Here is a 56,276-nt window from a genome sequence, read left to right on the forward strand (position 1 = left end):
GGACTAGATATCGGTACGACCAGCGCTAAAGCGGTTCTGTTTGACTTAAGCGGACATGTCGTATCGGAACATGAAGAAGGGTATCCCCTTCTTCACCCACAAACAGGGTATGCAGAGCAGGATCCTGCAGAAATCGAACAAGCCGCACGAACAGCTTTGAAAGAATGTAGAGAGAAAAGTGGGATAGAAGCGAAGGACATCTCCGGAGTCGGGATCTCAGCAGCCATGCATTCTCTTATATGTATGAATGAAGAAGGTCTTGCCCTCTCCCCGTCCATCATCTGGGCAGATGGCAGAAGTGTTGAGGAAGCGGCATGGCTGAAGCGTGAGCATCCGGAAATCTATATGGCAACGGGAACTCCCCTTCACCCGATGTCACCCTTAGCCAAATTAGTCTGGATGAAAAACAGGGAGACAGAAGAATATAGAGAAGCGACGTATTTTGTTTCGATTAAGGAGTATCTGACTTATCGGTGGTTCGGGGAAAAGACCGTCGACTATTCCATCGCAGCAGCTACAGGATTATTTAATATCCATGAACATAAATGGGAACCAGAAGCCCTAAAGCTTGCCGGGATAAAAGAGGAACAGCTTTTCACACCGGTTTCACCAGATTACAAAATGTCCGGATTGGCTGATGAAGTCGTGAAGGAAACAGGCTTGGCTGAAGAAACGCCATTCGTCATCGGCGGGAGTGATGGACCGCTTGCCAACTTGGGGATTGGAGCCATCCAACCTGGGGAAACAGCCGTCACCATCGGTACAAGTGGAGCGATCCGCCAATTTTCTGATCGTCCCCTACTGGATGAAAAGCAGGAAATCTTCTCTTACAGCTTCACAGATGACCTGTGGATCACTGGAGGACCTTCGAATAACGGCGGACTCGTCCTTTCATGGCTGCAGAAGCTATGGAGCGGTGAAAATGACCATTACACAATGGAGCAATTCAGTGACATGGCAGCAGAAACCGCTGCTGGGTCAGACCGACTGTTATTTTTACCTTACTTAAACGGTGAGAGGGCTCCGTTCTGGAAGTCTGAAGCGAAAGGATCCTTCATCGGGCTCACCCCTTCTCATAGAAAAGAGCATATGACGCGAGCAGCGATGGAAGGTGTTCTGTTCTCCATCGTACATATCGCCGATGCTTTGAACCGCGTAGGTAACAGCATTGATAAGATCTATGCAAGCGGCGGCTTCGCCCGTTCCTCTGTGTGGGTTCAAATGCTCGCGGATATGATGCAGAAGGATGTCTACATTCCTACCAGTCACCAAAGCTCTGCGTGGGGAGCAGCATGGCTGACATTATGCAGCACCGGTCAAGCTTCTTCGTTAGAGGATATAAAACAAAAGATTCCAATGGAACAGCGTTTCGAGCCGAACGCCGAGAATAAAGAAATCTATGAGGAACTCTTCAACATTTATAAAGACGTATCGAGTCAATTACAAACGACTTATCAAAAATTACACACTTCATAGAAACTAGAAAAGAAGCCTGGTCCAGCAAAAATGATTGGACCAGGCTTCCCTTTATGTCAAACTTCCATAAACCTACTCGGTATGCTCATATACAACTTTCCCCTCAGCATCCAGTCCCCTGACCTGAGTCACACCCAAATCTTTTCCGATTTTCGATATGTAATAATACGTTCGGCCTTCATACTCGACCAGTTCCGCTTCTTCCTCAGAACCATCGTAGCGGACGAATACCGAATCGATATCTTTAGAGTAGATCCGACCGACAAACGTCGTTCTATAGACAGACTCCCCGCCTAAAGAAGACGTGCCGACTGGGTTTGTGACAGACGAACTGCTTACCCCTTCTGTCGGCTCAGGTCCCTCCAGACCGAAACTGCCTCCACCTGATTTGTGCCAACCGTCTTCCTCTTTTCTCAGATGGTGAACGCCATATCTGTTCTCTATTTCGAACAAGGCGATTCCTTCCTTTTCATTGATAGCGTGTGTGTAAATAAGGCTTCCTTTTGCAGGATTTTCATGAAACGCTTCGCTCATCGTCTGTTCCTCCTGTTCCGTGCAGGCAGTGAGGAACAAGATAGCAGTTAGAAGCAGGAACTTCTTCATCTGCCTCCCTCCTTCTTAAACAGGTCGACTCTCTCTTTTCACTTTATACATTTTCTTATCTGCTGCATTGTACAATTCGTCCATCGACATCCCTGGTTCATAGCACTGGCAGCCATAGCTGAACGTTAAGGATGACAGGAGCGGGTCGGGATGCTTTTTCAGAAGGGCAGCGACTACCTCCATATCACGCTTGACCGTGGCGTCTTCGTCTTTTTCGATGACGATGACAAATTCGTCCCCTCCCAGGCGGGCGGTTAACGCATTATGGTGGAAGGTTTTCTGAAGGATCCATCCGAACTCGATTAATACATGATCTCCTTTCTGGTGCCCATACTGATCATTGATCGCTTTGAATCGATTCAAATCCAGCACCACCACCTCAAAAGACCGCTTGGTTTCAATCAGGTTTCGGAGGTACGTTTCATAGCTTTGACGATGATAGAGCTTCGTCAAGGAATCTAATTCCGTAGAGCTCGATTCAAGGAACGTATAGGATACCAGGATGCCGATGACGATGGTTGTCCAAGCAAAGAACAGCTCAGGTTCGAATAATCGCAAAGCCAATCCGATAATCGGAAGAGCATAAAAGATCATGAAAACATAGGAAACGTAAGCCGGAACCCTCTGGCGGTTTCGAAAGGAAAAGATGAGCATATAGAGATAAGGAGCTGCTATGACCGCGTAATGAGCGACTTTAAAATCACCACTTATGTATCGGTTCTCTTCAGGCAGTATTTGAAAATATAGAGGATACGCAATGTTGATGAGAAGAATGAAGAACGTGACCACGCTCACATGTTGATAGAAACCCCTTCTATAGATGCGGGCCGGCTGCTTAAGTAAATGATAATCTACATAGGAAAGCATCAAACCACCAAGAATCGGTCCCATGAGAAAAAGGATAAAGTTCGTGGAATAGCCCAGGAAGTAAGCCCCAGGGAATACTTTATTGTCCAAAATCCAAGTGATCGGCTCAATGACGATCGCTACAGCTGTTGCATACATAATCATTCTTAAAAGCTTTTTGCCAAAGCTCTCTACTCTTGCTCTTGCTTTAATGATGATAAACAGCACCATTAAAACGATAAAAGCGTAAATATTGAGCTGAAACTGTACAATATAATCCACCCACCCAACCCCTTCCACTCCGCTCAATTGTTACCTTTATCATAATTTATTCCATTACCCCCCGTCAAAAAGAGCACGGCCTTTTTTCCCAAAACCAAGTTGACAATTCTGAAAAGTCTCTATATCATTGTGAATGATAATCATTATCAACTAAATTTTATGTAAGGTGGGATATAAAATGACGAAACGAAAGATCTCTTTGTTCACGTTATTCATTTCTATTTTTATGTTGTCTGTACTGGCGGCCTGTTCGTCACAGGAAACGGATGCAACATCTGGTGAAGAGGCCGAGGGCGGTTCAGAATCAACCGAGGAAAGCTCTTCTGAGTACCCGATTGTGATTGAACATGCGTTTGGTGAAACGGTCATTGAAGAAAAACCGGAGCGTGTCGCGACGGTTCAATGGGCCAACCACGATGTAGCGTTGGCACTGGGGGTTGAGCCTGTTGGGTTCTCAGCTGCGAACTATGGTGTTCAGGATGACAGTGGCATGCTGCCTTGGACGAAGGAAAAGCTTGATGAGCTTGGTGTTGAAGACCCGAACATATTCCAGGATACCGACGGCCTTGATTTCGAGGCGGTAGCGGATTCGAACCCGGATGTCATTCTGGCTGCGTATTCCGGTATCACACAGGAAGATTACGATATACTTAGTCAAATCGCTCCCGTAGTCGCATACAAGGAAGCCCCGTGGGTCACGACTTGGCGTGAACAGGTTCTGATGAACGCGAAGGGTATGGGCATGGAAGAAGAAGGACAGCAGTTGATTGAAGAAACCGAGAAGTTCATTCAGGAGAAAGCGGAGGAGTATCCGGAAATCCAAGGGAAAACCGTTGCCTTTGCAAGCTTCTCTGCAGACAACATGTCTCAAATTTACGTTTACACACCGGCCGATCCACGCGGCAAGTTCCTGGAGGAGCTCGGCATGACATACCCGGACAGCGTTCTGAATGCGATTGAGGATGAGTCCAACTTTGCGTTGACGCTGAGCGCGGAGAATGCAGACGTGCTGAACGACGCGGACATTCTGATTGGATATGGTGACGAAAGCTTATATGAAGCGGTTAAAGCGGACCCACTTCTTGGAGAGATTCCAGCGATTCAAAGAGGTTCTGTTGTGTTCATCGGGAACGGCACACCACTTGCTGCATCAGGCAATCCGAACCCTCTTTCCATTCAGTACACGCTGGATGAGTACTTGAAATTAATTGGAGATGCCGCTGCGAAGTTAGATGAGTAGTCTCGCTGAATTGAAAAAACAGCAAGTGAGCCCTCACGTACCGAAGTATTTCACTCCGGTACTTGTGGTGGGTGCAATCCTGCTTATAATCAGTGTGGCCGCATCGCTCTCACTCGGTTCCCGTCCTGTCAGCTTACAAGAAATCATGAATGGATTATTTGCAGAAGGCACTGGTTCGTATGGAGCGAATGTCGTGGAAAGCCGCATTCCCCGTACGGTTTTCAGCTTGATGTGCGGAGCGGCGCTCGGTGTGTCCGGCTCGCTTATGCAGGCGGTGACTCGTAACCCGATCGCAGACCCAAGCATCCTCGGTGTCAATATGGGGGCGGCACTGTTCGTCGTTATCGGCATTGCTTTTTTTAACATCAGTACGGCTGGAGAATACATTTGGCTTGCCCTCGCCGGCGCATTGCTCACATCGATTCTCGTATTCGGCGTCGGGTCGATGGGGCGCGGTGGGGCCACGCCTCTGAAGCTGATCCTGGCAGGTGCGGCTACGAGTGCGGCCCTTTCCTCACTCGTCATCGCCATCATGATTCCACGCTCGTACGTGATGGATCAGTTCAGGTTCTGGCAGGTAGGCAGCGTTGGAGCGGCGGACTGGAGCTCTGTCCAGACCTTCAGCCCGTTTCTCGTCGTCGGATTGGTCATCGCCGTCCTGTCCGCTTCCGCCCTCAATGCCATGGCGTTAGGAGACGAACTCGCCACAGGCCTTGGGGTCAAAACAAGCACGCTGCGTCTGATCGCGGCCATTGCAGCCGTCTTACTTTGCGGAGCGGCGACAGCGTTAGCTGGACCGATCGGCTTCGTCGGGCTTCTTGCCACCCACGTTGTACGGCTCATTCTCGGCTCCAACCTCCGCTATCTCATTCCGATGTCCGCCCTTACAGGGGCCATCGTGTTGACGATATCGGACGTTTGCGGACGGTTGGTTGGTCGCCCTGGGGAGCTCGAAGTCGGGGTCGTCACGGCTTTTGTCGGCGCTCCGATTCTTATTATTCTAGCTATGAAAGCGAAAGTGCGTTCACTATGAAAACTCAAACTATTGAATTTATACAATCCGGAAGACGTCAACGACAACAAAGGTGGCTGCTCGTCACCGGCATCATGGGCCTGCTCGCCTTTGTGCTGATGGGAGCGATGCTGTTACTCGGAAATACCATCTATCCAGTTCAGGATGTCGTCCGTGTTCTTTTAGGCGAACACGTCAGTGGTGCTTCATTCACCATCGGAACACTCCGGCTCCCGCGGATGCTCTCAGGCGTTCTCGCAGGATTCGCATTCGGTCTTGCCGGGAACACCTTCCAGACGATGCTGCGCAACCCGCTAGCAAACCCGAACGTCATCGGCATTACGTCTGGATCAAGCGCAGCGGCAGTGTTCTGCATCATCATCCTGCAGGCGAGTAACGCTGTCGTTTCAATCGCTTCGATCATCGGCGGTCTCGTCACGGTGCTCCTGCTCTATCTATTTTCCCGTTCAAAAGGGTCCTCGTTTTCCATCGGACGGATCATTCTTGTCGGTATCGGGATTCAGGCGATGCTCAATGCCACCGTCTCGTATCTGCTTCTGATTGGAGCAGAGCAGGACATCCCCGCCGCTCTCAGATGGCTGAGTGGAAGCTTGAACGGCATCCAAATGCACGAGATCGGTCCCCTTTTCTGGGCCGTACTCCTTTGTGCACCCATCCTGATTCTTTTTGGAAAACAATTAAGTATTCTCGAGCTCGGGGAACAGTCCGCCACATCACTCGGTGTCCGAACGGATCAAGTGAGAATGGCATTGATCTTGAGCGCAGTCGGCATGATTGCCTTGGCAACAGCTACGACAGGACCCATCGCGTTCGTTGCGTTTTTAGCAGGTCCGATTGCGAAAAGACTGGTCGGGCCGGGACTCTCAAACGTCATTCCGTCCGGACTCGTCGGCATCAACCTTGTGCTCGCAGCAGACTTGATTGGGCAATTCGCCTTTGACGTCCGCTATCCGGTCGGCATCATCACCGGCATCATCGGGGCCCCTTATCTCATTTACCTGCTCATTCGAATGAACCAAAAAGGAGACTTGTAATGAAACCGACTCATCACTTTCAAGCGGAACACCTCGTCGCAGGGTACGACCAGAAAAAAGTTCTCAATGACATCAGCCTTGAAATTCCAAGCAACAAAATCAGCGTAATCATCGGCGCCAACGCCTGCGGAAAGTCGACACTGCTGAAAACGATGGCCCGGTTGATCAAGCCCACTTCAGGCGGCATTACATTGGATGGTCAATCGCTGGACCGTATCCCGTCCAAACAGCTGGCCCGTGTCCTTGGTCTTCTCCCTCAGTCGCCGATTGTACCCGAAGGCATTACCGTTTCAGACCTCGTCGGACGAGGTCGTTTTCCTCACCAGTCGATGTTCAGCGGCTGGTCGAAGAAGGATTATGAGGCCGTGGCGGAAGCGATGGAAATCATGAATGTGACCGAGCTTGCCAACCATCACATTGACGAGCTCTCCGGGGGACAGCGCCAGCGGGTGTGGATTGCCATGGCACTCGCCCAGCAAACCGATATTCTTTTTCTCGATGAACCGACGACCTTCCTTGACATCACCTATCAAGTGGAGATTCTCGATCTTCTCACTGATTTGAATGAGAAATACGGCACGACGATCGTCATGGTCCTTCACGACATCAACTTGTCAGCCCGCTATGCCGATCATATCTTCGCCCTCCGTCAAGGCGAACTCATCTCAGAGGGAGCGCCTTCTGACGTGATTACGAGCGAGTTGATTCATGACATCTTCGGCCTTCACTCCACCGTGATTGAAGATCCGGTCTCGGGATCTCCTTCTGTCATCCCGATCGGACGCCATCACGTGCGGCAGAAGGAAGCGGTATGGTCCTAGTCATAGGAAAGCCCTCCTGAGACTCTCGGGAGGGCTTTTTTTACAAGATCAGCATCACGAACTGCATCGTAACGTGGGTCATCATATGGGCAGCTATGCTGAACACGAGTCCGTAACGCCAGAAGAGGTAACCATAAACGATGCCTCCAATTCCATTCAAGAGAAGAGCTCGGATGGTGACGACCGGCGAGAGTTCACCGAACAACATGATATTCGCCGGGAAATGACCGACCGCGAACAAGAGCGCCGTGATTGATATCGCAACCCAATATGCCCCGTCAGACAAGTCTTTGCGCTTTCGAATTTTAGTCAAAATGAAAATGATGAGTGACATGAGAAAGAACCGCATCATCACTTCCTCTACGACTCCTCCGTAAAAGAGCCCCATGAGTAACGCTTGGAAGGAAAACGACGAAGAAAGACCCTCGAGCTCGGGAATCAGAGCGGTAAACAAGAGACGATCTGACCCTTGTAAAATCAACCCAACGACAATACCACTGATCAGCGCTGCTTTCCACCCGCTTTTTTTCCATAGCGAAAGTTCCGTACGCTTCACAAGCGACCAGCCCGCTAAGCTTAGTAGAAACGTCAGAACTCCGGTTTGGATCGTCAAGGCTATGACAAGGACAGAAGGATCCGGAACAGGGACGGGCGGATTCGCGGCAGTATTCAATCCAACCAGATAACCCCCCATGATTCCGACTAATGTGAACAAACTGATGATCGTCCATTTATTTTTCACGATGATCTCCTCTTTCCTTTTTTTCTGGGACAAGAATCGTCGATAAGGAAACTCTGCGTCGATCCACTGAAGCTTTATTCTGTGCATAAGAATGGAGAAGGTTGTTAATGTCCTTTTGTAACTGTGTGGACTCTTCGTCAGAAACGTAAAGGTCCAGCTGATTGTAGCCAAACAAGTCCTCCCCCATACGCGTCTCGCCCTCAAGATAAGCTTCCATATCCCTCATAATGATCGCCATGTACATCATGAACATTTCCATATGCTCATCCGTAGTCAGCTTCTCCGCTTCCTCTGCTGAAAAGTGGGCGGCGTCTTTCTCGATCGAATACGTTTTCTCTACCGCTCCTCTGACCTGCCTTTCCTCAATCACATTGATAATGTCGTTCTCACTCAATGCCTGCAGATGACGGTACAGCGTCGCCTGTGGAATCTCCTTCAACGATTCTCGTAAATCCTGCACCGTAGCGGGACCTCGCGCAAGGCATTGGATGATTTTCATTCGAACAGGATGCAGGATCATATCAGCTTTTGAATTCATAGTTGTGGTCTCCTTTTGTTATTGTTATCAATAATGATAACAATAGGGTGGCTGAATTTCTACTCGTAAATTGTAGAGTATGAAAAATGGGGATCCTGCCTGTCCAGGATATGGCACGGTTGACGAAACGGCCATTAAGGATTCGAACGCAATCATTGAAATGATTTTTGAAGGGCAGTGGAAGTTGTTCACGCCTTAATTCGGATTGGTATGAAAAAAGCATGATACCCATCAGGAATCATGCTTTTTTACATAAATCCATCTCCTCAACTCTTGTGTCCTCAAACAGCTGTAAACCCTTGGTAAGAGATATAGAGGATAAACATACCAATGGCAAATAAGGAATATCCTAAGTAAGAATTCGTTATTCTCTTGAACTCCTTAACCCCAAGAATGAACATCTGAACCCCGAGAAGCAGCATTAGATAGGGCATAACCTCCTTGGCATCTTGGACCATGAGGACATAAATGGCTAAAGCAAGGATAGCAACTGAAGATACTGCCATCACAAATTTCACGACAACACCCCTCCTCTAGAACCAACTCAACGACTTCGCTGTCTGTGATTCTTTTTTGTCGTATAAACCACTCCCTCTATGACAGCAAGGACAACGATACTGAGAACGAATAATAAAACCTGATCCCACACCAACAACAAAGACAACGCAACTACCAACAGCAAACTCCTGATCAATTGCTTATGTAACAGCCACATAGAAACACCTTTCCCTTACATCCTTATTCACAGCAAACCTCTCCTTCATCCTTCAACGTAATCTCCATTTTCCTGCTCTTGGTCGTCATCCCAAGCGACTCGTAAAACGAGATGGCAGAGGTATTCTTCTCAGACACGCCGAGCTCCACGCTGTCCACTTCAAGACCCCTCGCCTTATCGAAGACATATTGCGTCAGCTTCCTTCCAATGCCACGGCTTCGATGGGTTTCAGCGACGCACAAGCTGTTGATCAGCAGTATTTTCCTCGCTTTAACAAAAGAGTTTTCTGCTACCTCCTCTTCCTTCGTCACGATAACACCTGCTAGTTCGCGATCCACGACAGCGACGAAAATATGCTGCCTGGAATCTTTCAATTGGTTTTCGAAGAATTCCTGCTCGACGGGAATGGGGTTCTCTTTGTACAAGTCCGGCCTGACCGAAACGTGAAATTCGTGAACCTGCCGGAATAAAGGAAGCAGTTCTTCATAATCTTTCTTTTCCGCAGAGCGAATATGTATCTTCATTTTCTCTTCCTCCTTCAAACATATCTCTATCTTACACTTTCATTATTTTTGTGAAAGAATTCGTTCGATTTTATCTTTGATAGACCTGTTGTTCGTAAATAGGAGATAGTTTTGCTTCGTTGTTTTGATGAGGATTCTCTCTGTTGTCGCATAGGGAAAACCAATGCGCATGGCGGTTTTCTCTTCACCACCATACGTTTCATCGAGTGTGACCGCCGTGATTTCATCCTTTGGAATCTCGACTTTGCTAAGCTGCCATGAGATGACGACAGTGTCACCGTTCTCTTTCACTTTCAAACCGAACATACCCATCCCTCCAAAGTAGATTTCTATCATGTATTTACGTTTTCGACTGGACTTTTGTTTCAGCTGAATTTTTATTTTTCCAAATCCTTCTTGTTTTCCTAAGTACATCGTATTACAATGTAATCACCATTAAATTCCAGTAAAGTGCGTTTATATGGGGGGATAAGAATCATGGATCGATTAGAGAAGCATGTAGAACACATTCTTAATCAAACACAAAGCAATCAGGCAGAGCGCGAGGAGATGAAAGAGGATTTTCTTTCACACTTGTATGCTTTGAAAAAGAAATACGAAGAAGAAGGCTTCGAGTCTGAGGTGGCTGAGCGGAAAGCGATCGAGGACTTCGGGGAGGCGGACTCCGTCGGCAACGAAATGCAGGAGACGATGTACCCTTACCAGCGCGGCTTATTATATGTGATCGGCCTTGCCACCATTGCCCTCGGCGTTTTTCTTCACTTTGCGCTTCTGAACGTCTTCGGTGAGCCGTCGTTCGGCTGGCTGGCGATACAGCTTGTAGTCGGAACACTCGTCACGCTTACCGCCATGAACATCTCTTTACTCGGCAAATATTATTGGTCGGTCAACGTGCTCGTCTTCCTCACAGCAGGATGGAATGGGTTCAACGCCTTTGTCGTCACCCAATTTCCGCAGGTGCAGATGATTCTTTTTACCATCTACATCGCTGTCCTGATCGGGCTGTGTCTCGTATTCGTGATCCGCAATTCGTACGTTTACTCGCTTCAAGAATCAAATGACCGCAGCACTCGTCGGTTGAAAAAAGTGAGTTATATCGTCAACATCCTTGCCGGTGCGTTAATATGCGGCGTTGCCTTGTTCTTTGCGTATGGGTTCATTGTGATGGTGGGGATCAACTTCTTTGTTCTAATTCCGATCGGCATCTTCATCGGATGGCTACTGTTCTACAAATACTTGATGGAGCTTACGTCACAAAAACCTGTCGCTGCTATGGTGCCGGGGCTGATTGTGATTGCACTGATCACAGCGTTCACGGTCACGCCATGGGTGCTGCAGACTCGTGTTCATCTTTTCCTATAGAAGCGACCTTATAATCTATCGAAATGCGTGGAGGAAGGGGCCGAACTACAATCAGCGGAAATTAAATCCGTTGATTACAGATAGAGAGTCATTGATTCAGAGTGAACATCCTGCATTGTGCTGGACTATCCTTTATAGTTAAGGGAGAAAGTTCTGGGAGGTATTGCTATGATTACTGCATGGATTGGAAGCATTTCTCTTTTGTTCGTAGCTGTTTTATATATCTTATTAGCTTTCGGTTTACCCTATGGCGACTTTGCCATGGGCGGAAAATATACAGTTATGCCTGTATCCTTACGCATAGCGTGTTCGATTTCTGTATTGATTCAAGTGGCAGCCATGATCTTTCTATTACAAACGGGGCAGATTGTTTCAATAAGTTTTATAGCTCCTATCGCAAGAGAAGTCTGCTACGTTTTCGCTGTGTACTTGTTCTTCAATACGGTTATGAACTTCTTCTCCAGAAGTAAGAAGGAGAAGCTCGTCATGACGCCTTTATCCTTGCTCACAGCCATCTGCTTCTTGATTACTGCATTGAATGGATAGTCGATATGGGGACCCAGGACCATACACCTTAACTTGAAGTGGGCTAAGCATTCTCCCTCTTCGGAAAAACGGTGTAACTGAAGCTGATCAAGAAATCCACCACAATGATAATCGACCAAAGCCTAAGCGTCCCCCATAACTCTTCCGTCTGCTGCGGATCCTGGATCATAAGAATGATGATTCCCATCAAGCCCCCACCTATCATCCAGGTGAGCAGATGTCGATACCATCCTGCCCTTTCCTCCTGCGCCCGCTCAGCTCCATACTTCTTCTCTTTCACAGGCTTTTCCCCGCCGGAAACCCGGTAGTAAAACTGTCGGTCGGCCCATTTGATCATCCTGTGCCCATAGACAACGCTGACCCCGATGTAGATCGCCGCCAGAGAGTGCAGAACCGACGCTTCGGCACCATTTCTCAAGTCGATGACCGTTGCAACAAGTAGAACGACATCTACCACAGGCGTACAAATCAACAGAAACGCGCCGAGCTTCCTTTTTTTCAAAATATACCTTGAGAACAGCCCCGCCAGAACAAACACCCAGAACCCGATCTCACAGGCAATAATCAACCACCCAATCATTCTGCCACCCCTTTTTAGTACAACTGTGTTATAAAAACAATAGCAGATTAAATTTTATAATACAAGTGTGTTAAAATATAGCTATGCCAAAATTTATTGATCATGAAGAAAGAAAAATTCATATTGCTGAAGCGACTTGGAAGGTCATCCGTGAAGAAGGCATCGAAAAGGCGACAGTCCGTAAGATTGCTGATGCGGCAGGACTTTCCACCGGGTCGCTGCGACATTATTTCTCAAGTCAGTCCGAGCTTCTCGCTTTTTCCATGGAGCTCGTATCAGAACGCGTCCGAACACGCGCCGAATCGAACTCCTATACAGGGACTCCCTTCGAAACCGTCATGGAGGCCTTATGCGAATTGATTCCGATCGATTCAGAGAAAAGGTTGGAAATGGAGGTGTGGTTGGCCTTCTCCTCTAAGATGCTGATTGATGAGAAGCTCAAAGCACTGGGAGAAGAGGTGTACGAAGAGATGAGGGGCGGAATGTCCAACGTGCTCCGTTTGCTCGATTCACTTGGACTCCTGCATGAGAACGCAGACTTGGAGATGGAAGCATCCAGGCTGCACGCACTCGTCGACGGGATGGCGATGCACCATTTAATGCACCCTGATTCTTTTTCAAAGGAAAAAGTAATCGAAGTACTTGAACACCACCTGAAAAGCATCTGCACGTAAAAGACGACGCTTGGATCTGAGAATCCAGGCGCCGTCTTTTTTTATGTATCGCTCTATTCTTTTTCGTATAAGTCGGTTAGGAACGTGCTCATCTCTTCCGGTAATTCCTCTACCGCCATTACGTGGAGTCTTCCTGCCCCAAGCGTCGTTGCAAGCACATAGGATTTTTCTTCATATTCAAACACCGTGAATTGACCTATTCCTTTGTTCCGATTATTTCGGATGTATTCCAAGTCTCCTTCGTCAAGGTTGTGCTCATATCCTTCAAGCATAAAGCTCTCCGGGCTATCATCAACGAAATTTATCTTTTGGTAAAGCTCCAGTGAACTCTTGGGTGTGTAGAACATGACATAGTAGGTGGACCCTCCTGCTGCCATCAGGATAATAATGAATAAAAGCGCCCATTCCGTTCGCGTATGCTTCCTTCTTTTCAGCAAACTGTTCCTCCTCTCGCCAAACCAGATATCCCCATTCTATATCACCTGCACCATTTTTCCCATTCATGAAAAAAAGCCTGTCCCATTAACTCAAGGACAGACTTCCAACTATATCACCCATTACCAGCTTGCTTTCTTCACACCAGGAATCTGACCTTTATGCGCATACTCACGAAACGCGATCCGGGACATCTTGAACTTCCTCATATAAGCACGAGGTCTCCCCGTCACTTCGCATCTTCCAGTCAGACGAGTCGGAGAAGAATCACGAGGAAGCTTACGAAGCGCTTCATAGTCCCCTTTCGCCTTCAACTCTCTTCTCAAATCCGCATACTTCGCTACCATTTCCTGACGCTTTTTCTCTTTTGCTACTTTAGATTTCTTAGCCATTTTCACATTCACCTTTCTTTAATTCGTATTGATTACGATTTAATTTATTCAAAAAAATTTTGGGAGCCAGATTCGACTCCTATTCCTTCCCCGTCCCTGCGCTCGGCAAAGACACGTAAAACACCTTTCGATCCCCGCCATTCACGAGATGCGTACAATCCACCCAGCTCACCTCAGCAAGCATCTGCTCCAGACGCTCTGAAACGTGCTCTTCGATATCCCGTAACGTCTGCAGCAACTCAAACAACGTCATCCCGAAACGGTCCGCCGCAAGCTGGTGAGGACGTTCGATTTTCAGACGATCCATGAACTCCCCCTCGGTCGCCACAACCTCAGCCAGACGATCCTCCATATGGATGACATACGTATAAAGGGCTTGCTGCTCCTCCGGCAAAGACCCGACAATCCAATCGGTCCACTGCTCTATTAAATAATCACTCATCCTAACCACCCCGGTGATCTAATGTAAATCGTAATCGTTACTATAATTTATCATTCTTTTCTACAATACACAACCCATTTGAAAAAATAAAGCAGCCGCCTGTCTAAGACGACTGCCGCAACGGCTGATTCGAGTTCAGGATGCTAATTGGGACTGGGAACCTACGACTCTCGCTCTCTCTGTTCCAATAAAAGTCTATTGGGACGACCTACTCTGCTCTTCTCGCTACCCCTGTCCCATTAAATCTTTATTGGGACGGCCAGCTCTACTACTCTCGCTCTGCCTGTCCCATTTAGACTTTATTGGGACTACCAGTTCTACTACTCTCACTATGCCTGTCCCATTTAGACTTTATCGGGACTACCAGTTCTACTACTCTCGCTCTGCCTGTCCGATTTAGACTTTATCGGGACTAGCAATCCGCTACTCTCACGCCACCTGTCCCAATCATGCTCAACCTATTTATCGAGCAGCATACCCCGCTGAAGCCGGCTCCTCTATCGGATAAAAGCAGGCGACTTCCTGTCCGGACTCATTTTTCTCCTCAAGGATAGGGACCTCGGTCTTACAGCGGTCAGTCGCAAGCGGACATCTTGTATGGAACACGCAGCCGCTCGGCGGATTGGCGGGTGATGGCAGCTCGCTGCTCAGCACGATTCTTTCGCGGCTCCGCTCCTCGACCGGATCAGGGACGGGAACGGCTGACAGGAGTGCCCGCGAATACGGGTGCTGCGCCTTCGTCTGAAAGGAGCCTGCACCGGATTTCTCCATCACTTTTCCTAAGTACATGACGGCGACGCGGTCGGCCATATGGTTGATGACGGACAAATCATGGGCAATGAACACGTAGGTGAGGCCGAGCTTCTTCTGTAGGTCCTGCAGCAGGTTGATCACTTGAGCCTGCACGGATACGTCGAGGGCGCTGACGGGTTCGTCACAAATGATCAGCTTCGGCTCAAGGGCGAGCGCCCGGGCAATGCCGATGCGCTGTCGCTGCCCGCCGGAAAATTCATGCGGAAGCTTATGGTAGTGCGTATCCGGATCGAGCCCGACGAGTTCGAGCAGCTCTTTGACGCGCGACTCGAGGCCGTCAGTTTTGTTGTAAGCCTTGAGTGGTGCGGCGATGCTGTCGCCGATTTTCATCCTGGGGTTCAGGCTCGTATAAGGGTCCTGGAAGATCATCTGGACGTCGCGTCTCATCTCACGGGTTTCCTTGGCGTCCGCCTTTGTATAGTCCTTCCCGTTGAACAGGATTTCGCCGGACGTCGGCTCCTGGAGACCGATGATGCTGCGGGCGAGTGTACTTTTTCCGCAGCCGGATTCTCCGACGATGCCGAGCGTCTCGCCTTCCCGGACGGTGAGGTCGACGCCGTTGAGCGCCTTCACATGCTGCTTCGGGCGCTGGAACAGCCCTTTTTTCACAGGGAAATGAACGTGCAGGTCCTTGATTTCGAGCAACTCACTCATGAGGACACCACTCCTTCCTTCAAAGATTCGAACTCAGAAAAAGAAAGCAGGCAGGCCGCTTCGTGTCCGCTCCCGCGTTCCTTAAGATCCGGATCGACGTGACGGCACGCCTCGGTTGCGAACGGGCATCTCGGCTCGAAGCTGCACCCAGCAGGCGGATCGATCAGACTCGGCGGCTGTCCGTCGATCGGGACGAGCCGCTCTCCGCCACCGACGGACGGAATCGACCGCAGCAGTGACCACGTATAAGGCATCGCCGTCCGGTAGAAGATATCCTCCGCACTGCCGGACTCGACGAGGCGGCCGGCATACATGACGAGGATCCGGTCCGCCAGATGAGCGACGACGCCGAGGTCGTGGGTGATGATCATAATCGCGGCCCCGTATCTTTTCTGAATGCCCTTCAGCAGCTCCAGCACCTGAGCTTGAATCGTAACATCGAGCGCGGTCGTCGGTTCGTCTGCAATCAGAAGCTTCGGCTCTGAAGCGAGCGCCATCGCAATCAGCACACGTTGACGCATCCCGCCGGAAAATTGATGCGGGTAACTTTCGATGCGTGCCTCAGGATCAGGAATGCCGACATCCCGAAGCAGCTCGATCGCTTTCTCGCGCGCTTCCTTCTTCGGCCGCTTGCGGTGAGCCTGGATCGCTTCGATCAGCTGCTTGCCGATCTTGAAGACCGGGTTCAAGCTCGACATCGGATCCTGGAAAATCATCGCGATGTCACTGCCGCGCAGTTTTCGGAGTTCTTTTTTATTCATCTTCAAGACGCTCCGGTCATTGAAATAGACGTCCCCTTCCGGGTAGGCAGCCGGAGGCTCTGGGTTCAGCTTCATAAGCGAGTGGGCAAGCACACTCTTCCCGCTGCCCGATTCGCCTACGATTCCGACCGTTTCCCCTGCCTCGATCGAGAAGGTGACGCCATCGACGGCTTTGACGGTGCCGTCCGGCGTATCTAAATGTACATGAAGGTTGTTCACTTGAAGCATTCCGTATCCTCTCCTTTAGGCAGCCTTCGTTTTCACTTTCCGTTTCCGTTTGATGTTGTGCGGGTCAAAGGCGTCACGCAGGCCGTCTCCGAGTAAGTTCAAGGCAAGGACGGTGATGACAATCGCAAGCCCCGGGAAGATCGAGTACCACGGCGCCAGGGTCAAATAGATCTGCGCCTCCTGCAGCATGCTTCCCCATGTCGGAGTGGACGGATCGACACCGACACCGAGAAAGCTGAGCGCCGCTTCCGCGAGAATCGCCTTGGCAAAAATGAACGTCGTCTGCACGATGATCGGCGAAAGGACGTTCGGTAGAACATAGCGTCCGATGACGACACCATGACCAGCCCCTGTCGTTCTCGCCGCTTCCACGTAGGACTCATTCTTCACCTGTAAAACAGCTGAACGGACGACCCTTGCCATCACAGGGAAAAAGGCGAGTGTCAGGGCGATGATGATGTTGACGAGACTCCCTCCGAGCGCGGCGACGAGCGCCAGCGCAAGCAGTAAAGCCGGAAAGGCGAGGAAGCCATCGATGATCCGCATCAGGACGAAGTCGACCTTCCTGAAATAGCCCGAGACGAGTCCGAGGACGGTCCCGATCAATGTGGCGAACACCGCCACTAGGACGCCGACCGCAAGGGAGACCTGGGCGGCGACAACCGTTCGTGCGAAGACGTCCCGACCGAAGTCGTCCGTCCCGAACCAATGATCGACACTTGGTGCACTCAGCCGCTGTTCAGGATCGATTTCCGACGGGGAGACCGGCAGCCACCACTGGGCTGTGATCGTAGCCAAGACGATGATGACGAGCATCGTCAGGGCGAGCACGTTTGTTTTTTTCTGAAACATCATTTGCTCCTCCTCGGTTTGTTAGTCATAGCGGATGCGTGGATCGAGGAATGTATAAAGCAGATCCACAAGCAGGTTGACGAGTACATAAATGGCGGCGATGAACAGGACGACGCCTTGGACGACGGGATAGTCGCGGCGGTGGATCGAGTCGATCAACAGCTGTCCGATGCCTGGGATGGTGAACAGGGTTTCGATGATGACGGTGCCGCCGAGCAGTCCGGCGACGGTTGCGCCGAGTACGGTGGTCGTCGGAATCAGGGCGTTCGGGAAGACGTGGCCGACAAGGACGTCCCGCTCACGTATGCCTTTGGCCCGGGCTGTTTTCGTATAGTCCTGGTTGACGGATTCGAGCATGCTGTCGCGCAGCATCCTTGCGATGATGCCGACTTCGACGATTGCCAGCACGAATGACGGCAGAAGCAGGTGATAGAGCCAGCCCCCGAAGCCTTCTGCGAGCGGGATGTAGCCCGCAACAGGAAAGACAGGCAGAGCGACACCGAATCCGAGCACGAGCAGGATCGCCAGCCAGAAATCCGGGATCGAAACGCCGAACAGGGAGACGGAAGTGAAGATCGGATCGAGCACCGTTTTTCTGAGCGCGACAATCGCAATAGCAGTCGGGATGGCGATGCTCAGTAACAGAATCATCGATAGAGCCATCAGACTGAACGTCGGACCGAAGTTGGCAAAGATCAGGTCCGTCACGGCTTGTTCAGAGTAGACGGACGTACCAAGGTCACCCGTCACGACTTGGGACAACCAGGTGAAAAATTGGACATAGAGCGGTTCGTTCAAGCCGAGCTGTTCTTCAAGATCGGCAATGGCCTCAGGCGAGCTGTCCTCTCCGAGAATGAGAAAAGCCGGGTTGCCGGGCGTCAGGTGGACGATCATGAAGACGATGATGCTGACGACGAACATGACGGGAATGACAGATAGTAAACGTCGGATGATATATGTAAGCAACCGATCTTCCTCCTTTAAAAAAAGGGAAGAAAATCGCCTGTCACGACGATTTTCTCCTCTTCGTTATTCCGCTTTCCACGTGTTCCAGAAGCGTGGGCCGTACCAGCTCGTGTAGTTCTTCAAATCTTCGGAACGAGCATCAAGATTCGAGACGTTCGCGATTTTTTCAAACGGAAGCTCTTCATAAAGTGTGCCGTTCAAGTCGGCAAGGATCTGCTGTTTCTCCTCTTCCGTTTCGGCGGTTGCCCACTGGGAAATGAGGCTCTGCCACTTCTCACTGTTATACCAGCCGCTGCTGTTGGAATCCTGACCGACCATTCCGGCCTGGTTCGGCGAGAAGAACGGCGACCAGCTGATGACGACCATGTCCCAGTTGGACGGTTCGCCCCACTTCTCTAGATAGGTCGCCCATTCATACGACTCGAGCTCAACGTCGAAGCCGACCTCTTCCAGCTGCTGTTCCGTGATTTCTGCGATTTTCTTATAGTCGCTGTAGTCGTTGGCGAAAATGATACGGATCGTTTCCCCGTTATAGCCACTCTCTTCAAGCAGCTGCTTCGCTTTTTCCGGGTCATAGTTCGAGAAGTCCTCGATGTTCTCACCTGAATAAAAAGCGGTCTGGTTCGGCGTGAACAACGCCCCGTCCAGTCCGTAGAAGTCTTCGTTTCCGTACGTCGCTTTCGCAATCGTTTCTTTATCGAGCGCAGCATTCAGCGCTTGGCGGACTTTGATGTCTTCAAACGGTCCTTCAGACTTATCCGTTGTCAAAATCGAGTAGCCGTTATTGGACGTCTCTGCCTCAATGCCTGGTGTCGTTTCGATCACCTCATAAAGGTCGAGCGGGATGCCCTCGCCGTAATCGTAAAGGTCCGTCTTCAGTCCATTCAAAATGACTTGTGGGTCTTTGACGACTTTGAAATGGACCGCATCAAGATAAGCGGTCTTCGCACCGGTCAGGCCGCTCGTTTCCCCTTCTTTTGAGGCATAGTCTTCATACTTCGTAATGACGATTTCGTCACCGCGTTTCCACGAGTCGAATTGGAACGGTCCTGTTCCAATCAGCTGATCACGCGTCAGCGGCTGTTCACCTGCTGCTTCTGCGATCGATTTCGGAATCACGACAGCTGATGATTTCGGCGCTGCGAGGTCAGATAGAAGCGACGTGTACGCTTTGTTCAGCTCGATCTTCAACTGATGTTCATCCACGGCCTCAACAGACTCCACGTGTTCATTGGTGATCTCACCTACAGACGATACCTTCAGCCAGCGGTTCAGCGATGCGACCGCATCCTCTGCCGTCACTGGGTCGCCGTTATGGAACGTCACCCCTTCACGGATGTTGATCGTGTACGTCTGGCCGTCCTCACTCACTTCATAACTCTCTGCGAGAAGCGGCTTCGCTTCGTAATCCTGATTGAGCGCAAATAACCCTTCGAAGATATGCCAGCCGATTTTACGGGCGGCACTTTCTCCCGTGTACATCCAGTCCAGCGTATTCGGGTCAGCGCTGATGGCGACATTCAGCTCTCCGCCTTCCACGGGTTCTCCGGAATCGTTCCCAGAGCTTTCTGTATTGGCACTTCCTTCACTGTTCGAGCATCCGATCAAGCCGAATAAGGCAACGGCACTGACAAGTAAGAATAATAGTTTCTTCATGATTTTCCTCCCTCTAAACCTAGTATCGAATCGATAATCGTGACAAACGCTTTTTCAATATTCAACAGCGCCCGCTCATCAATGTCAAAACGAGGATGGTGATGGGCATAATGCGTCGCCTCGTCCTCATTTTGCGAGCCTACTTTAAAGAAGCTGCCCGGTCTTTCCTGCAAGTAGTATGAGAAGTCCTCCGCTCCCATGCCAGTCGGCAGTTCCACGACGTTGTCTTCACCGAACGTTTCACTGAATAAAGTCTCCAGCCTTCTCGTCTCCTCGACGTTGTTGTAAAGAGCCGGATATCCGTGCAGGTAATCGATCTCATGCCCGGCTTCAAAGGCTTCTGTCACATGTTCTACGATGTTATGAATCTGCTTTTTCACCTTCTGACGGACGTCCGGGTCAAACGAGCGCACCGTCCCCTCGAGCTTCGCAGTATCCGGAATGACGTTGAACGCATTACCAGACTGGAAGACTCCAAGCGTAATCAAGGCTGAATCAAGCGGATTGATGCGCCGGCTGATGATTTTTTGAAGGGCACTGACGACATCACTTCCGACGACAATCGGATCGATCGCTTTGTGCGGAGCGGCACCGTGCCCCCCCACCCCTTTGATCGTAATCTGGAATTTATCGACCGCAGCCATCCTGAACCCTTCTCCAAGGGCGACTTGACCGACCGGAACCGCCGAATCCAAGTGTGCCCCGTATATGTAATCGACGCCGTCCAAGGCTCCGTCCTTGATCATCGCCTGCGCACCACCAGGTGGGATTTCCTCCGCAGGTTGGAAGAGAAAGACGAGCGTCCCTTTCAAATGGTCTTTGTAATCGATCAGTGCCTTCGCCGTGCCAAGTAAAGCGGATGTATGCCCGTCATGACCACATGCATGCATCACCCCGGGATTCTTCGAACGATACGGAACCTCTTTTTCATCGATAATGGCTAGTGCATCAAAGTCCGCCCGTAGTGCCACCGTCGGACCAGGTTCTCCTCCTTGAAGCGTCGCCGTCAGCCCATGTCCACCGAGCCCCGTGCGGATGTCTTCATAACCGAAGCTCCTCAGCTTCGCTTCAATGAACTTCGCCGTCTCCGATTCCTGATAGCTCAGCTCAGGATGCTGGTGCAGGTACCGTCTCCATTCAACGACCTCATCAAATTGTTCTTCCAGCTGTTGTTCGATCATCTCTTTCACACTCATCATTCCTTCCTCCTTTTCTACTATCCCTATCATTTTAATCGGAATTAGGCATAAAAAAATCCCCCTCTTCCAGACAAGAAGAGGGGAATTCATCACCGATCGCCTCTCTTATCTTCGTACTGTGACGTACGTGGAATTAGCACAGTGCCGCACGCTGCAGCCTGTTGCTTTGACTTCATCGGGCCGGTCCCTCCGTCAATCTGGATAAGAAGATTCAATTATGAGACTCATCTTACCTTGCATAAAATGGAATGTCAACACAATATTTACATTACGTGCTCGTTAACGTTTCGGCACCCGTTTTCATAAACGAAACGGCCTGCTCGACGATTTGATCCCGTTCAAAATCCATTGAAGCGATATGATAGGAATCCGCAAGCACATGCTTCTCCTTCACCTTCGAACGAACGTGCTCGAGAATGTAATCCGAATTCTCCGGCGGGACGACATGATCCTCAAGCGACTGGAAGCAGGACACCGGACAGTCCACCTCGTGCAGTCGACCCCGGACAAGATCCATATAATCCAGCAGCTGATGATATGCCGAGACCGGCGCATAGTCATACGTAATTTCCTCCACGTCCATCCGCTTGATATCCGGTCGCCCTTCCTGAACATAGCCTACAGCCGGTTTGTCCCGATACGATTCAAATCCCGGAATCCGAATCGCCGGATTAAGCAGGATGATGCCCTCTATCCCAGCATGCTGACGAGCAAGATCCAGCGTCAACGTCCCACCCATCGACTGGCCGACCACATAAACCCGGTCGCACCTTTTCTTCAAGTTTAAAAAAGCGCGCTCGATCGTTTGATACCAGTCCGAATACGTATAGAGCTCCAGATCCTTGTAGTGCGTACCATGACCCGGCAGCCGAGGACAGGATACGGTATATCCGTGAGCAGACAGGCCATGGGCGAAATCCCATACACTTTGAGGCGTCCCCAAAAAGCCATGGCAAATCAAAATGCCGGACTTACCACCATCTATAAAGAACGAGTCCGCGTTTTTGATGACAGGATACGTCTGTTCCATCGTTTCGCCTTCTTTCTATCGTTTTCCGTAATTGATGAATTGTAAGGTTATGGGTATTAAACTACATTTAATTCCGACTTGTCAACTATGTTTAGTTTGTTTTATAAGCAGAAGCTGGTCTTATGAGGCGTCGTCACGCCTTTCAAGAAAAAATAAAAAGAAACCCTTTGTCCAGTAAAGTCAGACGTTTGACTTTATTTGTAAGCCTTTACATTGTTTGCTGGTAAGCGTAATTTGGAAGTAGACATATGTTTGATGATTCAAACAAAAGTTTGGGAGGGCTTAGGATGAATGCCGAGAATTTGACCAACCGTGAACGCGACGTCTATGAGCGGATCGTGAAGAATCCCTACATATCACAACAGCAGCTTTCCGACGAGCTCGGGCTGTCGCGTTCGACCGTAGCCAATCTGATTTCCACACTCGTCCAGAAGAATGTCCTGCTTGGACGCGCATACGTCCTGAACCAATCGAGGAACATCGTATGCATCGGCGGCGCCAACGTCGACCGCAAATTCCATTGCATAGAAGAGATGCAGCTCGAAACCTCGAACCCCGTCCATTCCAGCTACAGCGCAGGCGGTGTCGCCCGTAACGTAGCCGAAAACCTCGGCCGGCTCGGGTTTCAACCCAGCCTGATCACAGCCGCCGGCCACGACGCAGACTGGGACGTAATCGAGAGCGCCTCTTCCCATTGGATCGACCTGGAAGGCGTCATGCACGTCCCCTATGGAACAACCGGAACTTACACCGCCATTCTCGATGACAAAGGCAACATGAACGTCGGATTCGCTGACATGCAGATCTTCGACGCCATCATCCCCAAGCTCATCGATCAGAATGAGAAGAAGCTGAGGCAGGCAGAATGCATCATCGCAGATTTCAACTGTCCGAAGGAAACCCTCGCCCATCTTTTACAAAAAGCAAAGAGGGATGAGACGCCCGTAGCATTCATTACCGTGTCGGCGCCGAAGATGAAGCACCTTCCGGAGGACGTGGGCGGTCTCACCTGGTTGATGACAAATGCCGAAGAGAGTGCCTCATTTTTCAACAAGGAAATCGAAACAGAAGATCAGTGGTCCGAAGCGGTAGAGCGCTGGCTTTCGATGGGCGTCGAACACGTCACGATGACGTGGGGCGACCGCGGCGTCATGGTCGGATCGCGTAAAGAAGGTATCCGCTTGTTCAGAACGACGCCGGTTCAGGAAGTGAAAGACGTGACAGGAGCGGGCGATGCCTTCTCCGCCGCCGTCATCCACGGTTGGCTCGAAGGTTTAGGCATCGAGCATGCCGTCGAAGCAGGCTTGAAGAGCGCTTCACTCTGCATCCAATCGAGCAGCACCGTTCTGCCGGAACTATCATCTCAATTACTCAATCAATAGGAGGCTCACGATGAACGAATATTTATCCCTATCCCCTGAAGTACAGAAAGCATTTGAAGAGAACAAACCCGTCGTCGCCCTTGAATCGACCATCATTTCACACGGCATGCCTTATCCGCAAAACGTGAAGACAGCCAAGGAAGTCGAGGACATCATCCGTGGATACGGCGCGGTTCCTGCGACCATTGCGCTGCTGGATGGCAAAATCAAAATCGGACTGACCGCTGATGAACTCGATGACCTCGGAACACGCAGCGATGTCGCTAAAGCCTCGCGCAAAGACCTTCCGTACCTGCTCGCAACGAGAAAAGCCGGTGCGACAACGGTTGCAGCAACGATGATCTGCGCTGAACTCGCAGGGATCGAATGGTTTGTCACAGGCGGAATCGGAGGCGTCCACCGCGAAGCCGAAACGACGATGGACATCTCAGCAGATCTTGAAGAACTCGCCCAAACCAACGTCGGCGTCATTTGCGCCGGAGCGAAATCGATCCTCGACATCGGCCTGACCCTCGAATACTTAGAAACGAAAGGCGTACCTGTCATCGGCTATCAAACCGAGACCCTGCCAGCCTTTTTCACAAGAACATCCGAGTTCCACGTCAACTATCAAGTCGATTCGCCGGAAGACATCGCCCGAACCCTGAAAGCGAAATGGGACCTCCACTTAGAAGGAGGCGCCGTCATCGCCAACCCGATCCCAGAGGAGCATGCGATGGACGAAACCTTTATTACGACCGTCATCGACGAAGCGATCGCCAAAGCGAAGGCTGAGGGTGTCGAGGGAAAAGACGTCACCCCGTTCCTGCTTGATGAAGTGAACAAAGCGACAGAAGGAAAAAGCCTCGCCGCCAACATCGAACTCGTGAAATCAAACGCCCATCTCGGTGCACAAATCGCAGTCGCCTATGCCAACCTGAAAACCGCTGTACCGAATCGTTGAATGAGTAAAGCGCCCTGAAGTCAGGGCGCTTCTTTATTTTGTCAGGCAGCTAGATTGTTAGAAGGTTGGCTTGCCATTGGGACAGCGAGGGCACGATCCACTATCTATCAGTCTCAATTGGCTTGTATTGGGACTGATAGAACCCGCGCTCGCCTCATGCTTGTCCCATTAAACTCGTATCGGGACTCACAGCAAACGCGCCCGCCTCATGCCTGTCCCATTAAACTCGTATCGGGACTCACAGCAAACGCGCTCGCCTCATGCCTGTCCCATTAAACTCGTATCGGGACTCACAGCACCTGCTCTACCCGATACCTGTCCCAATCAGCGGAATCAACCAATCGATATTCCCCAAAAACAAAATCACGGACTGAGCTACATAAAACAAGCCCACCCCTTTACAAGGAGACGGGCTCACTCATCATATGATTCCTTGGAAATTCAAGATTACTTCAGCAATCAGCGCAGAGCCGAGGAACGTCCCGACCATGACACACATCGCAACGACGATACTCCGCCAGCCGAGTTTCACGAAGTCTGTCCAGGACCGCCCGATGGCGATACCTGCATAGGCAAGAATCGGTGTCGCAAGCGCAAGGAGATTCACTTCATTTGTGTATGTCACAACCACGTCCGAGCCCGGGAACCACGGCATCGAGAACAGGACACCGATGATGGCGACGTACGCGACGCTTGGGATGTTGGCGGGTATGATTTTTCCAAGTACAAGGCCGATCAGGCAGATACCGATGAGGATCAGTATGCCGGGAATCGCGTCAATTACGAAGATATCGTATCCGATCCAATTTCCTAACAGTGCAACCACTCCGAAGATTCCGAGAAGCAGGATCCATTCCTGAATATTCTTCAACATCTTAAGCGCCCTCCTTCATTTCTTGTTTGGCTTCCGGCTTATTGCGTGTCATGAGTTGATACAGCTTTTCCGTCAGAGGAAGGCCGATAAAGATGCTCATGTAAAGCCCAGTCGATAAGGATAACAGGTTACTCGCTCCGGCAAAGGCCATGATTTCACCTTCCATGGCTGGAAAGGCAGCGACGAGCGAGCCACTTGCGGCGGCCATCATACTTCCACTTCCTATTCCTGATGCCATCGCAAAGGAGAGCGGGTGGAGCGGTGTCCACGTAGCGAGGAACCCAGAGATGAGCCCCATGAAGACCGCTCCGAAGACGGTCCCGAAGATGTAGATGGCCATGACGCCGCGCCCTTCCGGCGAACTGAACCCGTACTTGTCCATGATCAGTCCTACATTCGGTTCACGGGCGACCGAGTGCGTCATGCCGATGCTTTCACGCTTCAGCCCAAGCAGCACAGCGACCGGAAGCGCAACGAGAATCGTGGCGAGGTTTCCGAATTCCTGAAGTAACAGGGCTGGTCCTGCTTCAATGATCTGCGGAAGCGAAGGTCCGATGATGACGCCGATTTTGGCAATAAGGAGCGTGACCCCAAGCACAATCAGCGGTTCTGCATTTTTCGATTGTTTGTCTTTAACCAATGGCGTAAAGAAAAGTCCGAGGCCGATCAGAATCGCATAAAGCATAGGCAGTAAGAGTACAACACCAGGTCCTACGGTGAAGGAATGGGTCCCGATCGCTTCTGTAATCAATACAATCCCGAGTACAATCGCGTGGAGACGCCAGTCTTTCCATATGTTCGTCAGTTGCTGCTTCAAATGAATTCCTCCTTATGTAGTGGGCTCCTTTTATCAAGTAAAGGATAATACCAGTCATTATAATATTCTGAAAATTAAAATCAAGGGCAAATTTTGTAATTCCCCGATCCCTCTTTTCATTCTCGAGGCTTCCATGTATGATTAGTCCAAAATCCTGCGGAGTGATGAAACTATGGATACAGAAGGAAAACTACGGAGTCTGATCAACGCCGTTCAGATGATGACGTCCACGTTGAATTTAGACGAAGTCCTCGAAAAATTAATTCAAGAAGTGCTGCACGTCATTGACGGATCGAACGCAAGCGTCCTATTTCTTTACGATGAAAAAATCGATAAGCTCTATGCCAAAACAGCGGCAGGGTTCGATATGGATTATTTGCAATTCGCCTACCTCGATCCCGGCGAAGGCATGAGTGGAAAGGCTTTTCTCACTCAGGAAGGACAGATTTTCTCGACACAGCACGATACACTCGAAGGAATGCAGGACATCAATCCGAAGACGAGGGAGTATTACTCTAAAGCGCGCGGCGACCTCGAATATCCGGCAAGTGCGATCTGCGTTCCACTGATGGCACAGAAAGGATGCATCGGCGTCTTGACGGTTGATATCTACAAAGAAGGCGTCACGTTTACCGAGCAGGACTTGAAGCTGCTCGAAACCTTCGCCGCTCAGGCCGTGATTGCGATCGAGAACGCCACCCTATATTCCCGGAACGAGCGGACGCAGCGGGTGCATGAAGTGTTGAGTGATGTTTCCTTGTCCCAAGGAGGCCTTGAGGAGATCACGAAAGCTCTGTCTACGCTCGTGGATGCAGAGGTCATGGTGTTCAACGATTTCTTCGACCTGCTCGCAACCTCCAGTGACGACGCCGCAACGATCGGAAAGGTCCTCACCCAGGAGTATCACGGCAAGCTCCAGCATGCGATGGCCCACGATAAAGGATCAGCCACAACCATCCAGCTCGAAGACCATGAAGAGAGTGTGTACTTTTTCCCTGTCCGGACCGATCACCGCTCGATCGGACTGATCTGCATGTACTTGACCGACTCCGACGTGCTCGACCCGTTAGACCAGTTCGCCGTCGAACAGACCGCGACGATATTCGCCTTAGAGATTACGAGACGGGAACGGAACTCGTACGACGCCCTCACCTACTCCGGCTACATACTCGACCAGCTTCTATTTGGAAAAGTGGACAAGCTGACCGTGAACGAGCTGATCCGAACGACCTCCGGCACCGGCGAAGGCAGGCAGTATATCCTCGTCCAGCTCACAATCGAAGAAGGACTGCTCTCCCTAATGGACATTTCTCGGAAAAAAGAGACCGTCACCCGGATCATCCGGAGAAAGATGGACCAACTCCCGTTCAAGACGTTCATTCTCGATCAGAACCTCGATATGATCTTCATGTTCTCCTCGCCGGACGACATGAGTGAATCGGCCGTATACGAACGGATCCGCATCGTGTTCGCCCAGATTATCGAGGAAGTGAGACAATCAGCGGAACTGTCGCTCATCGCAGGCATCGGACGGACTGTCACGGAACTCGAGGACGTCCGCACATCCGCGAACGATGCATCCAAGTGCGTCGACTATCTGCTTACAAAAAACAAAACCACTTCCCTGCTCGCCTATTTCGAACTCGGCTTCCAGCGTCTTTTTTTGAAAACGGAATCCGGAGAGCTCGAAGCTTATGTGGACGATACGATCGGGAAGCTGAAGCACTTCGATGAGGAGCATAACGCCAACTTATTGATCACGCTCAGTGTGTACCTGGATTTGAATAAAAGCATGAAGCAGACCGCCGAATCGTTGTTCATCCACGTCAACACCGTAAAATACAGACTCGGGCTGATCAAGGACATCCTCGATCTCGATGGGATTGAAGGCGAATCCGCTTTTGAGCTTCAACTGGCAGTCAACATCGACCGTTTTCTGGATTAAAACGCTTAACTGTCCACCACAGCTAAAAAGTCACCGTTATCTTTGTCGGTCATCTACATTACAAAATATTCAGACTTCTCTTATAATTTGATTTATCACAAAAAAACAGAGAGGTGATCACATGGCGGTGCAGGCCACAGCAAGCTTTTCGAAATTATTCTTATCCAGACTCATGCATCAGTATCCTGCAACGCTCGATCGAGAAGGCGTATCAGGGAAGCGGGTAGCCAGTCGCCTGGCCCAACTTTCCAAAATCGGTCTGACGGAACAACAGGGCAGTCATCGAATGTCTTTTTCAGATGAAGAGCGGGCAGCAAAAGAATTAGTGAAGGTATGGATGAAGGAAGCGGGGCTTTCCATCTATGAAGACGGAGCCGGCAACGTATTCGGCACCCTGCAAGGGAAGGATCAGGAACAGTCGATCTTATCCGGGTCCCACCTCGACAGCGTACCGAACGGCGGTCATTTCGACGGTCCACTCGGCGTTTTAGCGGCACTAGAAGTCGCCCAAGCCTGGCAGGAAACGGACTACGTGCCGGAGACGAACTTCGAAGTCGTCGTTTTCACAGACGAAGAAGGTGCACGATTCAACGGAGGCCTGACTGGTAGCCGCGCGATGGCCGGTGAAATCGATATGGCGAACCAAGTGAAGCTCAAAGACTTCAACGGAAAGTCCTTCGAGAAGGTCCTCGAGGATCACCAACTTACACTCAAAGGCTTTAGCGGTTCGAAGCGTTCATTAAACAAAGTGAAAGCCTATGTCGAGGTTCACATCGAACAAGGCAAACAGCTTGAGGAACGGAACCTCTCGACAGGTGTCGTAACCGGAATCGCAGGTCCATCCTGGCTGACCATCACCTTCAAAGGAGATGCCGGACACGCCGGAAACACGCCGATGCCCGGCCGAATCGACCCACTCGTCGCAGCCGGCGAATTCGTTCTCAGGCTGAAGGACCTCCCGGAGCAAGTCAGCCCCTCCGGCGTCGCAACCGTCGGAAAGCTCGAGGTAACTCCGAACGGCGTCAACGTCATCCCAGGTGAAGTCAAACTCACCGCGGATATAAGAGACATTGATGAACAATGGAAGAATCAAATCGTAGCCAAAGCAAGAGCACTCATTCAGGAAGTCGAAGAAAAGCACGGTGTCGCCGTCGACGTACAGGAAACGCTGAACGTCACACCGGTGAAGCTGCCTGAGACGATGCAGCAGATTGCAGCGGAAGCGACCGAACAAGTGACCGGCAAGAAAGCCTACCACCTCCCGAGTGGTGCCGGACACGACGCAATGGTGATGGGACGCTACGTTCCGACCGCCATGCTTTTCACAAACAGCAAAGACGGCATCAGCCACAACCCGAAGGAATGGTCCACTCTAGAGCACTGCGTGGAAACCATTCATGCCTTGAAGAAGACACTGGAAGCCATCGATCAAAAAGACAGGAGTGAATTACTATGAAAAAGTTGAAAGGCGTCATGACCGGTTTAATGTTGGGAAGCGCGCTGTTTCTGACAGCATGTGGAGGCGAAGAAGCGAGCGGTGATTCAGGAGAAGCGGAATACCAATGGAAGCTTGGCTGGAACTCCGGTGAAGAAGGAGACTCCAAAGGGGAAGCCGCGATCGCCTTCAAAGAATACGTAGAAGCAGAATCTGACGGCCGGATCGAGATCGAATTTTTCCCGAATGAAACGTACGCCACTTCTCCTGAGATGATCGAAGCCGTACAAGTCGGAGCGCTTGAAATGGCGATCCCAGGTGCGAACGAGCTTGCGAATATCGTACCGGAATACGCAGCCCTGTCCCTTCCGTTCATGGTGCAGACACCAGAAGAAGCCCACGCTGTACTCGATAGCGAAATCGGTGCCGACATGAGACAGAAAGCGGAAGACCATGGATTCGTCGCGTTGACTGATACAGAACTCGGGTTCACACAGATTACGAACAACGTCCGCCCGATCAACACGCCTGAAGACTTGGAAGGCTTGCAAATGAGATCCCCGAACGATGTAACATTGATCGAAACATTCGAAGCATTCGGTTCCTCCGTTTCGACGATGGCTTACACAGAGCTTTACAACGGCTTGTCCCAAGGGGTCATCGACGGCCAGTTCAACCCGCTGTTGAACATCTTTGACCAGAACATGCACGAAGTACAGGATTACCTGGCTATGACCAACTTCACGTACTACTACTGCTATATGATCTTGAACCAGGAAGAATTCAACAACTTAGATGAGGAGCTTCAACAAATCGTCATGGAAGGTGCTGAAAAAGCACGTCAAGCTTCCCGCGATATCGTAGCCGAGAGTGAAGAAGAGTATTATGAGCGCGCCCTTGAAGAATTCGAGGAAGTCACAGAGCCGGACTTAGCTCCATTCCAAGAGGTCGCAAAGCCCGTTTATAAAGAAGTAGAAGACGTCATGGGTGCAGAAATCATCAATGACATCGAAACCTTCCTTGAAGATTACCGACAGTAACGGATGATGCGGGACAGCTTGGTTGTCCCGCTTTTTCTACTAAAGAAAGGAGACCAGCACATGGCTGAAACAACCATACATAAAAAAACATGGCTGGACAAAGTAGTAGACGGCCTCGATTTCATTTCGTCCCTTCTGATGATCGCACTGACGGTGATCGTATTTGCCGAAGTGTTGAGCCGTTACTTCTTCAACTTCCCGCTCGTCTTTTCAAATGAAATGACCCTGCTGTTGTTTCCGTGGGTGATTTTCTTAGCTGCGATTTCGGTGACCCACCACGAAGAGCACTTATCCATCAATTTTTTCAGAAACCGGATGCCCAAAGTTGTCCAGCGGTGGATGTTCGCCTTCTCAAAGCTTGTCATGCTCTTTTTCTCCGGGTATATGTCCTACTCGGCATTCAAAATGGGACAGAACACAGCCAGTCAAGTCATGCCCGTTCTGCGCATATCAAAGACGTGGCTGACCACATCCGTCACCGTATCCTTTGCGATCATTTCACTGATCCTCTTGTTCCACTTCATCTTGATCATACTAGGTAAACGTGACGTTCCAGAAGAGGAGGAGATGTTCGATGATCTGGATCATGGTCATTAGTTTCTTTTTACTAATCATCTTCGGTGTCCCGATCGCCTTTGCGATGGGCGCCTCCGCACTATTCTATATACTCATTGAGGGCATCCCGCTCGAAATGTTCTCGCAACGATTCTTCACCAACACCCAGTCGTTCGCGTTCCTTGCCATCCCGTTCTTCATCTTAGCAGGGAACTTGATGATTCAAGGAAAAATAGCCCAGCGCATCATCAACGTGGCCGATTCGATGGTCAGACAGCTACCCGGTGGACTCGGGTGCGTATCGGTCGTCACGAGCATGGGAATGGCCGGCGTATCCGGCTCATCCGTAGCCGATGCGGCATCAACAGGAAGCGTCCTGATCCCCGAGATGAAAAAACGCGGATACAACGCCTCCTTCGCCGCTTCGATCAACGCATCGAGCTCCGTAGTCGGCATCATCATCCCACCGAGCAGCACGATGATCATCATCGCCTGGCTCGCGAACCTGTCGATCGCCGAAATGTTCGTCGCCGGCATCATCCCGGGCATTCTCATCGGCATCATCTACTTAGCGACCACCGTCCTGATCTCGATCAAGCGCGGTTACCCGAGAGAAGAGAAGCCGACGTTCAAAGAGTTTCTCTACCATATAAGAAAAGCATCCTGGGCGCTGCTTCTGCCGATCATCCTGCTCGGTTCAATCCTGCTCGGCATCGCAACAGCAACCGAAGCAGCAGCGATCTCCGTCGTCTACGCCCTGCTCGTCGGACTATTCGTCTACCGATCGCTCAACTGGAAGAACATCTACTCTTCCTTGAAAGAGACCGCACGCGGCACCGCCGTCGTCATGGTCACCGTCTGTACATCGATGATCTTCACGTGGGTCCTCATCTCAGAAGGCATCCCGCGCATGATCGCGAACGCCCTTAACGGCCTCGGACTACCCGGCTGGGCCCTGATTCTCGTCCTGATCGCCATCATGTTAGTCGCCGGTATGATCATGGAACTCGTCCCGAACCTGTTCCTCTTCATCCCGATCTTCTTCCCAATCGCGACCGACATCGGCATGGACCCGATCCAATTCTCGATCGTCATGCTCGTCTCACTCGCACTCGGCATGTTCACGCCACCCGTAGGAGCCACACTCTTCATCTCCTGCTTCATCGCGAAGATCGGCATCGAGAAAACGATCAAAGACATCTTCCCATACTTCATAGCCGGCATCCTTGTCGTCCTGCTACTTGCGTTCATTCCAATATTGACGCTTGGACTGCCTTCATTGTTTCAATAAAAAAAGGAAGCGCCCTCACGCTAGGGACGCTTCCTTTTTGTCGTGCGATGGTCTGATTCCTGGAAGGTGCGAAACGGATTGGGACAGCGGTACTCTATCCATCCATCTACCCGTCTCAATTAACTGGAATCGGGACTGACAGAGGCGAGTGCATCCTCTTGCCTGTCCCATTAAATCATTATTGGGACAGGCACAATCCCGTCTCGTTCAATGCTTGTCCCATTAAACTCTTATTGGGACTCAAAGGCACCGTTATCGCCTCACAGCTGTCCTATTACGATTTTATCGGGACTCCCAGTACCTGATCTCGCACCTTTTCTGTCCCAATCTATGTAAATACCAATTCCTCATACTTCATCGTGGTCCACCATGTTAAGGCCTACTATTTTTAACCGCTCCCTTTATTCCGACTCCAATCGATATCCCTATCAAGCCACCAGCACACATGCCAATAAATCGTCCCCAACCATATGCTTCATCGGCAATCAAATTTATCAGCACTACAGCCGCAACTATACCACCACACCAGACTGACCAGGTCTTGAATAGATCTTTAATAAATAACCCCTCCCCTATTGAAGGCACCTGATTTTTCAATAGTGTTCAAGTCTCAAGAAAAGAAACCCCTTTCCATTAATAGCTTAGCCACTTACACGTAACCGACGATGAGCAAAGCCCTCCAGCCCAACAATCAGTTACAATAGTTCATTCTATTTTTATTTATGATTTCACCTGTACTTTTCTCTATAATAAATTTATACCCTTTGCACCAACTGGTGTCACTTTCATCCACAATATAGACCTCAAATGTTAATCTTGTTTCTTCTATTTTCTTCATCTCATATTGGGATCCATCCAACCTTGTTCGAGGCGTCCAACCCCCTGCCAAATTGCGCTGGGATATATGAATGGCTAGTTCTCGATCAACTGGTAAGTCCGATTCATCAATATCTAACGCACGGGAGTCGATGAAAAGATAAGTAAACAGAATAAGTAGTAGTATTGCAAAAACAACGAAACTCCACTTTTTCATCACTTTACGGTCCTCCACAGTATGACTTAAAGCATTTCAAATCTTAATACAAGAAAGATTCCTCATTAATAGAATTGAGATTGATCCTCTACGGCATTCAACGTAACGACATCAACATTATGAGGATAAGTCACTTTAATGAATACATGATCATTTCTTTCGCCCTTTAAAAGAGTAGCTTCTACTTCAGATACGATGCTGCCATCATGATTTTCGTATGTATAAGATACCTTAGCTTCAGTGAAACCTTCTGCATACACATATTCGGTACCGTCTGCCAAACTGAGGTGATGTAACTTCCCTTCCGATTCATCAGCTTGACTCAGCCAATGACTCACTTCGTCGGAATACTGCTCATCTAAAGATAAATTCTCATAGTCAACAACCTCATCACGGCTGGTATCCTGTTCGGGGGTTGCATGACAACCGGATATGATGAAAAGACTCAAAATAAGCATCCATCCAAACTTTAGCGTTTTGATCATTATGAATCCCTCCTTCTTCTCTTTTGTTTCACAAGAATAAAACTACGAAAACCCAAAACTTGAATCGATTGCGGAACTACCTCGCATAGGAATTACCCTTTTGCGATATCTCTTCAATAACTTACTTCATGACCTTCTCCATCAAGGTACTCAAAGTCCGTGTGTTCTATTAAACGAGGTTTTACACCATGAAGCAGAAAGGCGTTGACACCTCTCTCCTCAAGATGGATCAAGTCAGCTTCAAGAGTTCCAAGCTTCACATCTGCTACTTCTCCTGAAACAAATCCAACGATAAAATCATCCTTACCCGATGAACTTCCTACGTTATCCTTATCAATCATTCCGACACCGTTTATTTCGTCAACTCGCCAGCCATATGTATTTTTATTGACTATACCCGCCGCTAAATAGTTCTTGGGAGAATCGCCGATTTCTGAGTAGAAAAAGACATAAGCCGTATCTTCATACAGTTTTCTATCTTTGATATTCAAGACTTCGAACTCGGAATTCTCAGCATGACGTAACGCTTCTTCCGGCGTAGAGTAGGATTGATCCTTTTTACTGTTCTCTAGAAAGTAATGAGACGATACAAGTGTTAGGACAACAACCGCTATACCAGTAATGACTCTTTTCACCGTCTCCCCCCACAGTCTGTAATGCCAACTTAACATGAGTGCTAGTCCGTTACGTTTAAGAATCAAACAAACCGAATTTCATTCACCATTTTTTCCAATTGTATCATCTTTACAAATGAACCCAAAAGGTAATCAATACACCCATGCAGGGCAAACAGACCTTCTTGTAGAAGCCTATATAGAATACTTTACTTGGAGGAAAAATTATGGCAGAAGTCTTGTTGTTACACCATGTTTTAGGTCGGACAAATGGGATTGAAGCAATCGCCGAGCAATTGAGAAACGAAGGCCATACTGTGCATGTGCCGGACTTGTTCGAGGGGTGCACGTTTGATTCGTTAGAGGAAGGTTTGGCATTTGTGAAGGAGATCGGATTCGGTGAAGTGACGAAGCGCGGGGTTCGTGCAGCAAGTGAGCTTTCAACGGGCATCGTCTACGCTGGATTTTCCCTGGGAGTAGCGGCAGCTCAGCAGCTTGCTCAAACGCGTGAAGGGGCAAGGGGCGCTCTGTTCTTTCACGCCTGCCTGTCTACCTCGGCATTTGAATCTAAGTGGCCAGCCGATCTGCCTGTGCAGATCCACGCTATGAGTGCCGATCCCTTTTTTGTGGAAGGTGGCGACCTCAACGCTGCCCAGGAGCTTGAAGCATCAGCCCATCACGCAGAACTCTTTCTGTACGAAGGGGAAGAACATCTCTTCACTGACAGCAGCTTACCATCTTATGATGCCGACGCGACAAAACTTGTGATGAAGCGGGTTGTTGAATTCCTTGCTTAGACCGTAGTGAAAAGCCAGTATTTGATACTGGCTTTTTAATATACTTACATGATGTCCACCTCAGTCGTTATGTGGCACCCAATGAAGTGTTTTTTTCCTATGAATGCACTCTAGTGATACTAAAAAGGCCCGCCCCAGTAGGGCGAGCCTTTATTAACATTTACGCTTCACTCGATTGACGATTATTCACAACAGGCTTTCCGATCATGTCGCGCTTCACAAGGAACTGAAGAGCAAGCAGGATTACGAAAACCGAGATGCCGATAATGTCACTGAGCGTGCTCGGATAAATCAACGACAAACCGCCAAGGAAAGCTGGAATCCGTTCGTACCATTCCACTTTCCGGAACCAGTACCCAATCAACCCGGCACCGATGGCAATCATTCCGGATACCGCTGTAAAGAGGATCCAGGTAAGCTCGAGTGGTGACGTGTCGATCATGAGCAGTTGATTCTCGAGCACGAACATGTACGGGATGATAAAGGCCGCGATGGCGAGCTTGGCGGCGTTCACCCCGGTTCGTATCGGTTCAGACGAGGCCACGCCGGATGCGGCAAAGGCTGCAAGGGCAACCGGTGGCGTAATGTCTGCGATGATGCCGAAGTAGAACACGAACAAGTGCGCAGCGAGATCTTCAATGCCGAGCAGGATAATCGCAGGTGCGGCAATCGTCGATGTGATGACATAGTTGGCCGTCGTCGGCGATCCCATACCAAGTACGATGGCTGCAAGCATCGTGAAGAACAATGTAATCAGCACTTGGCCGTCTGCAATCGAAACTAAGCTGTTCGCTAGCTTCAAGCCGAGTCCCGTCTTCGTAACAACCCCGACAATGATACCCGCCGCAGCCGTCGCCGCTACAACGCCGAGCGCCGTACGGGCACCGTCCACGAGTGCATCGATCATATCCGCGAAGTTGCCGTCAAAGAACAGGCTGACCACAATCGTAACGAGGGTCGCCGCAACTAACGACGATACGAGACTGAATCCACCCGCCGAAACGCTGTATATCGCATGAGCGATAAAGCCTGCCCCGAATACAACCGGATAAATTTTGCGGAATTTCTCTTCACGAAGTAATCCAACTAAGATGACCGTGAAGATTCCATAAAGAGCGGATCGCATAACACTGACGCCGGACGCCAGGAACAAGACAATCGCCAAAATCGGAAGTAAGAGATACAGCTTTTTGAATACTTCCTTCTTGTCCGGAATATCCTCATCATCCAGGCCGCTTAGACCTGTACGCTTCGCTTCGAAGTGAGTCATGATCCAAATTCCGGTGAAATACAAAATCGCAGGAATCGTCGCCGCTTTGGCAATCGTCCAATAATCGATTCCGATGAATTCGATCATCAGGAACGCAGCCGCCCCCATGATCGGTGGCATCAGCTGGCCACCTGTTGAGGCAGCGGCTTCTACACCACCTGCGAACTCCCGACGATAGCCGAGACGCTTCATCATCGGGATCGTGAAGGAACCGGATGTCACAACGTTCGCTACCGAGCTTCCGCTGATCGTTCCTTGAAGCGCACTCGAGAAGATGGCTACTTTAGCAGGTCCTCCCGTCCGCTTACCGGCAAGCGCGACAGCCAAGTCATTGAAATACTGCCCCACTCCGGTTTTTACAAGAAAAGAACCGAATAAGAGGAACAAGAAAATGAACGTGGACGATACCGCAATCGGAGTACCGAGAATACCCTCTGTCGTGAAGAACATCGCCTGAACGAGCGTGTCCAAATCGACCCCACGGTGAATAAGGAAGCCGGGCATCTGGCGTCCCCAATACGCATACACAAGGAACAGCACGGCGATGATCGTAATCGGCAGTCCGACCGCCCTTCTCGTCGCTTCGAGTACGAGCACGACGGCGAGTCCTCCGACGATAAAGTCAAGCTGGGTCATATCTCCCGCACGCATGACGATTTGATCATAGAATACCGGCCAGTAAAGTCCGACACCAATACTTAAAACAGATAATACGAGGTCATACCACGTAATTTTTCCCTTAGACCGATTCTTTTTCGTCGCAGGGAACAAGAGGAAAATCAACGTTAAACCAAACCCAACGTGAACAGAACGGAGGATTTGAGCAGGGAGCGGATAGACGGTGGAGGTAATCAATTGGAATACAGAAAAAGCAAGTAATAAAATGAAAGCAACCTTCGCAAGCCATCCTGTAAGCTGCCTGACCTGGGAGTCTGGATCATATTTCTCCATAATTTCTTTTTGTTTATCGACTGATTCACTCATTTAAGCTTCACTCCTTTCAACCATTGCCAATTCGAGATATGTAATGGTTCGATTCGTATCCATGAACCCGCTTCCAAGTAATCCTTTAACGGATACGCTTCTCCTTGATAGAGAATCGTATGGTCCGCCCTCACCTGTCCGATCATAATATCAAGCGAATCATAATCGCCCTTGATATTCTTGATATAGTACTTCCCGTCATGAAGCTCGAACGTTTCGCCCTCTTCTGCATTGGAAGGCATCCCGATCGCTGTATCCTCATACACCAGCTGAACCGGCTCAAGCTTATCTTGACGCACAACATACTCTTCAAAAACATCCGATAGATGAACGGAATGAGTGAACTTCAATTGAAAGTGATCTTCATCCGATACGGTTAAATAAGCATTCTTTTCTTTTTCCGGCATCATTTGAAAAGCAAGCACAGACCGCTCCACAAAAAACAACCAGAATACAGTCAAAAAGACGACCACACCAAGAAGCGTGACGCCTGATAAAATCCATTTCGTTCTCATGATGCATCTCCTTTATATCATAGTTGAAAGGAGAAGGGACTGTCCTATTAAAGGGCAGTCCCAGTAAAAAGACTGAGGTTACTCAGCGCTTACACCAGCTTCATCAAAGTACTTCTTCGCACCAGGGTGAAGCTCGATTCCAACTCCATCAAGAGCAGATTCAGCACTGATCATTTCACCTTTGCTGTGCTGCACCTGATCCGTGTTTTCGAAAATCGCTTTCGTCATGTTGTAAACAAGATCTTCGCTTAGATCTTCGTTTGCAACAAGCATCGCTTGAACAGCAACCGTTTTAACTGCTGATTCAAGACCGTACGTACCTTCAGCAATCTCGTCTTCTGCATAGTAACCATACTCATCGATCAATTCTTGAATCTTAGACTCATCGAACTTCACGATGTTAACATCAGCTGTTGCAGCCAAGCTTTCTACCGCACCAGTAGGCGTTCCAGATGTGATGAACGCAGCGTCGATCGTACCATCCTGGATACCTGAAGTAGAGTCACCGAAAGATAGGTTACGCGCTTGGATATCATCTTCGATTGAAAGACCGTGGATATCAAGAATGTTTGTTGCGTTCGCATACGTACCAGAACCAGGAGCACCAACAGAAACAACCTTACCTTCAAGGTCTGCTACCGTCTCAATGCCGGATTCTTTCGTCGTTACGATTTGAATCGTTTCAGGATAAAGCGTTCCGATTGCACGGACACTATCAATCTGGTCACCTTCAAACATCAGTTGACCTTCAGCAGCGTAAGAAGCAATGTCCGTCTGAACGAAAGCAAGCTCCCCATCGCCATCACGCAATGATTTCATGTTCTCTACAGAAGCCCCCGTCGATGTCGCGTTCGCTTCCACGCCATCTACGTTATCATTGATAATCGTCGCGAAGGATCCACCAAGAGGGTAATATGTACCCTGAGGTCCCCCAGTCAAAATATTGACGAACTGAGTCTCACCACTACCGCCGTCTCCTTCAGAAGCGCTGTCTCCGCCTTCATCAGGTTCAGCTGTTCCGCCACCACAGGCAGCAAGGACCAATGCTAGGAACCCAAGGACCAGCACGGACCATGTACTTTTTTTGAACAACATAAATAACCCCTCCTAAATAATAGATAAGTGAATCAACCAGCCGGAATCCATGATCCCGACCCAGGTAATTCCAATTTTAAAAAATTCTCAATAATAAATATTCTATACTAAAAGCCAAAGTTTTGGAAGTTTTATTGACGATTTGGTTCGACGGTAACCATTGGGTGAGGCCGGTCAAACGCCTTCATGAGAAGGATTTCATAGAGGGTGGTAGAAGGGTTTCGGCTACTTTCGGGTAGAAAAGAATTTCTTTTCTACAAATACCAGATCGTGTAAGAATTAGTGGTTGTTTATGGAATTTCATTCTATCTGATGATCAATTGGGACAGCGGAAACTCTCTCGCCTCATCCACTCGTCCCTATTTTTTCATATTGGGACTTGCAGGGTCTGCTTCCCTCTCATACTTGTCCCATTAAACTTTTATTGAGACAAGCAGACCTCGCTTGGATCTAGAGCTTGTCCCATTAAGACCATATTGGGACTCACAGTATCCACCCTCGCTTCCTCCCTGTCCCATTCAGACTTTATCGGAACTCTCAGCACCGCGCTCTAGCTCACAATGTCCCAATCCATCAAAGGTTAAAAATCAGGAAGAATGACCGCCTCTTCTTTTACAGCCTCCAGCAAATCCCCGTCCTCAGCATACCCTCTGATCGTGTACGTCAGCACCTCATCAGGCTCTTCCACAAAAACAAACCACAACCCTTCCTCATGGACCACTTCCGCTTCAAGCTCTTCCATCTCATCATCCGACCTGTATGAGACATGTATTTCCTTTATCTCTTCGTTTTCCACCAACCCAAATAACATTGGAAAAGGAGACCAATCCCCGTCTTTAATCAGAGGAGCGTACATCGCGCTGATATCCTTCCCAGGGAGTGACATTCCTCCGCCAGCTCGATCAAGAGTCTGCCTCCATCCAAAGAGCGTCTTCTCCATGAATCCCGTGCTCAATGCACCGTCTTCCCGGAAAAACGCCAACACTCCCTTTTCTACTTCTTCTTTATGTATAACGGGCGCATCATAATCCCACCCCGAACCACTCGCTTCGGCGTTCTTGATTTGAATTACCTGCTCATCCGTCAAATTCCCGGAACATCCGAACAAGGTGGATAGAATCAACGCGAGCCCGATACCTGCTATGACATCACGCACTCCAATCTCCCCTATACATATGCTTCCTCCGGATCCCTCGACAAAGGCTCGATCGATAAGAATTCAAACTGAACCTCCTGTCTCTCCATCACAAGGAATCCGTAGTGCGTCTTCTGCCAGTAGTCCGTCTCCGCTTCCGTTCTGAAGCTTAACGCGCCGTCCTTCCACTCCCACTCACGAGGCTCACAGCGCCACCTTCCTTTTGCCAGTCCATTACTCATCCCCATCAACTCCTTTTCTGTATTCTCTCATACCTTATCTTTATACTAGAAAAAATAGAAAGCGTAGTGATCAAATCGCTCTATAGTATCCTTGCGACGACCCTGACCTTTTTCGAATTATTTCCATATATTACAGGCACCCATCGCGGTGCAATCAAGCCGCATTTAAAATTGTACAGAAGACGACTCACACCTGGATGAGCGCCTCGAACCGGTCTATTTTCCCCTGCACGAACGCCTCCAGCTTCACGGACAGATCGTCCAGCTGATTCATTTCCGTCACGATGAAGAAGGTGGACTGGACGAGTGACGGAGGCTCAAGCTGATTGTCGACCTCCACCTTCACTCCAACGATCCCCCGCTTCTCTTTTAGGAAAAAGGTGAGCATAACCTCATCCGTGCGCAGTCCTGCTGTCCACCGGAAGGCTTCATGAGCAGCTGTGAATGCGCCAAGTTGATCCTTCCAATTAGATAACGATTCATCATCCAGATAGAGGTCCAGATTCACCTCGCAGTGCGGGCTTGCTAAAGATAGGTTCACCTCGAAGAAATCGTCATCCTCCCAAACCTTTTTCATATGTAAGGCATACTCGCTCATCGTTTTTTCCTCCTAAATTGGATTGAAGATGCCCGTTCCCTTGCACTTTTCGCCTAATACTATTAAAGTATATACTGGTTGAAATTCAACCGAAATGGTAATAGATAAATGAGACGCTTTTTTTACTTTTTAATTTTGGGGACCAAGAAGCCCCTTAAGGAAAGGGTTCAGATATACTATGAAAGAAAATTTCTGGCATGAGCTGCCGAAGCCGTTTTTTGTTCTGGCGCCTATGGAAGCCGTCACGGACGTTGTGTTTCGACATGTCGTGACTGAAGCCGCAAGACCTGACGTGTTTTTCACGGAGTTTACGAATACAGAAAGCTACTGCCATCCGAATGGAAGGGACAGCGTACGCGGACGTCTGACGTTCACAGAAGATGAACAGCCGATCGTCGCTCACATCTGGGGAGACAAACCGGAGAACTTCCGCCAAATGAGTATCGGTATGGCCGAAATGGGCTATAAAGGAATCGATATCAACATGGGCTGCCCTGTACAGAACGTCGCAGGGAATGGAAAAGGATCCGGCCTCATCCGCCGTCCTGAGGTGGCAGCAGAAATCATCGAAGCTGCCAAAGCAGGTGGACTGCCTGTCAGCGTCAAGACCCGTCTTGGCTATACGAAGGTCGAAGAGTGGTACGACTGGTTGAAGCACCTTCTCGAACAGGACATCGTCAATCTGTCCATCCACCTTCGCACGAAGAAGGAAATGAGTAACTTCGACGCCCACTGGGAGCTGATTCCGGAGATCAAGAAGCTCCGTGACGAAATCGCCCCGGATACGCTGCTGACCATCAACGGCGACATCCCCGACCGTCAAAAGGGACTCGAACTCGTTGAGAAATACGGCGTAGACGGCGTCATGATCGGACGTGGAGTCTTCCACAATCCGTTCTGCTTCGAAACAGAGAAGAAAGAGCACACAAGCGAAGAACTGCTCGACCTGCTTCGCCTTCAACTCGATCTTCACGATAAATACTCGGAAGAACTCGAGCCGCGTCTCTTCAAACCACTCCGTCGATTCTTCAAAATCTACGTCCGTGGATTCCGTGGAGCAAGTGAGCTGAGAAACCGTTTGATGAGCACCAACTCGACCGACGAAGTACGCGCACTGCTTGATGAATTCGCAGAAAAAGGCGGCGTGCAGGAACAGGAAGGGTTTTCTGTTCTGAAATAGATCTAGCCTTAGGAGGAGAGCTGATGTGCTCTTCTCTTTTTATGGCAGGAAATAGAGGGAGGGATTCAGCGCTTCGACGTTTCATGAAGCGCTGGATCCCTCCCTCTTATTTACCCACTCACATCCTGTAAATCGTTCTATAGCAAGCAATGATATCATCCTTCAATGAGTCTGACGCCTGAGTAAAGCACACGACATCGAATTTTAGCAGCGTTTCTAAGCCCTCGATGTCCTCTAATAAATGAAGCCAATTGGACGGCGATAGATTAGGAGCTACGATTGCTAAGTCGACATCCGATCGATCATCATGGTCCCCTCTTGCACGTGACCCGAATACCATCACTTTTTCCAATTTATACTTTTCCCCTAATAGCCTCAAATCTTTACTCACTTCATTCGGAATCATTGAAATCAAACCTCTGCTTTAAGAAGTCGAATGTGCGAACAAACTCCGGGTAATACCACTTAATATGACCGACGATTTCAAGAGCTTTCTCTTCGTCATAAGTACGCGATGTTTCATTTCGATCCTTCAGCATTTGGAGCCAAGCCTTTTCATCATTCAACCACCCTGCCTGATACGCTTCTCTCAGCGCCTCCTTAGGCGTTTTTGCTTCAATACCTTCTTCGAAAAGAGCTCTTTTCAAAGCTTTCCAGAAAAGTTCAATAGTGAACTCAAAACGTTGGATTGTAGCATCAACAATTAAACTATTGGTATCATCCTCTTGTAACGCTTCATCCAATCTATCTAATGCACGCTCCAGGTTTTCTAAACTTCTTTTCAGCTTTTGATTTTCCATTATTACCCCACCATTTTGGTTTATATGTATGATTATAGTAGATCCTATGGATAACCGCTCTTCGTAGGTTAAAGGGAGCATCTCCCCTTTTCACCCCAAACCCCTCACCCCTATTTTAACCTAAAAAACCCCCTACAAATAATGTAATACACTTAACAACACCTGAAATCAATTTTTTAAAAGTGGAACACCTCGGGTTAGCACCCTTTACCTCAACCTATTTAAATTAGATTACTCTATGTACTCCCCCACTACTTTGCCACAAGTCCAAAACTACCCGCTAATTCCTGATCCGAACACCCTCCAAACCATACCTTTCTCCCTTCTCTGTCTCACTGAAACGAAGTCCCGAGCAGCTGGTCGTCCTCTGCCCTTTGCCGGAACCCGCATACCCATCTTCCGTATTATCCAGCGTGTACATGATCTTCTCTCCATTAAATTGCAGGTTATAGAAGATCGGATCGCCTTCAATCGTATACTTAGTCACTCGAACCTCGTCTTCCTTACCATTCCTCACACTTTTTACAAAAGACTCGAAACGATCGAAATGGACCGTCTCACCATCAAGATTTACAACAACATCACCATTCTCAATGGCTTCTTCTGATGGATAAGGCTTTTCCGGGTTATCGACAAACGTACTTACACCTGTTTGATTACAGCCCACAAGCAACAAGATGAATATAGAACTGACTAATACATGCCTCAATTGGATCACCCCTTTTCTAGTTGGACGATAAAAAAATAGATTAAGTTATATTTTTGAGAGCGAGGAACCGTTCTTGAACAGATGTAAAAAAAGAACATTTTGTTAACAAATGCACCAAAGAATTGAGAGTCCGCTTCTGAATCGGTAGAATAATGCGGAGAAACCTATTATTTTTTATAAAAAGGAGCCAGCATATGTACCGCACTACCATTGGCAAATTGAGATTGACCGGATTGCTCGAGGGACTGTCGTTTCTCTTTCTCTTATTCCTTTCCATGCCGCTCAAATACATCTGGGATATCCCGGAGTTCGTCACCTATAACGGAATGATCCACGGTTTTCTGTTCGTGATTTATATGTTCGTCGTCTTCTATGTGACCTATGAAATCCGCTGGTCGAAAAAATGGATGCTCGGCGCCATGATCGCGGCCGTCATCCCGTTCGGCAATTTCGTTCTGGATAAGAAGTTGAAAGGGACGTTCCACGAAGAAGAAAATCAGATGGCAGGATAAAAGCAGACTGCCCTCTCATCCTGAAGCCGATTATTTATCGAATCTCGTGCAAGAATGACCTGTATTCAGGACTTAACTACCACTGACTTGCTTTTACCCTTGGAACATATTAAAATGGCGTGTATGAAATTACCTTACTATCCACCCATAGAATCCATCCCATTCACTAAAGTGCTTCACGCCTTAAGTGAACCCAATAGAGTGAAAATCGTACGTTGTTTAAACGAGAGGTTTGAAAATAATTGCACCGCCTACTCTCTTGAGTTGCAATTGCCGAAATCCACCGTCTCCCACCACATCAAGGTACTCCGGGAAGCCGGATTGATCAAGGCTAGAATTGAAGGAAAGGAGCATTTTTACTCTCTTCGCAGAGAAGAAATCGAAGCGAAATTCCCAGGGTTGATCCACACGGTCACTCAAATAAACGAAGAGGATATTTAATGCTGCAAGAGCCTGTTTAGGGCTCTTTTTTTTGTTTTCATAACCAAGTACAGTCAGACGATTCATTGTGAAAAAGGAACGAATGGATTGCAATTTCAAAAAAACGGTGGTACGATTCATAACAGTTCAATGGTTTTCGAACTGTAAAACTGTTTAGGAGGAATCATATTGAAAAATATATTAATCATCAACGGCCACGAATATTGGTCCTTTGCACCCGGAAGATTGAACAAGACATTATTCGGCGAAATGGTCACCCAATTAGAAGGGTCCTACAATATCAAAACTACTGTCGTTCAGGATGGATATGACGTAAAAGAAGAACAGGAAAAATTCATGTGGGCTGACACGATCATCTTCCAAACACCGATTAATTGGTTTGGTCTTCCAGGGGCATTCAAATCCTATATCGATGCCGTGTATGAACCAGGTGTATTCTTCGGAGGAGACGCAGAATACGGCCATAACGGTATGATTGATGGGAAATATATGTTCTCTACCACATGGAATGCACCAGAATATGCGTTCAATGATGAAAACAAGTTTTTCAAGGGACAGGATATCGAAGGTGCGCTTGATCACTTACACAACATGAACAAATACGTAGGTCTTGAACCGTTGAAGAGTTTTGGGGCGCATGACGTCATGAAGAACCCTGATATCGATAAATATCTAACAGAGCTTCGTGCACACTTGAAGGAAGTATTCGATATTTAACAGCGGGAAGCTGGACATAAAGAAGAATGGAGAGGTGATAGCATGCTGAAGGACGAACTGAAATCCGTCAGGGAGAAGTTTTTTTCAAAAGCTCCCGAACACGTGACGAATAACGTAAACCAAGCGACCAATGAACTGATCGAATCAGGAGCAGCGACTGGTCTGAAAGAAGGAGACCAAGCCCCTGATTTCACATTGGAGAATGCGAGCGGGGAATCCATTACATTATCCGAGGAATTAAAAGACGGTCCCGTCATCCTTAACTTCTACAGAGGTGGTTGGTGTCCTTACTGCAACTTGGAATTGAGGGCATATGAAGAAATCTTGGATGAAATCAAAGCAGAGGGAGCTCAATTGATCGCCATCTCCCCTCAAACACCAGATCAATCGTTGACGACAAGCGAGAAGAACAATCTTTCTTATCACGTCGTCAGTGATTCTACTCAAGAGGTCATCAAGAAATACAACCTCTTGTTCGAATTGCCAGACTACCTCGTGAAGACGTATAAGGAAGATTTCAATATCGACTTGAGTCAGTACAATGATCAACAAAACCCTTGGAAGTTACCCGTATCCGGAACGGTCGTCATCGGGCAAGATGGCACAATCATCAAGTCCAGTGCGAATGTCGATTATATGTACCGGGCAGAACCGAGAGAAATGCTCATGCATTTGAAAAAATAATATGGAATAATAAAAACAGAAAAAGGGGAAGCACCGTCCCCTTCTTCTGTTTTTATGTATGTATAGAAGGAGTATAGCCATGAACAGATTCGTATTCGGAATCCTGGTGGTCATTACCACTGCATTGATGGGTTCGTCGTTTGCTGTAGGAAAAATCGCGATTGATTACATATCTCCATTGTTGTTGAGTGCTTTCCGATTCATCCTAGCGGGCTGTATCATGGTGATCAGTGTCTTTTACTTAAGAAGACCTCAGCCTGAAGGCAGGGAAGATTGGTTGTTGATCGGATGGATCGGCCTCTTCCAAACGGCAGGCGTAATGGGCTTCATATTCATCAGTTTACGGACGATACCAGCCAGCGAATCCTCTATCTTGACGTTCACTAATCCACTGCTTGTGATTGTACTCAGTACCATTTTCCTGAAAAAACGGTATAACATGAGGCATTGGTTCGGCGTAAGTTTGGGATTCTTAGGCGTCTTCATCACATTAGGAGGTCAATTGAACTTAGAGATCGGCACCATACTCAGCTTACTCGCTGCCGTATCATGGGCTATAGCGACCATTCTCATCAACGTATATGGAAAAAGATTTGATGTATGGGTTCTATCAGGCTATCAAATGTTGTTCGGCGGTCTCTTCTTATTAGCGTCCAGTTTCCTATTTGAACAACAGGAATTGATTATCAACACTGCATCCGTCAGCCTGACTCTGTGGTTAGCCATCATGGCTTCTGTCGTCCAATTCACCATCTGGTTCTATCTCTTACAGAAAGGCGACACTGGAAAAACGAGCGCATTCTTATTCCTGGCACCTTTCTTTGGTGTGCTCTTCGGGTGGTTGTTGTTAGGCGAAGAGTTGAAGGCTTCTACTCTAGGTGGAGGGCTACTGATCCTTGTAGGAATCTTTCTTGTCAATTGGACTAGGAAGAGACTTTCACCTCGAGTGTAAGATTCGCCCCCCCTCAAAAGGGAGCAGGGGTGACCTTCTGTTCGTGATTGATATGTTCGTCGTCTTCTATATGAAATGAAATCCGAGGGTCAAAAAAATGGATGCTCGGCAATCTGATTGCGGCAGTCATCCCGTTTGGCAATTTCGTTCTGGACGGGAACTTGAGTGGAGCGTTCTAGGAGGGAGGAAAAGGATTGGCCATAAAGCGTAAAATTCATGTAACTCTTAACACCATTTTTTTAGCAGTAGCCCTTATACTTGCTTATGTAAGTGCAATAGAGCTTGGAAATGGACTTGATATAACCACAGTGACTTTACTACTCCTTTCTCTAGCTAGTGGGATGAGTATATATCGAGAAATGAAAAACAAGTGATTTACAGTCGTTCGATACAGAACACTATAAGTCTTTACTGTTACGAACAAACAAAAAACAGACACTTGCCGCTGACCGCAGCAAGTGTCTGTTTTTTTACTCATCCTTCACTTCAACCTTCACCGGTTCCTCTTGACTCGTAGTTTCAAACACAACGTCCCATCGATCACCGTCTTTGACGTACTCTATTTCCTTCACATTAAAATATTCACCCCGGTGATCAGGGGTTTCCACCACTTCTTTTGCTTGATCGACCGCTTTTAGAATCACCTCAGAGGCTTTCAAGTCCGCACCCTCAGGCTGGGCATCTTTCAGAATTTCCGTCTCCCTCGCTCCCGCTTGTGCAGGAAGAGATTCCATTACATTCGTATAAGAAACGTTAACATAATCGCCAACCTGAACTTCCTCCGGCCGATTACTGAACCAAGTCATATCGACAAGCATTTCATCTTCTCTCACATCCGTTACGTAACCTTTCACCAGATTCGGCGGCGTGACTCGGATCGCAATTTTCACTTCCGTGTTTTCGTTCAAATAGTTGAGTTCTTCTTCCGTCAATTGTTCCGTAACATTGATATTCAACTGTTTGGAAGGCGTACACGTCCCATACCCCCATAATTTACTTCTTATCGAAGACCCTTCTAATAATTGTGATAATGCATCGTGCTGGTTTCTAAGTTCCGTTGCTGACATCTCCACTTCTTCAATACGAATGGCGTTTTCATTAAAGGCTTGCTTCAAGTCATTTGCTGTATCGAGAAAAGCCTCTTTCACTTTCAGCTCTTTCTCTGTCAATCGCTTCTTGAATTGAAGAACGATGGTCCCCTTCACCATATACATGTCACCAATTTCCCTTAGATCATCGAACGAGTAGCCATTTTCAGCCATGCTTTTTCTTAAAAACTCCTGGCGCTCTCCTTGAAGTGAAGCGACTTCCAGCACCATCGGATTGTGTTCTTTCATTTCATCTGAGATCTGGTCTACATCGTAAAGCTTCTGCTCTTCTTCGGATAAATCACTGAACGTCTGGCCTTCATAGTCCGGCTCAGGACATGATTCTACAAGCATCTGATAGCTGTCTAAACTTCCCGCACTCCCTGACGCCTTCTTCTCCTCAGGTTGTTCGGCCTGTCCGCACGCTGATAAGACTAGTACACAAAAGAATGAAAGACTTATTATTTTTTTCATCTATCCCGTCCCCCCTTGATGTCTAATTAGTCGTTAGAATCAGGAAAGAGTTACAGGCGCATCATAAAAGGTAGGAATGATGCGTTGTTATGTATGATGAGAAACGAGAATGACTTTCTTACGGTTGGTGCCTGCCCCCGTAAAATAAGATGGTTTATCCGTGTTTTTTTATGATATACATATGATAAACTGCATCGAATTCAGGATAGTCCGTATAACGGTCCGCAAGCACTTCCCACCCGAAACGCGTCTCATTCAACACGCGTTTCAATTGATTCTCCCTCTGCTCACCTTTTATCATGAAAATCGCCAATACCCCGTCACCTTTCAAATCCGATGCCATACGCTGGAGAAACTTCGTCTCCTTCTCGACATCTCGTTTATAAAAGTGCAGCATGGAATCCAGGAGGATGATATCATGCTCATCGGAAATCTTGAACGAGTTAACATCTCCCACTTTCCCATTCACATTCAACGCCTCACGATGTGCGACTTGATTCATCTGCTCGATTCCAACCGTGGAGACATCTACACCCGTGACCGTGTACCCTAACCTCCCCAGGCACAATGCATCCCTCCCTTGTCCACACCCAAGGTCAAGAACATGCCCTTTCGGTTCGTACGCCTCGAAGAATGACACAAGCCCTGGGTATGGGTCTCCGAAATAATCTTCTTTTTTATAATGTGTATTGTAGACGGGTTCCTTCATGTCGTCACTTCCTTCTCTCTATTCACGGTATGATGCCTCCCCCAACCTTTTATCATGAGACGATGGTGCGGGTTCGGTCACTTTTATATTATATAAAAATAGACAAAACCCTTTTTATTCGTTCAAATGCTTTCGATCACAAACCCTTTCCTGAGAGTGGTGGGAACTTTTCTCTTAGTTAGATTCTCCTATTGAGATTGGTAGTATTTTCTATACAATGAAAATAGAAAAATTTCCAAGTTAAAGGGGAGGATGAGAATCAAAGTTTTAGATGCTGAATCTTTGCATAAAGGAATCGAGCAGACGAAGGATGGCATCAAGCCACTCCGACAACAAATCATTCACATCCAGCAGTCGATCCAGTCATTCGTAGGGCTGGAGGACGGGTTCAAGGGAAAAGGCGGCGAGGCGATCCGTTCTTTTTACGAAGAATGTCACCTCCCTCTTCTCTTACTGATGGAAGGCTTCTTATCCTCCTATGAAAAGGCGCTTGGCGATATTCTACGCGATTTGTCTGGGCTGGATTCATCCAGACAGGCATTTCTGCGGGAGGATTATCTGGAAAGCGAAGTGCAGCATTCACTTTCCAAGGTACAAGACCTCACGTCCACGTTGACCGAAGAAGCAAATGCAGCGCTTCGCTCGGTGAGCCACCTTGTATCGACTCCACAATTAGACGACAGCGGTGTCCTCGACCAAGTCGATCGTTCGAAGGAGCTGTCCAGAAAAGCTGTGACGGACCTTCATCAATTTGATGCGATGAGCGCAACAAGAATAGAGATTGTAGGGCGTGATCTCGCTGTCATTCGGAGCTTTTTGACACGCATTCAAGTGATGTTCCAATCAGGCGAGCTCCAGATTGATGAATACCAAGGGCAATTAAGGGAAGAACCAGAATACGAGGCTTTACTGACGGCGGTCAGGTCCTATACGGTTTCAACCCATTCTATTCCTCGTGATATGATGGGCATGAATCGCTACGAACTGGCGCGACTTTCTCCAGGGACTCAAATTCTTATCCAGAACCTCCAGAATCGCTATCACCATCAAACGTTGGATTACCGGGTCCGAGCCCTCGGAGTACTGGAACCTACCAGGGATGCAAAAGTCGAAGTACAACCCGCAACAGCAGCCGCCAGTGCAAAAGTGTCAAAAGAGGAATCTGGTGGCATATTAGAAACCATCCAAAAAACGCTTATGGGAATATTAGAAGGTTTTTTCAACCTACTCATTGATACCGTCAGCGGGCTCGCCGACCTCCTTTATCAAATTGCTGTCAACCCTGTTGAGTTTACGAAGGGCATCTACAATGCGGTTGTAAATCCAGATGAAACAATTAAGTACATTTGGCAATCCTTAGAACATTCATGGTCCACAAAAGTGATCCACGGTGATGCACGATCCCGGTCCGAATTTTTCACCTATAGTTTACTTTCGGTTATAGGGCTGAAAGGCATAACTAAAGTAGGAAGTCTTGGAAAACTCAGTAAAACCAATCGACGAGGCGGAAAATCAAGCATTCCTTACAACACCATGAAGACCGACTCTTTGAAAACAGACATCGAAACGAGATTACGGAACACCCTCTCAAACAGTAAAGATAAAGCACTACAGTTTGCGAGAAGCAAGCCCGTAAGAGACGCCATTCAGATGAAAGCCTTGTCCAATCGGGCCCGAGACCTTTACACCAGAGCAGGCAACGTCTTCAATCCAGATCGGATCAAGAACGTGATGCAGTCGACGTATGACAAGGTCATTAAAGGGCCTGTATCGCGAGTGGGCCGCTTCACCTCTCGTACGGTGAATTCCATGGTTGAGAGCACATTGCCCCAGACTCAGATGGCGGGGGTTCGTGCTGGGATGGACTGGCGTTCGGTTGATGAGGATACGTATCGGTTTGCGGAGAGTGAGAATAAAAGTGTAAATACAAATGCAACGGATAATACTCCTAACAATGTAGACTATGGTGAGCAATTCACTAAGATTAATGGGAGAAAAGCATTGAAACCAAACATAGAATATAAAACTAAAGAAGGTTACCATTATAAAACAGATAGTGAAGGAAGAATATCAAATGCAGAAGCGACGCTACAACTCGGAAAAACAAATCGTAATAATTATGCACAAAGGACAGTAGGTAGAGAAGATAGGTTACCTGATGATGATGGAGGGCATTTAATAGCTAGCATTTTCAAAGGTTCAGGGGAAATTGACAACTTACTACCAATGAATGCTACACTGAATAGAAAAGAATACAAATCCTTAGAAACATCTTGGAAAAAGGCTTTAGAATCAGGGAAAACAGTTGAAGTTAAAATTGAACCTATCTATAAAGGTAGTTCTTCTCGTCCTACAAAATTTGAAGTTGAATACAAAATTAATAGCAAGAAGTATGAACTAAATTTAAGTAATTACAATGGAGGTGGTTGAATTTGGAAACGAAACAAATGGAAGTCACATACCAAAAGGTAGCTAATATTTTAGTTGAGATGATACCAGAAGAGTGGGAAAAAATTTTATTATATGCTGAGGTAAGAGAGGGATTTTCTCAAGTGTTTTTTTATTACTATCCAATAAACCAAGAACAACCAGTATATAGCTTGGATATTGTTGATATGTTTAATATTGATAAGCCTCGACATAAAGAATTAAAACAAGAACTGTATGACTGTTTTGAAGAACTTTGGAATGAATTTATAGTTCAGGGCCAGGAACCATGGACAAGGTTAACATATATTTTGGATAACTTGGGGAAAATGAAACTTAATTATGAATATGATGACATTTCAGAAATTAGTTTAGACGAGAAGCAGGATAAATGGGAGGCTGAATACTTAAGAAAATAACGGAAAGTTGAGTTTCTTTTTTCTCAATGAGCACTTGATTGTCTTATAGACAACAAGTGCTTTTTGTATGAAGAGTAATTCTACAATTTGTATGATGTTCATAACTAATGGTGGTTGTACAACTATTTGAAAGTGCCTGACCCCAACCTTTTACTATGGTAAAGAGAATTATAGGGGTTTAGGGATGAGTGAGAATTTGATAGTTATTGAGGACATAGATGAATATGCTTATTGTTTAGATACAAGCAGTATGAAGAATAATGAGTGCCCCATAATAGCCTGGAATAAGCAGGGAGGACTGGATGACTACAATACGGCAGAAAATTTTTATGAGTTTTTGTCACAAAGGTTACTGCGTGCAAAAGAAGCTTGGAAAGAGGATTTTTAAGATAAATAGCAAGAATTTAAAGATCTCTGACTCTCAACCTTTTTACTATGGTAAAGCGGTGGGGGTGAGCACTTTTTGAGTGAATTGGAGGATACAAAAAGTGGATAATAATGCATGTTTAACCCAACAAGTTAAAACGGTGATAAATATTCTTGAGAAGGAATACTCCAATGAAATTACCAAAGGTACTCTACAATTAATTTATAATAGATACAAGGACGGACTAAAAATCATGGAAAGTAATGGAGATTTGAAGAATATAAATATTATCGGTGGTGTAAGAGCTTATATGGATAGTTATAATGACTACCAAAATCCATTGTTAAAAGAATTACACAAGGCAGAAAAAACACTAGAAGAGTTGATTTAAAAATAGGTGCTTTACCTCCACCAACCTTTTACAAAGGGGAAACGTTGGAGGTCATATGAAAGTGTCAAAAGAGTCATCGGAGGAATCGGGCGGATTTTTGGAAACGATCCAAAATACGTTCAAAGGAATGTTCGATGGCCTCGTTAACGTACTTAAAGATACGTTTATGGGACTTGCCGAAACCGTTGAACAAATTTTCGTCCACCCCGTCGAGTTTACGAAAGGCATGTACGATGCGGTTTCCCATCCACAAAGAACGCTTACGTATATGTGGGAATCACTCGAACATTCATGGACAACCAAAGTCATTCATGGAGATGCAAGATCCCGAGCCGAATTCTTCACCTACAGCCTTGTCTCCATCGTAGGATTGAAAGGACTCAATAAAGTCGGGAAGCTCGGGAAACTCAGCAAGACCATGCGCCGAGACGGAAAATCCAGCATTCCTTACAACGCCATGAAGACCGACTCTTTGAAAACAGACATCGAAACCAGATTGCGGAACACGCTCTCAAACAGCAAAGATCAAGCACTACAGTTTGCGAGAAGTAAACCGGTAAGAGACGCCATTCAGATGAAAGCCTTGTCCAATCATGCCCGAGACCTTTACACCAGAGCAGGCAACGTCTTCAATCCAGATCGGATTAAGAACGTGATGCAGTCGACGTATGACAAGGTTATCCAGGGGCCTGTATCGCGAGTAAGTCGCTTCACCTCTCGTACGGTGAATTCGATGGTGGATAGTACGATGCCTCAGACGCAGATGGCTGGGGTTCGTGGTGGGATGGACTGGCGTTCGGTTGATGAGGATACGTATCGGTTTGCGAAAAGGCAGAGTAACGGTGAAAGTACTAGGGTCTTAAATGAAGATGTGTATTTCGGAAAGTATTCAACAAGTATCGACAATAAGGTAAAGGTAATTGAAAAAGTAGAATTACCCGACTGGATAAGTGATTCTTTTAAGGATAGTAATTATAGGACCGTGGTAACTGAAGAAAATATTACATTCTACAGAACTTATGGTGGTGCAGCAAGAGCTAATGGTTCATTTGTAACTACTAGTTCAGCAGGTAATAGAATCAATGCAAAAATAGATACTGCATTAGTTCCAGATTGGAAAAACACTAGAGAGAATGAAGCAATAATAGAAGTTCCAAAAGGGCAAATTTTAAATATAGGTAGAGTTGAAAAGCAATATACAAAAACAGGTGCCCCACTAGAAGGTGATGCTGACCAAGTACTTCTACCTCAAGGATGGCCACCTGAATGGATAAAAGATATTAGAGAAGTTCCGAGTAAATAGGAGGATGCACACTATGGATGAAAAAGCGCAATTGAACAGACAAATTAAAACTGTGATAAATATTCTTGAGAAGGAATACTCCAATGAAATTACCAAAGGTACTCTACAATTAATTTATAAAAGATACAAGGACGGACTAAAAATCATTGAAAGTAATGGAGATTTGAAGAATATAAATATTATCGGTGGTGTAAGAGCTTATATGGATAGTTATAATGACTACCAAAATCCATTGTTAAAAGAATTACACAAGGCAGAAAAATCACTAGAAGAGTTGATTTAAAAATAGGTGCTTTACCTCCAACCTTTTACAAAGGGAAAACGCTGGAGGTAAGGCACCTTTTTTAAGCAGGAAGTCTCGGAAAACTCAGTAAAACCAATCGACGAGACGGAAAATCCAGCATTCCTTACAACACCATGAAGACCGACTCTTTGAAAACAGATATCGAAACAAGATTACGGAACACGCTCTCAAACGGCAAAGATCAAGCTCTGCAGTTTGCGAGAAGTAAACCGGTAAGAGACGCCATTCAGATGAAAGCCTTGTCCAATCGGGCCCGAGACCTTTACACCAGAGCAGGCAACGTCTTCAATCCAGATCGGATTAAGAACGTGATGCAATCGACGTATGACAAGGTTATCCAGGGGCCTGTATCGCGAGTAAGTCGCTTCACCTCTCGTACGGTGAATTCGATGGTGGATAGTACGATGCCTCAGACGCAGATGGCTGGGGTTCGTGGTGGGATGGACTGGCGTTCGGTTGAGGATACGTATCGGTTTGCGAAGGGTGAGAGTAGTGGTGTAAGTACTGAGGTAGAATTTACCAAAGGTTTTGATGTGGATCCTAAGTACAGTTCATATGAGCAAAGGGTAAAAACTACCCCTGTTAATAAAGGTGCATGGAGTAACGAACGAGCAGAATCGATATTTATTTCCGACAAGATCGGTGAAATTAAAAGATATCTTGATGAAGCTGGTGTTGATGGAGTTGAGTATAAGAACGGAATGCCGGACTTTTCTCCATTTTCTAAAGGTGAGATTAAATTAGAAAATATGACCAATGATAAAAAATTGAATTTTTCGGCTGCTGATAGGAAAATGCCTGACCCCCAACCTTTTACTATAGTAAAGTGCTGGGGGTCAGGTACTTTTTGAAGTGTTTAAATGGACAAACATGGGGACGGTTTTGCATTTGTGAAGTTATGAGCAAACATGAGTACCGTCACCACATTTTCAAGCTACTTAATTGCATAGAGGAATAGATACGAGATCAATTTAAGAACGCCGAAACATTAGTTTGGTCAAATTAATCATTAGTAAAATGGCAGCTGCTCCCCCTAGCGTTAGCATGATCGAACTATATCCAGTCGACTGAAATGCTGTATAGGCAAGAAAGCTAACCACAGAGATAAAGACATACGTGAGAGTATGATTATTTTTACCACTTGTGTTTTTCACTTTACCGACTAACATGGTCATAGTCACCGATATGGTCATGATACCCAGGACCAGAAGCAAATTAATGATCACTCCCATAGCGCCTCACTCCTTTTGCTTACTCTATTCATCTAAATTTCTACAAACCAGTGCTGACACAGCGAAAACCATG

Annotated in this window: 65 protein-coding genes and 1 riboswitch (1 of these 66 only partly in view); of the genes, 29 read left to right on the forward strand and 36 right to left on the reverse strand. The window is 47.8% G+C overall.

Going from position 1 to position 56,276, the window contains the following annotated elements:
• Window positions 1–1,476, forward strand: partial view of a gluconokinase gene (locus tag LCM20_RS16300; protein ID WP_225196559.1) — the 3' portion only. It extends 18 nt beyond the left edge of the window; the window shows 1,476 of its 1,494 coding nt (coding positions 19–1,494); its start codon lies beyond the left edge, outside the window; it ends in the stop codon at window positions 1,474–1,476.
• 72 nt (window positions 1,477–1,548) lie between these two features.
• On the opposite strand, the gene LCM20_RS16305 is transcribed toward LCM20_RS16300, so the two are convergent.
• Entirely contained in the window at window positions 1,549–2,079 is a 531-nt protein-coding gene (locus LCM20_RS16305) for a hypothetical protein (RefSeq protein WP_225196560.1), read from the reverse strand.
• Between the two features lie 15 nt (window positions 2,080–2,094).
• Window positions 2,095–3,207, reverse strand: a complete 1,113-nt coding sequence (locus LCM20_RS16310) for a sensor domain-containing diguanylate cyclase (RefSeq protein WP_225196561.1) — start codon at window positions 3,205–3,207, stop codon at window positions 2,095–2,097.
• Between the two features lie 178 nt (window positions 3,208–3,385).
• Here LCM20_RS16310 and LCM20_RS16315 point away from each other — a divergent pair, with 178 nt between their 5' ends.
• From LCM20_RS16315 to LCM20_RS16330, 4 genes are read left to right on the forward strand one after another with little or no spacing between them, the layout of a single operon-like run.
• Entirely contained in the window at window positions 3,386–4,447 is a 1,062-nt protein-coding gene (locus tag LCM20_RS16315; RefSeq protein WP_225196562.1) for an iron-siderophore ABC transporter substrate-binding protein, read from the forward strand.
• Window positions 4,440–5,480, forward strand: a complete 1,041-nt coding sequence (locus LCM20_RS16320) for a FecCD family ABC transporter permease (RefSeq protein WP_225196563.1) — start codon at window positions 4,440–4,442, stop codon at window positions 5,478–5,480. The genes LCM20_RS16315 and LCM20_RS16320 overlap by 8 nt, the downstream gene beginning before the upstream one ends.
• Window positions 5,477–6,514 (forward strand): FecCD family ABC transporter permease, encoded by a 1,038-nt coding sequence (locus LCM20_RS16325; protein WP_225196564.1) that lies wholly within the window; start codon window positions 5,477–5,479, stop codon window positions 6,512–6,514. Before LCM20_RS16320 ends, LCM20_RS16325 begins: the two co-directional genes overlap by 4 nt.
• Window positions 6,514–7,335, forward strand: a complete 822-nt coding sequence (locus LCM20_RS16330) for an ABC transporter ATP-binding protein (RefSeq protein WP_225196565.1) — start codon at window positions 6,514–6,516, stop codon at window positions 7,333–7,335. Before LCM20_RS16325 ends, LCM20_RS16330 begins: the two co-directional genes overlap by 1 nt.
• Before the next feature lie 40 nt (window positions 7,336–7,375).
• Here the strand turns inward: LCM20_RS16330 and LCM20_RS20215 are convergent, their stop codons facing one another.
• The 5 genes from LCM20_RS20215 to LCM20_RS16355 form a co-directional block, all read right to left on the reverse strand.
• The gene (locus LCM20_RS20215) at window positions 7,376–8,077 is read right to left on the reverse strand and encodes a type II CAAX prenyl endopeptidase Rce1 family protein (RefSeq protein WP_225196566.1); all 702 of its coding nucleotides are present in this window, start codon (window positions 8,075–8,077) and stop codon (window positions 7,376–7,378) included.
• Complete coding sequence (locus LCM20_RS16340; RefSeq protein ID WP_225196567.1) at window positions 8,067–8,615, reverse strand: helix-turn-helix domain-containing protein; 549 nt, start codon at window positions 8,613–8,615, stop codon at window positions 8,067–8,069. Before LCM20_RS16340 ends, LCM20_RS20215 begins: the two co-directional genes overlap by 11 nt.
• A gap of 281 nt (window positions 8,616–8,896) precedes the next feature.
• On the reverse strand, window positions 8,897–9,133 hold the full coding sequence (locus LCM20_RS20220) for a DUF3953 domain-containing protein (RefSeq protein ID WP_225196568.1): 237 nt from the start codon (window positions 9,131–9,133) through the stop codon (window positions 8,897–8,899).
• A 220-nt stretch (window positions 9,134–9,353) separates the two neighbouring features.
• Window positions 9,354–9,854, reverse strand: coding sequence for a GNAT family N-acetyltransferase (locus LCM20_RS16350; RefSeq protein ID WP_225196569.1), 501 nt, complete (start codon window positions 9,852–9,854; stop codon window positions 9,354–9,356).
• 42 nt (window positions 9,855–9,896) lie between these two features.
• Window positions 9,897–10,160 (reverse strand): PH domain-containing protein, encoded by a 264-nt coding sequence (locus tag LCM20_RS16355; RefSeq protein ID WP_225196570.1) that lies wholly within the window; start codon window positions 10,158–10,160, stop codon window positions 9,897–9,899.
• A 171-nt stretch (window positions 10,161–10,331) separates the two neighbouring features.
• Here LCM20_RS16355 and LCM20_RS16360 point away from each other — a divergent pair, with 171 nt between their 5' ends.
• Window positions 10,332–11,216 (forward strand): permease prefix domain 1-containing protein, encoded by an 885-nt coding sequence (locus LCM20_RS16360; protein WP_225196571.1) that lies wholly within the window; start codon window positions 10,332–10,334, stop codon window positions 11,214–11,216.
• Window positions 11,217–11,384: 168 nt separating this feature from the next.
• Window positions 11,385–11,762: a hypothetical protein gene (locus tag LCM20_RS16365; protein ID WP_225196572.1), complete on the forward strand. Its 378-nt coding sequence runs from the start codon at window positions 11,385–11,387 to the stop codon at window positions 11,760–11,762.
• 43 nt (window positions 11,763–11,805) lie between these two features.
• On the opposite strand, the gene LCM20_RS16370 is transcribed toward LCM20_RS16365, so the two are convergent.
• Window positions 11,806–12,342, reverse strand: coding sequence for a hypothetical protein (locus LCM20_RS16370; RefSeq protein ID WP_225196573.1), 537 nt, complete (start codon window positions 12,340–12,342; stop codon window positions 11,806–11,808).
• 83 nt (window positions 12,343–12,425) lie between these two features.
• On the opposite strand from LCM20_RS16370, the gene LCM20_RS16375 reads away from it, so the two are divergent.
• A complete protein-coding gene (locus LCM20_RS16375; RefSeq protein ID WP_225196574.1) occupies window positions 12,426–13,016 on the forward strand; it encodes a TetR/AcrR family transcriptional regulator in 591 nt (196 codons plus the stop codon).
• A gap of 53 nt (window positions 13,017–13,069) precedes the next feature.
• Here the strand turns inward: LCM20_RS16375 and LCM20_RS16380 are convergent, their stop codons facing one another.
• The 10 genes from LCM20_RS16380 to LCM20_RS16425 all read right to left on the reverse strand — a co-directional run bounded on the left by LCM20_RS16380 (window position 13,070) and on the right by LCM20_RS16425 (window position 22,444).
• The gene (locus LCM20_RS16380; RefSeq protein ID WP_225196575.1) at window positions 13,070–13,453 is read right to left on the reverse strand and encodes a hypothetical protein; all 384 of its coding nucleotides are present in this window, start codon (window positions 13,451–13,453) and stop codon (window positions 13,070–13,072) included.
• A gap of 120 nt (window positions 13,454–13,573) precedes the next feature.
• Window positions 13,574–13,843, reverse strand: a complete 270-nt coding sequence (rpsN, locus tag LCM20_RS16385; protein ID WP_225196576.1) for a 30S ribosomal protein S14 — start codon at window positions 13,841–13,843, stop codon at window positions 13,574–13,576.
• A 79-nt stretch (window positions 13,844–13,922) separates the two neighbouring features.
• Window positions 13,923–14,285: a hypothetical protein gene (locus tag LCM20_RS16390; protein ID WP_225196577.1), complete on the reverse strand. Its 363-nt coding sequence runs from the start codon at window positions 14,283–14,285 to the stop codon at window positions 13,923–13,925.
• A gap of 462 nt (window positions 14,286–14,747) precedes the next feature.
• Window positions 14,748–15,752, reverse strand: a complete 1,005-nt coding sequence (locus tag LCM20_RS16395; RefSeq protein ID WP_225196578.1) for an ABC transporter ATP-binding protein — start codon at window positions 15,750–15,752, stop codon at window positions 14,748–14,750.
• Window positions 15,749–16,741, reverse strand: coding sequence for an ABC transporter ATP-binding protein (locus LCM20_RS16400; protein WP_225196579.1), 993 nt, complete (start codon window positions 16,739–16,741; stop codon window positions 15,749–15,751). Before LCM20_RS16400 ends, LCM20_RS16395 begins: the two co-directional genes overlap by 4 nt.
• Window positions 16,742–16,756: 15 nt before the next feature.
• Window positions 16,757–17,593 carry an ABC transporter permease gene (locus tag LCM20_RS16405; RefSeq protein ID WP_225196580.1) on the reverse strand — a complete coding sequence of 279 codons (837 nt, stop codon included), beginning with the start codon at window positions 17,591–17,593 and terminating at the stop codon, window positions 16,757–16,759.
• 21 nt (window positions 17,594–17,614) lie between these two features.
• The gene (locus tag LCM20_RS16410; RefSeq protein ID WP_225196581.1) at window positions 17,615–18,559 is read right to left on the reverse strand and encodes an ABC transporter permease; all 945 of its coding nucleotides are present in this window, start codon (window positions 18,557–18,559) and stop codon (window positions 17,615–17,617) included.
• 63 nt (window positions 18,560–18,622) lie between these two features.
• The gene (locus tag LCM20_RS16415) at window positions 18,623–20,215 is read right to left on the reverse strand and encodes an ABC transporter substrate-binding protein (protein ID WP_225196582.1); all 1,593 of its coding nucleotides are present in this window, start codon (window positions 20,213–20,215) and stop codon (window positions 18,623–18,625) included.
• A complete protein-coding gene (locus LCM20_RS16420) occupies window positions 20,212–21,411 on the reverse strand; it encodes a M20 metallopeptidase family protein (protein WP_412098008.1) in 1,200 nt (399 codons plus the stop codon). The genes LCM20_RS16415 and LCM20_RS16420 overlap by 4 nt, the downstream gene beginning before the upstream one ends.
• 105 nt (window positions 21,412–21,516) lie before the next feature.
• A riboswitch (SAM riboswitch) is annotated at window positions 21,517–21,622 on the reverse strand.
• A gap of 60 nt (window positions 21,623–21,682) precedes the next feature.
• Window positions 21,683–22,444: an alpha/beta hydrolase gene (locus LCM20_RS16425; RefSeq protein ID WP_225196583.1), complete on the reverse strand. Its 762-nt coding sequence runs from the start codon at window positions 22,442–22,444 to the stop codon at window positions 21,683–21,685.
• A gap of 287 nt (window positions 22,445–22,731) precedes the next feature.
• On the opposite strand from LCM20_RS16425, the gene LCM20_RS16430 reads away from it, so the two are divergent.
• Window positions 22,732–23,826, forward strand: coding sequence for a carbohydrate kinase (locus LCM20_RS16430; RefSeq protein ID WP_225196584.1), 1,095 nt, complete (start codon window positions 22,732–22,734; stop codon window positions 23,824–23,826).
• A 10-nt stretch (window positions 23,827–23,836) separates the two neighbouring features.
• The gene (locus LCM20_RS16435) at window positions 23,837–24,769 is read left to right on the forward strand and encodes a pseudouridine-5'-phosphate glycosidase (RefSeq protein WP_225196585.1); all 933 of its coding nucleotides are present in this window, start codon (window positions 23,837–23,839) and stop codon (window positions 24,767–24,769) included.
• A gap of 421 nt (window positions 24,770–25,190) precedes the next feature.
• Here the strand turns inward: LCM20_RS16435 and LCM20_RS16440 are convergent, their stop codons facing one another.
• On the reverse strand, window positions 25,191–25,643 hold the full coding sequence (locus tag LCM20_RS16440) for a hypothetical protein (protein WP_225196586.1): 453 nt from the start codon (window positions 25,641–25,643) through the stop codon (window positions 25,191–25,193).
• A 1-nt stretch (window position 25,644) separates the two neighbouring features.
• Complete coding sequence (locus tag LCM20_RS16445; RefSeq protein WP_225196587.1) at window positions 25,645–26,460, reverse strand: DUF3100 domain-containing protein; 816 nt, start codon at window positions 26,458–26,460, stop codon at window positions 25,645–25,647.
• A gap of 172 nt (window positions 26,461–26,632) precedes the next feature.
• Here LCM20_RS16445 and LCM20_RS16450 point away from each other — a divergent pair, with 172 nt between their 5' ends.
• The 5 genes from LCM20_RS16450 (at window position 26,633) to LCM20_RS16470 (ending at window position 32,726) form a co-directional block, all read left to right on the forward strand.
• Window positions 26,633–28,405 (forward strand): GAF domain-containing protein, encoded by a 1,773-nt coding sequence (locus tag LCM20_RS16450; protein ID WP_225196588.1) that lies wholly within the window; start codon window positions 26,633–26,635, stop codon window positions 28,403–28,405.
• 121 nt (window positions 28,406–28,526) lie between these two features.
• Entirely contained in the window at window positions 28,527–29,861 is a 1,335-nt protein-coding gene (locus LCM20_RS16455; protein WP_225196589.1) for a M20 family metallo-hydrolase, read from the forward strand.
• Window positions 29,858–30,880: a TRAP transporter substrate-binding protein gene (locus LCM20_RS16460; RefSeq protein ID WP_225196590.1), complete on the forward strand. Its 1,023-nt coding sequence runs from the start codon at window positions 29,858–29,860 to the stop codon at window positions 30,878–30,880. Before LCM20_RS16455 ends, LCM20_RS16460 begins: the two co-directional genes overlap by 4 nt.
• 60 nt (window positions 30,881–30,940) lie before the next feature.
• Window positions 30,941–31,477 (forward strand): TRAP transporter small permease, encoded by a 537-nt coding sequence (locus LCM20_RS16465; RefSeq protein ID WP_225196591.1) that lies wholly within the window; start codon window positions 30,941–30,943, stop codon window positions 31,475–31,477.
• Entirely contained in the window at window positions 31,455–32,726 is a 1,272-nt protein-coding gene (locus tag LCM20_RS16470; RefSeq protein ID WP_225196592.1) for a TRAP transporter large permease, read from the forward strand. The genes LCM20_RS16465 and LCM20_RS16470 overlap by 23 nt, the downstream gene beginning before the upstream one ends.
• 372 nt (window positions 32,727–33,098) lie before the next feature.
• On the opposite strand, the gene LCM20_RS16475 is transcribed toward LCM20_RS16470, so the two are convergent.
• The 4 genes from LCM20_RS16475 to LCM20_RS16490 all read right to left on the reverse strand — a co-directional run bounded on the left by LCM20_RS16475 (window position 33,099) and on the right by LCM20_RS16490 (window position 34,879).
• A complete protein-coding gene (locus LCM20_RS16475; RefSeq protein WP_225196593.1) occupies window positions 33,099–33,323 on the reverse strand; it encodes a hypothetical protein in 225 nt (74 codons plus the stop codon).
• A gap of 94 nt (window positions 33,324–33,417) precedes the next feature.
• Window positions 33,418–33,762 carry a hypothetical protein gene (locus LCM20_RS16480; protein WP_225196594.1) on the reverse strand — a complete coding sequence of 115 codons (345 nt, stop codon included), beginning with the start codon at window positions 33,760–33,762 and terminating at the stop codon, window positions 33,418–33,420.
• Between the two features lie 62 nt (window positions 33,763–33,824).
• The gene (locus LCM20_RS16485) at window positions 33,825–34,244 is read right to left on the reverse strand and encodes a hypothetical protein (RefSeq protein ID WP_225196595.1); all 420 of its coding nucleotides are present in this window, start codon (window positions 34,242–34,244) and stop codon (window positions 33,825–33,827) included.
• Between the two features lie 113 nt (window positions 34,245–34,357).
• Complete coding sequence (locus LCM20_RS16490) at window positions 34,358–34,879, reverse strand: hypothetical protein (RefSeq protein WP_225196596.1); 522 nt, start codon at window positions 34,877–34,879, stop codon at window positions 34,358–34,360.
• Window positions 34,880–35,085: 206 nt separating this feature from the next.
• Between LCM20_RS16490 and LCM20_RS16495 the strand changes: the two genes are divergently transcribed.
• Complete coding sequence (locus tag LCM20_RS16495; RefSeq protein WP_225196597.1) at window positions 35,086–35,655, forward strand: dienelactone hydrolase family protein; 570 nt, start codon at window positions 35,086–35,088, stop codon at window positions 35,653–35,655.
• Between the two features lie 160 nt (window positions 35,656–35,815).
• Here the strand turns inward: LCM20_RS16495 and LCM20_RS16500 are convergent, their stop codons facing one another.
• The 6 genes from LCM20_RS16500 to LCM20_RS16525 all read right to left on the reverse strand — a co-directional run bounded on the left by LCM20_RS16500 (window position 35,816) and on the right by LCM20_RS16525 (window position 41,494).
• Window positions 35,816–37,909 carry a TRAP transporter permease gene (locus tag LCM20_RS16500; protein WP_225196598.1) on the reverse strand — a complete coding sequence of 698 codons (2,094 nt, stop codon included), beginning with the start codon at window positions 37,907–37,909 and terminating at the stop codon, window positions 35,816–35,818.
• Complete coding sequence (locus LCM20_RS16505) at window positions 37,906–38,424, reverse strand: DUF1850 domain-containing protein (protein ID WP_225196599.1); 519 nt, start codon at window positions 38,422–38,424, stop codon at window positions 37,906–37,908. The genes LCM20_RS16500 and LCM20_RS16505 overlap by 4 nt, the downstream gene beginning before the upstream one ends.
• Window positions 38,425–38,502: 78 nt before the next feature.
• Window positions 38,503–39,519, reverse strand: coding sequence for a TAXI family TRAP transporter solute-binding subunit (locus LCM20_RS16510; RefSeq protein WP_225196600.1), 1,017 nt, complete (start codon window positions 39,517–39,519; stop codon window positions 38,503–38,505).
• Window positions 39,520–40,099: 580 nt separating this feature from the next.
• Complete coding sequence (locus LCM20_RS16515; RefSeq protein WP_225196601.1) at window positions 40,100–40,675, reverse strand: hypothetical protein; 576 nt, start codon at window positions 40,673–40,675, stop codon at window positions 40,100–40,102.
• An 11-nt stretch (window positions 40,676–40,686) separates the two neighbouring features.
• Window positions 40,687–40,896, reverse strand: coding sequence for a hypothetical protein (locus tag LCM20_RS16520; RefSeq protein WP_225196602.1), 210 nt, complete (start codon window positions 40,894–40,896; stop codon window positions 40,687–40,689).
• Window positions 40,897–41,083: 187 nt separating this feature from the next.
• Window positions 41,084–41,494 (reverse strand): DUF5959 family protein, encoded by a 411-nt coding sequence (locus LCM20_RS16525; RefSeq protein WP_225196603.1) that lies wholly within the window; start codon window positions 41,492–41,494, stop codon window positions 41,084–41,086.
• Between the two features lie 178 nt (window positions 41,495–41,672).
• Between LCM20_RS16525 and LCM20_RS16530 the strand changes: the two genes are divergently transcribed.
• On the forward strand, window positions 41,673–42,674 hold the full coding sequence (locus LCM20_RS16530; RefSeq protein WP_225196604.1) for a tRNA dihydrouridine synthase: 1,002 nt from the start codon (window positions 41,673–41,675) through the stop codon (window positions 42,672–42,674).
• A gap of 118 nt (window positions 42,675–42,792) precedes the next feature.
• Here LCM20_RS16530 and LCM20_RS16535 read toward each other — a convergent pair whose 3' ends face one another.
• The 3 genes from LCM20_RS16535 to LCM20_RS16545 all read right to left on the reverse strand — a co-directional run bounded on the left by LCM20_RS16535 (window position 42,793) and on the right by LCM20_RS16545 (window position 44,183).
• Window positions 42,793–43,080, reverse strand: a complete 288-nt coding sequence (locus LCM20_RS16535; protein ID WP_225196605.1) for a nucleotidyltransferase domain-containing protein — start codon at window positions 43,078–43,080, stop codon at window positions 42,793–42,795.
• The gene (locus tag LCM20_RS16540) at window positions 43,067–43,474 is read right to left on the reverse strand and encodes an HI0074 family nucleotidyltransferase substrate-binding subunit (RefSeq protein WP_225196606.1); all 408 of its coding nucleotides are present in this window, start codon (window positions 43,472–43,474) and stop codon (window positions 43,067–43,069) included. Before LCM20_RS16540 ends, LCM20_RS16535 begins: the two co-directional genes overlap by 14 nt.
• Before the next feature lie 280 nt (window positions 43,475–43,754).
• Entirely contained in the window at window positions 43,755–44,183 is a 429-nt protein-coding gene (locus tag LCM20_RS16545; protein ID WP_225196607.1) for a DUF4362 domain-containing protein, read from the reverse strand.
• Window positions 44,184–44,377: 194 nt separating this feature from the next.
• On the opposite strand from LCM20_RS16545, the gene LCM20_RS16550 reads away from it, so the two are divergent.
• The 5 genes from LCM20_RS16550 to LCM20_RS16570 all read left to right on the forward strand — a co-directional run bounded on the left by LCM20_RS16550 (window position 44,378) and on the right by LCM20_RS16570 (window position 47,489).
• Window positions 44,378–44,695 (forward strand): DUF3817 domain-containing protein, encoded by a 318-nt coding sequence (locus tag LCM20_RS16550; RefSeq protein ID WP_225196608.1) that lies wholly within the window; start codon window positions 44,378–44,380, stop codon window positions 44,693–44,695.
• A 123-nt stretch (window positions 44,696–44,818) separates the two neighbouring features.
• On the forward strand, window positions 44,819–45,136 hold the full coding sequence (locus tag LCM20_RS16555) for an ArsR/SmtB family transcription factor (protein WP_225196609.1): 318 nt from the start codon (window positions 44,819–44,821) through the stop codon (window positions 45,134–45,136).
• A 168-nt stretch (window positions 45,137–45,304) separates the two neighbouring features.
• Window positions 45,305–45,853 (forward strand): NAD(P)H-dependent oxidoreductase, encoded by a 549-nt coding sequence (locus tag LCM20_RS16560; RefSeq protein ID WP_225196610.1) that lies wholly within the window; start codon window positions 45,305–45,307, stop codon window positions 45,851–45,853.
• A gap of 42 nt (window positions 45,854–45,895) precedes the next feature.
• Window positions 45,896–46,537, forward strand: coding sequence for a peroxiredoxin-like family protein (locus LCM20_RS16565; protein ID WP_225196611.1), 642 nt, complete (start codon window positions 45,896–45,898; stop codon window positions 46,535–46,537).
• A gap of 79 nt (window positions 46,538–46,616) precedes the next feature.
• Entirely contained in the window at window positions 46,617–47,489 is an 873-nt protein-coding gene (locus LCM20_RS16570) for a DMT family transporter (protein WP_225196612.1), read from the forward strand.
• A gap of 470 nt (window positions 47,490–47,959) precedes the next feature.
• Here LCM20_RS16570 and LCM20_RS16575 read toward each other — a convergent pair whose 3' ends face one another.
• Both LCM20_RS16575 and LCM20_RS16580 read right to left on the reverse strand, forming a co-directional pair.
• Entirely contained in the window at window positions 47,960–49,051 is a 1,092-nt protein-coding gene (locus LCM20_RS16575; RefSeq protein WP_225196613.1) for a DUF3221 domain-containing protein, read from the reverse strand.
• A gap of 154 nt (window positions 49,052–49,205) precedes the next feature.
• Entirely contained in the window at window positions 49,206–49,760 is a 555-nt protein-coding gene (locus tag LCM20_RS16580; protein WP_225196614.1) for a methyltransferase domain-containing protein, read from the reverse strand.
• 252 nt (window positions 49,761–50,012) lie between these two features.
• Here LCM20_RS16580 and LCM20_RS16585 point away from each other — a divergent pair, with 252 nt between their 5' ends.
• The 7 genes from LCM20_RS16585 to LCM20_RS16615 all read left to right on the forward strand — a co-directional run bounded on the left by LCM20_RS16585 (window position 50,013) and on the right by LCM20_RS16615 (window position 55,822).
• On the forward strand, window positions 50,013–52,190 hold the full coding sequence (locus LCM20_RS16585) for a T7SS effector LXG polymorphic toxin (protein WP_225196615.1): 2,178 nt from the start codon (window positions 50,013–50,015) through the stop codon (window positions 52,188–52,190).
• A gap of 2 nt (window positions 52,191–52,192) precedes the next feature.
• A complete protein-coding gene (locus LCM20_RS16590) occupies window positions 52,193–52,606 on the forward strand; it encodes an immunity protein YezG family protein (RefSeq protein WP_225196616.1) in 414 nt (137 codons plus the stop codon).
• 136 nt (window positions 52,607–52,742) lie between these two features.
• Complete coding sequence (locus LCM20_RS16595; protein ID WP_225196661.1) at window positions 52,743–52,994, forward strand: SMI1/KNR4 family protein; 252 nt, start codon at window positions 52,743–52,745, stop codon at window positions 52,992–52,994.
• 100 nt (window positions 52,995–53,094) lie between these two features.
• A complete protein-coding gene (locus LCM20_RS16600) occupies window positions 53,095–53,364 on the forward strand; it encodes a hypothetical protein (protein ID WP_225196617.1) in 270 nt (89 codons plus the stop codon).
• Between the two features lie 55 nt (window positions 53,365–53,419).
• The gene (locus LCM20_RS16605) at window positions 53,420–54,667 is read left to right on the forward strand and encodes a hypothetical protein (RefSeq protein ID WP_225196618.1); all 1,248 of its coding nucleotides are present in this window, start codon (window positions 53,420–53,422) and stop codon (window positions 54,665–54,667) included.
• A 13-nt stretch (window positions 54,668–54,680) separates the two neighbouring features.
• Window positions 54,681–54,950: a hypothetical protein gene (locus LCM20_RS16610; RefSeq protein ID WP_225196619.1), complete on the forward strand. Its 270-nt coding sequence runs from the start codon at window positions 54,681–54,683 to the stop codon at window positions 54,948–54,950.
• Window positions 54,951–55,099: 149 nt separating this feature from the next.
• Entirely contained in the window at window positions 55,100–55,822 is a 723-nt protein-coding gene (locus LCM20_RS16615; protein WP_225196620.1) for a hypothetical protein, read from the forward strand.
• A gap of 120 nt (window positions 55,823–55,942) precedes the next feature.
• On the opposite strand, the gene LCM20_RS16620 is transcribed toward LCM20_RS16615, so the two are convergent.
• A complete protein-coding gene (locus LCM20_RS16620; protein WP_225196621.1) occupies window positions 55,943–56,203 on the reverse strand; it encodes a hypothetical protein in 261 nt (86 codons plus the stop codon).
• Between the last annotated feature and the right edge of the window lie 73 nt (window positions 56,204–56,276).

The organism is Halobacillus litoralis (assembly GCF_020171725.1).
In the GTDB taxonomy this organism is placed as follows: Bacteria; Bacillota; Bacilli; order Bacillales; family Halobacillaceae; genus Halobacillus; species Halobacillus litoralis_F.

Bases quoted from the DNA above. Each gene is read 5' to 3' on its own strand.
- LCM20_RS16305 (WP_225196560.1), bottom strand. From the start codon at position 2,079: ATGAAGAAGTTCCTGCTTCTAACTGCTATCTTGTTCCTCACTGCCTGC.
- LCM20_RS16315 (WP_225196562.1), top strand. From the start codon at position 3,386: ATGACGAAACGAAAGATCTCTTTGTTCACGTTATTCATTTCTATTTTT.
- LCM20_RS16320 (WP_225196563.1), top strand. From the start codon at position 4,440: ATGAGTAGTCTCGCTGAATTGAAAAAACAGCAAGTGAGCCCTCACGTA.
- LCM20_RS16325 (WP_225196564.1), top strand. From the start codon at position 5,477: ATGAAAACTCAAACTATTGAATTTATACAATCCGGAAGACGTCAACGA.
- LCM20_RS16330 (WP_225196565.1), top strand. From the start codon at position 6,514: ATGAAACCGACTCATCACTTTCAAGCGGAACACCTCGTCGCAGGGTAC.
- LCM20_RS16340 (WP_225196567.1), bottom strand. From the start codon at position 8,615: ATGAATTCAAAAGCTGATATGATCCTGCATCCTGTTCGAATGAAAATC.
- LCM20_RS16350 (WP_225196569.1), bottom strand. From the start codon at position 9,854: ATGAAGATACATATTCGCTCTGCGGAAAAGAAAGATTATGAAGAACTG.
- LCM20_RS16355 (WP_225196570.1), bottom strand. From the start codon at position 10,160: ATGTTCGGTTTGAAAGTGAAAGAGAACGGTGACACTGTCGTCATCTCA.
- LCM20_RS16360 (WP_225196571.1), top strand. From the start codon at position 10,332: ATGGATCGATTAGAGAAGCATGTAGAACACATTCTTAATCAAACACAA.
- LCM20_RS16365 (WP_225196572.1), top strand. From the start codon at position 11,385: ATGATTACTGCATGGATTGGAAGCATTTCTCTTTTGTTCGTAGCTGTT.
- LCM20_RS16370 (WP_225196573.1), bottom strand. From the start codon at position 12,342: ATGATTGGGTGGTTGATTATTGCCTGTGAGATCGGGTTCTGGGTGTTT.
- LCM20_RS16375 (WP_225196574.1), top strand. From the start codon at position 12,426: ATGCCAAAATTTATTGATCATGAAGAAAGAAAAATTCATATTGCTGAA.
- rpsN (WP_225196576.1), bottom strand. From the start codon at position 13,843: ATGGCTAAGAAATCTAAAGTAGCAAAAGAGAAAAAGCGTCAGGAAATG.
- LCM20_RS16390 (WP_225196577.1), bottom strand. From the start codon at position 14,285: ATGAGTGATTATTTAATAGAGCAGTGGACCGATTGGATTGTCGGGTCT.
- LCM20_RS16395 (WP_225196578.1), bottom strand. From the start codon at position 15,752: ATGAGTGAGTTGCTCGAAATCAAGGACCTGCACGTTCATTTCCCTGTG.
- LCM20_RS16400 (WP_225196579.1), bottom strand. From the start codon at position 16,741: ATGCTTCAAGTGAACAACCTTCATGTACATTTAGATACGCCGGACGGC.
- LCM20_RS16405 (WP_225196580.1), bottom strand. From the start codon at position 17,593: ATGTTTCAGAAAAAAACAAACGTGCTCGCCCTGACGATGCTCGTCATC.
- LCM20_RS16415 (WP_225196582.1), bottom strand. From the start codon at position 20,215: ATGAAGAAACTATTATTCTTACTTGTCAGTGCCGTTGCCTTATTCGGC.
- LCM20_RS16420 (WP_412098008.1), bottom strand. From the start codon at position 21,411: ATGAGTGTGAAAGAGATGATCGAACAACAGCTGGAAGAACAATTTGAT.
- LCM20_RS16425 (WP_225196583.1), bottom strand. From the start codon at position 22,444: ATGGAACAGACGTATCCTGTCATCAAAAACGCGGACTCGTTCTTTATA.
- LCM20_RS16430 (WP_225196584.1), top strand. From the start codon at position 22,732: ATGAATGCCGAGAATTTGACCAACCGTGAACGCGACGTCTATGAGCGG.
- LCM20_RS16435 (WP_225196585.1), top strand. From the start codon at position 23,837: ATGAACGAATATTTATCCCTATCCCCTGAAGTACAGAAAGCATTTGAA.
- LCM20_RS16440 (WP_225196586.1), bottom strand. From the start codon at position 25,643: ATGTTGAAGAATATTCAGGAATGGATCCTGCTTCTCGGAATCTTCGGA.
- LCM20_RS16450 (WP_225196588.1), top strand. From the start codon at position 26,633: ATGGATACAGAAGGAAAACTACGGAGTCTGATCAACGCCGTTCAGATG.
- LCM20_RS16455 (WP_225196589.1), top strand. From the start codon at position 28,527: ATGGCGGTGCAGGCCACAGCAAGCTTTTCGAAATTATTCTTATCCAGA.
- LCM20_RS16460 (WP_225196590.1), top strand. From the start codon at position 29,858: ATGAAAAAGTTGAAAGGCGTCATGACCGGTTTAATGTTGGGAAGCGCG.
- LCM20_RS16465 (WP_225196591.1), top strand. From the start codon at position 30,941: ATGGCTGAAACAACCATACATAAAAAAACATGGCTGGACAAAGTAGTA.
- LCM20_RS16470 (WP_225196592.1), top strand. From the start codon at position 31,455: ATGATCTGGATCATGGTCATTAGTTTCTTTTTACTAATCATCTTCGGT.
- LCM20_RS16485 (WP_225196595.1), bottom strand. From the start codon at position 34,244: ATGATCAAAACGCTAAAGTTTGGATGGATGCTTATTTTGAGTCTTTTC.
- LCM20_RS16495 (WP_225196597.1), top strand. From the start codon at position 35,086: ATGGCAGAAGTCTTGTTGTTACACCATGTTTTAGGTCGGACAAATGGG.
- LCM20_RS16500 (WP_225196598.1), bottom strand. From the start codon at position 37,909: ATGAGTGAATCAGTCGATAAACAAAAAGAAATTATGGAGAAATATGAT.
- LCM20_RS16505 (WP_225196599.1), bottom strand. From the start codon at position 38,424: ATGAGAACGAAATGGATTTTATCAGGCGTCACGCTTCTTGGTGTGGTC.
- LCM20_RS16510 (WP_225196600.1), bottom strand. From the start codon at position 39,519: ATGTTGTTCAAAAAAAGTACATGGTCCGTGCTGGTCCTTGGGTTCCTA.
- LCM20_RS16520 (WP_225196602.1), bottom strand. From the start codon at position 40,896: ATGAGTAATGGACTGGCAAAAGGAAGGTGGCGCTGTGAGCCTCGTGAG.
- LCM20_RS16525 (WP_225196603.1), bottom strand. From the start codon at position 41,494: ATGAGCGAGTATGCCTTACATATGAAAAAGGTTTGGGAGGATGACGAT.
- LCM20_RS16530 (WP_225196604.1), top strand. From the start codon at position 41,673: ATGAAAGAAAATTTCTGGCATGAGCTGCCGAAGCCGTTTTTTGTTCTG.
- LCM20_RS16535 (WP_225196605.1), bottom strand. From the start codon at position 43,080: ATGATTCCGAATGAAGTGAGTAAAGATTTGAGGCTATTAGGGGAAAAG.
- LCM20_RS16540 (WP_225196606.1), bottom strand. From the start codon at position 43,474: ATGGAAAATCAAAAGCTGAAAAGAAGTTTAGAAAACCTGGAGCGTGCA.
- LCM20_RS16550 (WP_225196608.1), top strand. From the start codon at position 44,378: ATGTACCGCACTACCATTGGCAAATTGAGATTGACCGGATTGCTCGAG.
- LCM20_RS16555 (WP_225196609.1), top strand. From the start codon at position 44,819: ATGAAATTACCTTACTATCCACCCATAGAATCCATCCCATTCACTAAA.
- LCM20_RS16565 (WP_225196611.1), top strand. From the start codon at position 45,896: ATGCTGAAGGACGAACTGAAATCCGTCAGGGAGAAGTTTTTTTCAAAA.
- LCM20_RS16570 (WP_225196612.1), top strand. From the start codon at position 46,617: ATGAACAGATTCGTATTCGGAATCCTGGTGGTCATTACCACTGCATTG.
- LCM20_RS16575 (WP_225196613.1), bottom strand. From the start codon at position 49,051: ATGAAAAAAATAATAAGTCTTTCATTCTTTTGTGTACTAGTCTTATCA.
- LCM20_RS16580 (WP_225196614.1), bottom strand. From the start codon at position 49,760: ATGAAGGAACCCGTCTACAATACACATTATAAAAAAGAAGATTATTTC.
- LCM20_RS16585 (WP_225196615.1), top strand. From the start codon at position 50,013: ATGAGAATCAAAGTTTTAGATGCTGAATCTTTGCATAAAGGAATCGAG.
- LCM20_RS16605 (WP_225196618.1), top strand. From the start codon at position 53,420: ATGAAAGTGTCAAAAGAGTCATCGGAGGAATCGGGCGGATTTTTGGAA.
- LCM20_RS16610 (WP_225196619.1), top strand. From the start codon at position 54,681: ATGGATGAAAAAGCGCAATTGAACAGACAAATTAAAACTGTGATAAAT.
- LCM20_RS16620 (WP_225196621.1), bottom strand. From the start codon at position 56,203: ATGGGAGTGATCATTAATTTGCTTCTGGTCCTGGGTATCATGACCATA.